This is a genomic window from Haladaptatus sp. SPP-AMP-3 (assembly GCF_049568665.1).
Taxonomy (GTDB): Archaea; Halobacteriota; Halobacteria; order Halobacteriales; family Haladaptataceae; genus Haladaptatus; species Haladaptatus paucihalophilus.
Genome location: NZ_CP145897.1, coordinates 385,264 through 440,065 on the forward strand (window position 1 = coordinate 385,264; position 54,802 = coordinate 440,065).

At 63.0% G+C, this 54,802-nt stretch carries 58 protein-coding genes and 1 tRNA gene (2 of these 59 running past the window's edge); 35 read left to right on the forward strand and 24 right to left on the reverse strand.

The window, feature by feature from the left end; genetic code table 11:
• On the reverse strand, positions 1–868 hold the 5' portion of the coding sequence (locus V5735_RS02460; RefSeq protein ID WP_423744912.1) for a pyridoxal phosphate-dependent aminotransferase. Its footprint begins 254 nt before the window's first position; 868 of the gene's 1,122 nt are visible here — the first part of the coding sequence; the start codon lies at positions 866–868; its stop codon lies off the left edge, out of view.
• A gap of 44 nt (positions 869–912) precedes the next feature.
• A complete protein-coding gene (locus tag V5735_RS02465; RefSeq protein WP_423744913.1) occupies positions 913–1,062 on the reverse strand; it encodes a hypothetical protein in 150 nt (49 codons plus the stop codon).
• A gap of 178 nt (positions 1,063–1,240) precedes the next feature.
• Here V5735_RS02465 and V5735_RS02470 point away from each other — a divergent pair, with 178 nt between their 5' ends.
• A complete protein-coding gene (locus tag V5735_RS02470; protein ID WP_423744914.1) occupies positions 1,241–1,990 on the forward strand; it encodes a peptidoglycan DD-metalloendopeptidase family protein in 750 nt (249 codons plus the stop codon).
• 97 nt (positions 1,991–2,087) lie between these two features.
• Here V5735_RS02470 and V5735_RS02475 read toward each other — a convergent pair whose 3' ends face one another.
• The gene (locus V5735_RS02475; RefSeq protein WP_423744915.1) at positions 2,088–2,264 is read right to left on the reverse strand and encodes a hypothetical protein; all 177 of its coding nucleotides are present in this window, start codon (positions 2,262–2,264) and stop codon (positions 2,088–2,090) included.
• Positions 2,265–2,607: 343 nt separating this feature from the next.
• On the reverse strand, positions 2,608–3,354 hold the full coding sequence (locus V5735_RS02480) for a proteasome assembly chaperone family protein (RefSeq protein ID WP_423744916.1): 747 nt from the start codon (positions 3,352–3,354) through the stop codon (positions 2,608–2,610).
• A 95-nt stretch (positions 3,355–3,449) separates the two neighbouring features.
• Between V5735_RS02480 and V5735_RS02485 the strand changes: the two genes are divergently transcribed.
• Complete coding sequence (locus tag V5735_RS02485; RefSeq protein ID WP_423744917.1) at positions 3,450–4,355, forward strand: RsmB/NOP family class I SAM-dependent RNA methyltransferase; 906 nt, start codon at positions 3,450–3,452, stop codon at positions 4,353–4,355.
• Positions 4,352–4,885 carry a DUF7122 family protein gene (locus V5735_RS02490; RefSeq protein WP_423744918.1) on the forward strand — a complete coding sequence of 178 codons (534 nt, stop codon included), beginning with the start codon at positions 4,352–4,354 and terminating at the stop codon, positions 4,883–4,885. The genes V5735_RS02485 and V5735_RS02490 overlap by 4 nt, the downstream gene beginning before the upstream one ends.
• 14 nt (positions 4,886–4,899) lie before the next feature.
• On the opposite strand, the gene V5735_RS02495 is transcribed toward V5735_RS02490, so the two are convergent.
• A complete protein-coding gene (locus V5735_RS02495; protein ID WP_423744919.1) occupies positions 4,900–6,411 on the reverse strand; it encodes a DUF790 family protein in 1,512 nt (503 codons plus the stop codon).
• Between the two features lie 78 nt (positions 6,412–6,489).
• On the opposite strand from V5735_RS02495, the gene V5735_RS02500 reads away from it, so the two are divergent.
• Complete coding sequence (locus V5735_RS02500) at positions 6,490–6,876, forward strand: hypothetical protein (RefSeq protein ID WP_423744920.1); 387 nt, start codon at positions 6,490–6,492, stop codon at positions 6,874–6,876.
• Here the strand turns inward: V5735_RS02500 and V5735_RS02505 are convergent, their stop codons facing one another.
• The 3 genes from V5735_RS02505 to V5735_RS02515 all read right to left on the reverse strand — a co-directional run bounded on the left by V5735_RS02505 (position 6,877) and on the right by V5735_RS02515 (position 9,774).
• Positions 6,877–7,398, reverse strand: a complete 522-nt coding sequence (locus tag V5735_RS02505; RefSeq protein WP_232423710.1) for a hypothetical protein — start codon at positions 7,396–7,398, stop codon at positions 6,877–6,879.
• Between the two features lie 256 nt (positions 7,399–7,654).
• Positions 7,655–8,992 (reverse strand): DEAD/DEAH box helicase, encoded by a 1,338-nt coding sequence (locus V5735_RS02510; protein ID WP_423744921.1) that lies wholly within the window; start codon positions 8,990–8,992, stop codon positions 7,655–7,657.
• Between the two features lie 23 nt (positions 8,993–9,015).
• Entirely contained in the window at positions 9,016–9,774 is a 759-nt protein-coding gene (locus tag V5735_RS02515) for a DUF2797 domain-containing protein (RefSeq protein WP_423744922.1), read from the reverse strand.
• Positions 9,775–9,936: 162 nt separating this feature from the next.
• On the opposite strand from V5735_RS02515, the gene V5735_RS02520 reads away from it, so the two are divergent.
• From V5735_RS02520 to V5735_RS02545, 6 genes are all read left to right on the forward strand, one after another.
• On the forward strand, positions 9,937–10,164 hold the full coding sequence (locus V5735_RS02520) for a hypothetical protein (protein ID WP_423744923.1): 228 nt from the start codon (positions 9,937–9,939) through the stop codon (positions 10,162–10,164).
• 108 nt (positions 10,165–10,272) lie between these two features.
• Complete coding sequence (locus V5735_RS02525; RefSeq protein WP_423744924.1) at positions 10,273–11,430, forward strand: S8 family peptidase; 1,158 nt, start codon at positions 10,273–10,275, stop codon at positions 11,428–11,430.
• 172 nt (positions 11,431–11,602) lie between these two features.
• Positions 11,603–12,793: a S8 family peptidase gene (locus V5735_RS02530; protein ID WP_423744925.1), complete on the forward strand. Its 1,191-nt coding sequence runs from the start codon at positions 11,603–11,605 to the stop codon at positions 12,791–12,793.
• Between the two features lie 149 nt (positions 12,794–12,942).
• The gene (locus V5735_RS02535) at positions 12,943–14,076 is read left to right on the forward strand and encodes a S8 family peptidase (protein ID WP_423744926.1); all 1,134 of its coding nucleotides are present in this window, start codon (positions 12,943–12,945) and stop codon (positions 14,074–14,076) included.
• 107 nt (positions 14,077–14,183) lie between these two features.
• Complete coding sequence (locus tag V5735_RS02540) at positions 14,184–15,296, forward strand: S8 family peptidase (protein ID WP_423744927.1); 1,113 nt, start codon at positions 14,184–14,186, stop codon at positions 15,294–15,296.
• Between the two features lie 173 nt (positions 15,297–15,469).
• Positions 15,470–15,802 (forward strand): BsuPI-related putative proteinase inhibitor, encoded by a 333-nt coding sequence (locus V5735_RS02545; protein ID WP_423744928.1) that lies wholly within the window; start codon positions 15,470–15,472, stop codon positions 15,800–15,802.
• Positions 15,803–15,833: 31 nt separating this feature from the next.
• Here V5735_RS02545 and V5735_RS02550 read toward each other — a convergent pair whose 3' ends face one another.
• Positions 15,834–16,766 (reverse strand): NAD-dependent epimerase/dehydratase family protein, encoded by a 933-nt coding sequence (locus V5735_RS02550; RefSeq protein ID WP_423744929.1) that lies wholly within the window; start codon positions 16,764–16,766, stop codon positions 15,834–15,836.
• Between the two features lie 124 nt (positions 16,767–16,890).
• Here V5735_RS02550 and V5735_RS02555 point away from each other — a divergent pair, with 124 nt between their 5' ends.
• On the forward strand, positions 16,891–17,436 hold the full coding sequence (locus tag V5735_RS02555; protein WP_423744930.1) for a tRNA (cytidine(56)-2'-O)-methyltransferase: 546 nt from the start codon (positions 16,891–16,893) through the stop codon (positions 17,434–17,436).
• Positions 17,437–17,501: 65 nt separating this feature from the next.
• On the opposite strand, the gene V5735_RS02560 is transcribed toward V5735_RS02555, so the two are convergent.
• Together V5735_RS02560 and V5735_RS02565 are read right to left on the reverse strand one after the other, a co-directional pair.
• Positions 17,502–18,644: an acyl-CoA dehydrogenase gene (locus V5735_RS02560; protein ID WP_423744931.1), complete on the reverse strand. Its 1,143-nt coding sequence runs from the start codon at positions 18,642–18,644 to the stop codon at positions 17,502–17,504.
• Between the two features lie 71 nt (positions 18,645–18,715).
• Positions 18,716–19,006: a hypothetical protein gene (locus V5735_RS02565; protein WP_423744932.1), complete on the reverse strand. Its 291-nt coding sequence runs from the start codon at positions 19,004–19,006 to the stop codon at positions 18,716–18,718.
• Between the two features lie 133 nt (positions 19,007–19,139).
• On the opposite strand from V5735_RS02565, the gene V5735_RS02570 reads away from it, so the two are divergent.
• Positions 19,140–19,964: a hypothetical protein gene (locus tag V5735_RS02570; protein ID WP_423744933.1), complete on the forward strand. Its 825-nt coding sequence runs from the start codon at positions 19,140–19,142 to the stop codon at positions 19,962–19,964.
• On the opposite strand, the gene V5735_RS02575 is transcribed toward V5735_RS02570, so the two are convergent.
• The gene (locus V5735_RS02575) at positions 19,948–20,514 is read right to left on the reverse strand and encodes an NUDIX hydrolase (protein WP_423744934.1); all 567 of its coding nucleotides are present in this window, start codon (positions 20,512–20,514) and stop codon (positions 19,948–19,950) included. The two genes, V5735_RS02570 and V5735_RS02575, sit on opposite strands and share 17 nt — an antisense overlap.
• A 159-nt stretch (positions 20,515–20,673) precedes the next feature.
• Between V5735_RS02575 and V5735_RS02580 the strand changes: the two genes are divergently transcribed.
• From V5735_RS02580 to V5735_RS02590, 3 genes are all read left to right on the forward strand, one after another.
• Positions 20,674–20,862 carry a hypothetical protein gene (locus tag V5735_RS02580; protein ID WP_007982862.1) on the forward strand — a complete coding sequence of 63 codons (189 nt, stop codon included), beginning with the start codon at positions 20,674–20,676 and terminating at the stop codon, positions 20,860–20,862.
• A gap of 30 nt (positions 20,863–20,892) precedes the next feature.
• The gene (locus tag V5735_RS02585; RefSeq protein ID WP_423744935.1) at positions 20,893–21,312 is read left to right on the forward strand and encodes an RNA-binding protein; all 420 of its coding nucleotides are present in this window, start codon (positions 20,893–20,895) and stop codon (positions 21,310–21,312) included.
• 100 nt (positions 21,313–21,412) lie between these two features.
• Entirely contained in the window at positions 21,413–21,568 is a 156-nt protein-coding gene (locus V5735_RS02590; RefSeq protein WP_154652468.1) for a hypothetical protein, read from the forward strand.
• A gap of 229 nt (positions 21,569–21,797) precedes the next feature.
• Here the strand turns inward: V5735_RS02590 and V5735_RS02595 are convergent.
• Positions 21,798–21,882, reverse strand: a tRNA-Leu gene (locus V5735_RS02595).
• Positions 21,883–21,968: 86 nt separating this feature from the next.
• On the opposite strand from V5735_RS02595, the gene V5735_RS02600 reads away from it, so the two are divergent.
• Positions 21,969–22,289, forward strand: a complete 321-nt coding sequence (locus tag V5735_RS02600) for a transcription initiation factor IIB family protein (RefSeq protein ID WP_423744936.1) — start codon at positions 21,969–21,971, stop codon at positions 22,287–22,289.
• A 20-nt stretch (positions 22,290–22,309) separates the two neighbouring features.
• Here the strand turns inward: V5735_RS02600 and V5735_RS02605 are convergent, their stop codons facing one another.
• The gene (locus V5735_RS02605; protein ID WP_423744937.1) at positions 22,310–22,789 is read right to left on the reverse strand and encodes a phosphopantetheine adenylyltransferase; all 480 of its coding nucleotides are present in this window, start codon (positions 22,787–22,789) and stop codon (positions 22,310–22,312) included.
• A 50-nt stretch (positions 22,790–22,839) separates the two neighbouring features.
• Complete coding sequence (locus V5735_RS02610) at positions 22,840–23,604, reverse strand: helix-turn-helix transcriptional regulator (RefSeq protein WP_423744938.1); 765 nt, start codon at positions 23,602–23,604, stop codon at positions 22,840–22,842.
• A 105-nt stretch (positions 23,605–23,709) separates the two neighbouring features.
• On the opposite strand from V5735_RS02610, the gene V5735_RS02615 reads away from it, so the two are divergent.
• Together V5735_RS02615 and V5735_RS02620 are read left to right on the forward strand one after the other, a co-directional pair.
• Positions 23,710–24,636, forward strand: coding sequence for an FKBP-type peptidyl-prolyl cis-trans isomerase (locus V5735_RS02615; RefSeq protein ID WP_423744939.1), 927 nt, complete (start codon positions 23,710–23,712; stop codon positions 24,634–24,636).
• A 37-nt stretch (positions 24,637–24,673) separates the two neighbouring features.
• On the forward strand, positions 24,674–25,288 hold the full coding sequence (locus V5735_RS02620; RefSeq protein ID WP_423744940.1) for a VOC family protein: 615 nt from the start codon (positions 24,674–24,676) through the stop codon (positions 25,286–25,288).
• Here V5735_RS02620 and V5735_RS02625 read toward each other — a convergent pair whose 3' ends face one another.
• From V5735_RS02625 to pyrB, 3 genes are all read right to left on the reverse strand, one after another.
• Positions 25,289–25,960 (reverse strand): hypothetical protein, encoded by a 672-nt coding sequence (locus V5735_RS02625; RefSeq protein WP_423744941.1) that lies wholly within the window; start codon positions 25,958–25,960, stop codon positions 25,289–25,291.
• 76 nt (positions 25,961–26,036) lie between these two features.
• Positions 26,037–26,498: an aspartate carbamoyltransferase regulatory subunit gene (gene pyrI, locus V5735_RS02630; RefSeq protein WP_007982879.1), complete on the reverse strand. Its 462-nt coding sequence runs from the start codon at positions 26,496–26,498 to the stop codon at positions 26,037–26,039.
• Positions 26,495–27,406, reverse strand: coding sequence for an aspartate carbamoyltransferase (gene pyrB, locus V5735_RS02635; protein ID WP_423744942.1), 912 nt, complete (start codon positions 27,404–27,406; stop codon positions 26,495–26,497). The genes pyrI and pyrB overlap by 4 nt, the downstream gene beginning before the upstream one ends.
• An 82-nt stretch (positions 27,407–27,488) precedes the next feature.
• Here pyrB and V5735_RS02640 point away from each other — a divergent pair, with 82 nt between their 5' ends.
• The gene (locus V5735_RS02640; protein WP_423744943.1) at positions 27,489–28,127 is read left to right on the forward strand and encodes a P-loop NTPase; all 639 of its coding nucleotides are present in this window, start codon (positions 27,489–27,491) and stop codon (positions 28,125–28,127) included.
• A gap of 23 nt (positions 28,128–28,150) precedes the next feature.
• Positions 28,151–28,774 carry an RAD55 family ATPase gene (locus V5735_RS02645; protein ID WP_423744944.1) on the forward strand — a complete coding sequence of 208 codons (624 nt, stop codon included), beginning with the start codon at positions 28,151–28,153 and terminating at the stop codon, positions 28,772–28,774.
• A 33-nt stretch (positions 28,775–28,807) separates the two neighbouring features.
• Here the strand turns inward: V5735_RS02645 and aglJ are convergent, their stop codons facing one another.
• Positions 28,808–29,716 carry an S-layer glycoprotein N-glycosyltransferase AglJ gene (gene aglJ / locus V5735_RS02650; RefSeq protein ID WP_423744945.1) on the reverse strand — a complete coding sequence of 303 codons (909 nt, stop codon included), beginning with the start codon at positions 29,714–29,716 and terminating at the stop codon, positions 28,808–28,810.
• A gap of 139 nt (positions 29,717–29,855) precedes the next feature.
• Between aglJ and V5735_RS02655 the strand changes: the two genes are divergently transcribed.
• Positions 29,856–30,998, forward strand: coding sequence for a glycosyltransferase (locus V5735_RS02655; RefSeq protein ID WP_423744946.1), 1,143 nt, complete (start codon positions 29,856–29,858; stop codon positions 30,996–30,998).
• 56 nt (positions 30,999–31,054) lie between these two features.
• Entirely contained in the window at positions 31,055–32,092 is a 1,038-nt protein-coding gene (locus V5735_RS02660) for a glycosyltransferase family 4 protein (protein ID WP_423744947.1), read from the forward strand.
• 26 nt (positions 32,093–32,118) lie between these two features.
• Here the strand turns inward: V5735_RS02660 and V5735_RS02665 are convergent, their stop codons facing one another.
• A complete protein-coding gene (locus tag V5735_RS02665; RefSeq protein WP_423744948.1) occupies positions 32,119–33,240 on the reverse strand; it encodes a glycosyltransferase in 1,122 nt (373 codons plus the stop codon).
• A gap of 331 nt (positions 33,241–33,571) precedes the next feature.
• Here V5735_RS02665 and V5735_RS02670 point away from each other — a divergent pair, with 331 nt between their 5' ends.
• The 3 genes from V5735_RS02670 to V5735_RS02680 all read left to right on the forward strand — a co-directional run bounded on the left by V5735_RS02670 (position 33,572) and on the right by V5735_RS02680 (position 37,923).
• On the forward strand, positions 33,572–36,637 hold the full coding sequence (locus V5735_RS02670; RefSeq protein WP_423744949.1) for an oligosaccharyl transferase, archaeosortase A system-associated: 3,066 nt from the start codon (positions 33,572–33,574) through the stop codon (positions 36,635–36,637).
• Between the two features lie 177 nt (positions 36,638–36,814).
• A complete protein-coding gene (locus V5735_RS02675) occupies positions 36,815–37,747 on the forward strand; it encodes a DUF368 domain-containing protein (RefSeq protein ID WP_423744950.1) in 933 nt (310 codons plus the stop codon).
• Between the two features lie 59 nt (positions 37,748–37,806).
• Entirely contained in the window at positions 37,807–37,923 is a 117-nt protein-coding gene (locus tag V5735_RS02680; protein WP_139025542.1) for a rubrerythrin-like domain-containing protein, read from the forward strand.
• Here the strand turns inward: V5735_RS02680 and V5735_RS02685 are convergent.
• Positions 37,904–38,215 (reverse strand): hypothetical protein, encoded by a 312-nt coding sequence (locus tag V5735_RS02685; protein WP_423744951.1) that lies wholly within the window; start codon positions 38,213–38,215, stop codon positions 37,904–37,906. The two genes, V5735_RS02680 and V5735_RS02685, sit on opposite strands and share 20 nt — an antisense overlap.
• Before the next feature lie 152 nt (positions 38,216–38,367).
• Here V5735_RS02685 and V5735_RS02690 point away from each other — a divergent pair, with 152 nt between their 5' ends.
• Positions 38,368–39,039, forward strand: a complete 672-nt coding sequence (locus tag V5735_RS02690; protein ID WP_423744952.1) for a hypothetical protein — start codon at positions 38,368–38,370, stop codon at positions 39,037–39,039.
• Here the strand turns inward: V5735_RS02690 and V5735_RS02695 are convergent.
• The 3 genes from V5735_RS02695 to glpA are packed head-to-tail and all read right to left on the reverse strand — an operon-like array spanning position 39,032 to position 43,294.
• Entirely contained in the window at positions 39,032–40,360 is a 1,329-nt protein-coding gene (locus V5735_RS02695; RefSeq protein ID WP_423744953.1) for an anaerobic glycerol-3-phosphate dehydrogenase subunit C, read from the reverse strand. The two genes, V5735_RS02690 and V5735_RS02695, sit on opposite strands and share 8 nt — an antisense overlap.
• On the reverse strand, positions 40,357–41,637 hold the full coding sequence (glpB, locus tag V5735_RS02700; protein ID WP_423744954.1) for a glycerol-3-phosphate dehydrogenase subunit GlpB: 1,281 nt from the start codon (positions 41,635–41,637) through the stop codon (positions 40,357–40,359). The genes V5735_RS02695 and glpB overlap by 4 nt, the downstream gene beginning before the upstream one ends.
• Positions 41,627–43,294, reverse strand: a complete 1,668-nt coding sequence (gene glpA / locus V5735_RS02705; RefSeq protein ID WP_423744955.1) for an anaerobic glycerol-3-phosphate dehydrogenase subunit GlpA — start codon at positions 43,292–43,294, stop codon at positions 41,627–41,629. The genes glpB and glpA overlap by 11 nt, the downstream gene beginning before the upstream one ends.
• Before the next feature lie 183 nt (positions 43,295–43,477).
• Here glpA and V5735_RS02710 point away from each other — a divergent pair, with 183 nt between their 5' ends.
• The 9 genes from V5735_RS02710 to V5735_RS02750 form a co-directional block, all read left to right on the forward strand.
• Positions 43,478–44,617, forward strand: coding sequence for a Cdc6/Cdc18 family protein (locus V5735_RS02710; RefSeq protein ID WP_423744956.1), 1,140 nt, complete (start codon positions 43,478–43,480; stop codon positions 44,615–44,617).
• Between the two features lie 194 nt (positions 44,618–44,811).
• Positions 44,812–46,356: a glycerol kinase GlpK gene (glpK, locus tag V5735_RS02715; protein ID WP_423744957.1), complete on the forward strand. Its 1,545-nt coding sequence runs from the start codon at positions 44,812–44,814 to the stop codon at positions 46,354–46,356.
• 1 nt (position 46,357) lies between these two features.
• A complete protein-coding gene (locus V5735_RS02720; RefSeq protein WP_423744958.1) occupies positions 46,358–47,479 on the forward strand; it encodes a hypothetical protein in 1,122 nt (373 codons plus the stop codon).
• 155 nt (positions 47,480–47,634) lie between these two features.
• Positions 47,635–48,315: an HAD hydrolase family protein gene (locus V5735_RS02725; protein ID WP_423744959.1), complete on the forward strand. Its 681-nt coding sequence runs from the start codon at positions 47,635–47,637 to the stop codon at positions 48,313–48,315.
• A gap of 84 nt (positions 48,316–48,399) precedes the next feature.
• On the forward strand, positions 48,400–49,596 hold the full coding sequence (locus V5735_RS02730; protein ID WP_423744960.1) for an alpha-1 4-glucan-protein synthase: 1,197 nt from the start codon (positions 48,400–48,402) through the stop codon (positions 49,594–49,596).
• Positions 49,597–49,705: 109 nt separating this feature from the next.
• Positions 49,706–50,881 carry an ABC transporter substrate-binding protein gene (locus tag V5735_RS02735; RefSeq protein ID WP_423744961.1) on the forward strand — a complete coding sequence of 392 codons (1,176 nt, stop codon included), beginning with the start codon at positions 49,706–49,708 and terminating at the stop codon, positions 50,879–50,881.
• Positions 50,882–50,884: 3 nt separating this feature from the next.
• On the forward strand, positions 50,885–52,498 hold the full coding sequence (locus V5735_RS02740; RefSeq protein WP_423744962.1) for an ABC transporter permease: 1,614 nt from the start codon (positions 50,885–50,887) through the stop codon (positions 52,496–52,498).
• Positions 52,488–53,621 (forward strand): ABC transporter ATP-binding protein, encoded by a 1,134-nt coding sequence (locus tag V5735_RS02745; RefSeq protein ID WP_423744963.1) that lies wholly within the window; start codon positions 52,488–52,490, stop codon positions 53,619–53,621. The genes V5735_RS02740 and V5735_RS02745 overlap by 11 nt, the downstream gene beginning before the upstream one ends.
• A 1-nt stretch (position 53,622) precedes the next feature.
• Positions 53,623–54,802 carry the 5' portion of a glycosyltransferase family 39 protein gene (locus V5735_RS02750; protein WP_423744964.1) on the forward strand. The gene runs 875 nt beyond the window's last position, so 1,180 of the gene's 2,055 nt are visible here — the first part of the coding sequence; the start codon lies at positions 53,623–53,625; its stop codon lies off the right edge, out of view.

A 54,802-nucleotide genomic window follows, 5' to 3' on the forward strand; every position in this document is an offset into this window, starting at 1 on the left:
GCTCCTCGAAGGCGGCGACCATTTCGTCAACGGGGTCCTGTGGCCCGGTGAGCGCGCCCAACGCCGCGAACTGCGCGGGGGCACTCGCACAGGCCTGCACGTACTGGTGAACGCGAAGCATGCGCTCGATTCGGCGCTCGCTTCCGACGATCCAGCCGAGTCGCCACCCGGTCATCGAGTAGGTCTTCGAGCAGGCGTTGACCACGACCACGTTGTCCGTCTCGGCGAACTGCATCGGCGAGTAGTGTTCGCCGTCGAAGACGATGTGTTCGTACACCTCGTCCGAGATGCAGAGCACGTCGTGTTCGTCCGCGATGCGGGCGAACTCGCGCATGTCCTCCTCGCTCGACACCGCGCCGGTCGGGTTGCCGGGACTGTTGACGACGAAGGCCGCGGTGTCGTCGGTGATGTTCTCCTCGACCGTCGCGGGGTCGAGGGTCAAGTCCTCGCGGAGCGGGACCGGTTTCGGCGTCCCGCCAGCGATGTGCGTCAGGGCGTCGTAGGCGACGAAGCCGGGGTCGGGGAAGATGACCTCCTCGCCCGCGCCGACGTGCGCTTCGAGGGCGATGTGGAGCGCCTCGCTCCCGCCCGCCGTGGCGATGATGTTCTCCTGCGGGACCACGAGGTCGTTGTCCCGTTCGTGTTTCGCGCTGATGGCCTCACGAAGTTGGGAAATTCCCTTGTTCGACGTGTAGGCGTCCGTCGCCCCCGATTCGATGGCTTCGAGCGCCGCCTTCCGAGCGTGGTCCGGTGTCGGGAAGTCCGGTTGCCCGAGTCCGAGATTGATAGCGTCCTCGCCCGCCGCTTCGAACACCTTCCGAATGCCGCTTATCGATACGTGCTCAACCCTATCCGAAAAGCCGGTCATACGCCCGAGACCACGTAACGGGGGAGGATAATTCTTCGCTTCGGTTACTCGACCTGTGTGCGGAGCGCTTCGAGATGGTCTTCGATGACCGAGAGGGCCGCGTCCGCGTCCATGTAGCCGTTGTCGTACTCGCTGTACACCTTGTCCACGTCGCGGAAGAACTGGTCCAAATCTACGTCATCCGTATCGCTCATGAGTGGGGGAAGACGATTCGCACGCAAAAGCCTCGTGGTTGCAGTTCGCGTCAGACGAGACGGGAAACGGGAGCGGTGGGGGAGTTCCAAAGCTCGAATACACCGGGCTCCATAGAGAAACATATTATCTGTATCGTTATTAGTAAAATTTAATTTTGTGCACCGTGTTGCTAGGATTATGTCACGCAAATTCGGACGGCGGTCGATTCTGAAGTCCCTCGGTACCACCGCGACGGCTCTCACCGGAACGGCGGCACTGAGCGGTTCGGCGAGCGCGTTCACCGACGGCGAACGGATCGCGGCGACCACGGCGCTGAACACGCGCGAACAACCCGGAACCGACCAGCCAATCGTCGCCACGGTGAACGACGGCGAGGTCGGCGAAATCATGAACGGTCCGACGGACAAGGGCGGCTACACGTGGTGGGGCGTCCACTGGCTCGACCGGAACGTCTGGGGCTGGTCCGTCGAGCGGTACCTCCAATCGACATCCGGAGGCGGCAGCGGTTCGGACTTCGTGTGGCCGATTACGGGGTACATCACGTCGCCCTACGGCCCACGCGACGGCGGCTACCACTACGGCGTGGACATCGGAGCCAACGGCAACATCGGCGAACCGATTTACGCCGCCCACGGCGGGACGGCCTACACGGCCGAAGACCCCGGCGGCTACGGAACGTACATCTACATCAACCACGGCGGCGGCTACCAGTCCGAGTACGGCCACCTCAACAGCACCGCCATCTCGGACGGCCAGACGGTGAGCCAGGGAGACTACATCGGCGGCATGGGCGAGGACGGAAATTCGACCGGCCCGCACCTTCACTTCGAAATCGAGACCAGTAGCGGCCACGCGTCAATTCCCGGTTCCGACGGCGAGAACGTCACCGCCGGAACCGCGATTCCGAAGGATTACAGCGGAATCTGAACGACTCCGCCGGTCCACTATCGACGAATTTTTCCCCGAAACCACCCAGCGTCAGCGACGATACCGAAAACGAGAAGCACAACAATTCGCCAGTGACCTAAGCCGCCTGTATCGTTTGGACGCCGAGAACGACCAACAGAAGACAGACCAATCCAGCACCCCACGTCACGAGCTTGGTCGGATTGAGTGCCAATACCATCACCGCGAATCCGACCCCGACGACGCCTGCAAACAGGGCCGCGTGGCCGTACAACCGCAGGATTACGTTGCTCATTCGAACCGTGTATTTTGGATAACTTCTTCGGAGGAATATAACTCTTCAGTTCTATCTGCCAGCGACACAACCGCCCAAACCGAATTTACACGACCGCCGGAAATCAGCAACCGTCACAACCGCCAGTCGCTAGCTCACCCACCGAAAGACCTGCGGTCTTTCGAGCCATCAAAATCGCCCCGCGATTTTGAGACACCGGAAAATCTCCGATTTTCCGGGCCGACGACCGAGCGGAGTGGAACGAAGCGAGGGAGGAGGTTTTTGGTGCAGATTTTTCCAGGGAGGCAGGGCGATTTTCGCGCAAAATAGCGCGAAAATCGCCTCCCGACCGCGGAAAAAGGTGCTATTGGAACATCCTGAGCGGCTTCGCCTGCGAACTTTCGGCCTCCTCGGTTTCCTGCATTCGCTGGGCGAACTGCTCTTTCTGCTCGCGGATTTCCTCGGCGCTCTCGACCAACTCGTCCGTGTTCACGTCGATTCCGGCGATGGGGTCGATGGCGTCCTTGAGGAGGATGCGGGCCGCCTCGGGGTCGGGGAACCGCGGGTCGGACTCGACGATGAGGCCGATAGCGCCGACGTCGCTCCTGCTGGCGCGGTGGAGGAGCGCGCCGGTCGGGCCGCTGATAGCGCCGGTTTCGGACGGGGAGCCGATGTCGTGTTCGTCGAGCAACTGTCCGAGGTCGCCGGTCGCGGCGCCGTAGAGTTCGGGGACCTCACCGGCCTGTTTCTGGTGGGGAAGGCCGCTCAGGTAGAGCGGGGTCGCGTCGTGTGAATCGACCCACGAGGTGACACACCGCGCGAACTGGGGCGCTGCCTCGGACGAAATCGGGACGTCGCTTCGCAACGCGAGCAGGTCACGCTCCTCGTCGGCGTAGAACCGGACCGGCGGGAGCAGGTCCCGGTCGCCGCCCTCGTACACGGCGATTTGGGGGATACCCTCGCAGTCCACCGCCGCGTAGTAGGTCATGTCGAACTGCTCGATGAGGTGGTCGGTGGCGATTTTGCCGACCAACCCCAGTCCGGGGAGCCCTTCGACCAGCGTCGGTGCGTCGAGTTCGATGTCGTCCGCGACCACGGCGATGTTCGTCATACCGGCCCATTCGGGCGGATTCACCTTAAAAACGAGGACGGAGAGCGAACGCGGCTTCGAAACCCACAAACACCTCTCGCCCGCATAGCCGAGCAATGGACCCACTGGAGCGCTACGAACCGATACTCGACGATTTCGAGGCGTTTCGCGCGGCGTGTGAGCGCCCGCTACCCTCGGTCGTCCGAGTAAACCGCATCAAAGCGACCCGAGAGCAGGTGACACGGGCGTTCGACGAGGCGAACGTGGAGTGGACGCCGCGCGGGTGGAACGAGAACGTGCTGGAAATCGAGGGGAAACCCGGCAACACGTGGCCCTCGTTTCACGGCTGGACGCACGGACAGGAGGAGGTCTCCTCGATTCCGGCGTTCGTCCTCGACCCGGAACCGGGCGAGCGCGTGCTCGACTCCTGTGCCGCGCCGGGAAGCAAGACGACGCAACTCGCCGCGCTGATGGACGATACGGGACTCGTCGTGGCGAACGACAGCAACCTCGGTCGCCTGTCCGCGCTCCGGTTCAACACCGAACGGCTCGGCGTCACCTGCGCCGCGGTGACGAATCAGGACGCCCGGAACTTCTCGCTCAAGCCGTTCGGCCTCTCCGCGTTCGACGCGGCGCTGGTGGACGTGCCGTGTTCCTGTGAGGGGACGGTTCGAAAGAACCCGACCGCGCTGGACGATTGGGGATTGGACCACATCGAGGGCGTCGCGGGCGTCCAGAAGGGCATCCTTCGCCGTGCGGTGCAGGCCACGCGGAAAGGCGGAACCGTGGTGTACTCCACCTGCACGTTCGCGCCCGAGGAGAACGAGGCGGTTCTCGATTACGTCCTGGCGCGCGAGGACTGCCGACTGGTCGAGTACGACATCGGCCTGCGGTCCGAACCCGGCCTCACGGAGTGGAACGGCGACGAGTTCGACGAGAGCATCCGGAAGGCGAAACGGTTCTATCCGCACCACAACGACACGGGCGGGTTCTTCTGCGCGAAACTGGAGGTGGGCCAATGAGCGAAAACGGAGACGACGGGGCGGAACTGGCGACGAACGACGGCCAGCGGTTCGACCGCCTCCCGGCCACCGAGGGCGACCGCAAGGTGTCGGGACGCGCGAGCAGGGAGGAAGTCCTCGACTGGTGGGACGACCGGTTCGGGATTCCGCCGGAGGCGTTCGAGGGGGCCTCCTTCTGGGAGAAGGGGAAAGGTAAAATCTGGATACTCGACGGCGACTTGGAGTCGCCCGTCCACATCGAAGCGCTCGGGATGACGTTCCTGCGTACGCGACAGCGACACTGGAAGCCGACGACGAACGCGGTACAGCGGTTCGGTCGGCGCGCGACGAAGAACGTCGTCGAACTCGACGGCGAGCAGGCCCGTCGCTTCGCCCGCGGCGAGGACCAAGAAATCGAGTGGGAGGGCGACTGGGGTTACCTCATCGCCGCGCACGAAATCGCGGGCGAAATCGAACCGCTCGGCGTCGGACTGTTCCTTCACGGCGAACTCCAGTCGCTCGTTCCCGGCGGACGACAGCGTGACCTCTGAAACGGGCGAACGTTCTATTCTTCGGCCCGTGTTCGAATCACGCCGCCGCTCAAACCCTCCCACTCGACGGCGTAACCGAGTTCGGAGAGGAGCGCGCTGTCGTCTTCGATTCCGCGGTCTTCGAGGACGGATTTCGCCGTCGAGTAGGCCATCCCGTCCTCGATTTCCGCGTCGAGGTCGGCGAGCACGGCGGGACGTACTAGCGTTCTCCCGACGCGTCGATGGTCCGGAAACGTCGCGTCCTCCAACGCGTCCTCACTCACGCCGTGCGCCGTGGCGAGGTCGGCGAGCGAAATCACGTCCGCGTCCGGGACGAGTTCGTCGGGGAGCGCCGCGGCGCTTTCCGCGACCAGTTCGTCCTCGTATCGGCGGAGCGCGTCGCGGACGTCCTTGAGACGAATCGACCCGGTGTACGGAATCGCGCGATGGTCGCGGGCGGCTATCTCCTCGCCGACGCCGAGGCTCTCGTCCACCGCGACGAGCAGTTGCACGTCGTCCACGGCGTCCAGTTGCGAGAGCTTCTTTTCGACGTACTCGGGCGTCCAGAAGCCCATGATTTCGAAGAACACCCGGAAGTCGGCGTGTCGGTAGTCGAAGGCGAAGTCGGGAATCATCACTCGCGCACCGGCCGCCAGCGGTTCGGGTTCGCGCACGAGGTCCCAGTCCAAATCGAGCGCCTCGAACCGGGTGGCGAACTCCCGTTCCACCTCGCTGTCGAACGATACGTCCGCGATGGGTTCCGTCCCCGGCGGTCGAACCGGGTCGTCGTCGGTGAGCACCAGTTGGCGTTCGGTTCCGCGGTCGTCGATGGTCGCCGCGAGTCGCCAGTCCTCGGCTTTGACTACGGTCCGGAGTAGTCGGGCGAACCGCGTCCCGTAGCGCCGCGTCGAGCGAAAGAGCGCGTCCGGGCCGGTGACGACGACTTCACGTCCGGCGTCCGTCTCGTGGATTTCGTACATCAATCGAAGCCGTTTGACGGCCGAAACGAGCGCCCGGGGGTCCGAACTTCGTACCCGGAGTTCCGTCGCGTCGAACAGCGCGGTTTGGGCGAGCGACAGGTTGTACTGGGAGACGAGTTCGTCCGGGTCCCAGCGGGAGTCGAACGCGACCAGCAGTTGGCGCTCTTCGAGGTCGGCGTACAACGAATCGGCCACGTCGTCCGGCGTCGAACCGAGGCGCTCTGCCGCACGTCGGAGTGCGGTTTCCCGCTCCTCCTCGGTGACCACGCTCACGGCTTCGGCCGCTTCGAAGGCGACGCTTCGGGCGCGTTCGGGGGGCACGACCGCCGACGTCTCGAACGTCGCTTCCCGGTCCAGGAGTTTGGCGAACCCGCGAACGAGTTTGAAGTCGGGCGCGTCGGTTTCGAGGTCCGAAAGCGCGGACCGAAGCCGACCGTACGGTTCGCCGACGTGCCCCTGATACGTGCCGAGGATGCGTGCGGCGAGCGGTCGCTGTTCACGACCGGCGAACCGCGGATGATAGCCTCCCCCGGCGCGGGACACCCGGAGCAGGTCTTTGGTAAGCACGGCCGAAAATACACGTCCGGTGTACAAAAGGCGTCTGAATGAGAAGATTCATTCCAACCGCTCCAATCTGTATTGAGTATGCGAAGACGAGACGCCCTCCAACAGTTCGGACTCGTTGCTACTCTCGCCTCTACCGGTGGCTGTGCGGCCATTCTTGGCGGTCGCGGCGGTAATCAAGACGACGGCGATAGGAGTCGAGCGGGGGACTTGGAAAGCCTCAAGATTCGACCGAAGAAGGGCGACGACGGCACCCTCGTGGTCGTCGTCACAATTCAGAATCACGGGGACAGCGAGGAGTCCGCGGAACTCGAGGTGACGGCCGACCTCAACGACGTGGTACACGAAATGAACCCGACGGTGACGGTTCCCGGAAAGGAAACGAAAGACGTAGAGGTCCCGTTCGAGGTGACGTACGAGAAATACAGTGAGGCGAGCAGCACCTCGATCAGCATCAATCTAAAATAATTACAGCACCAGTCCGACGAGGACAGCGACCACCAGCAGTTTTTTGATGATGATGACGCCGATGATGACCTGTTTCGTGGAGAGCGAGTTGGTCCACGTGACGAATCGGCGAAGGAAACCGGGCGTTCGCGCGAGTTCCCGTCCGAACAGTTCGAGTTCCGTTCGGAACGTCTCGGCGATGGAGCCTTCGCTCTCCGTGTAGGGGAGGTGAGTGGTCGGAACCCAGCCCTGACTCGTGTACCGGACGGACACCGTGAGGCCGTCGAGGTGGCCGACCTGTGCGAACTCGAAGCCGCGTTCGTCGGTCAGCGCTTCGAGTTTGCGCACGTCGCGGGCGTCGTCCAAATCGTAGACGAGTCGGGTCTCGTCGGCCGTCCAGTCGAAGGCGAGCGTGAGACTGACTTGTGCTCGGCTCACGCGGACGTCTTGCACCGTCGCGGTCTCGGTGTTGCCGTGTCGTTCCTTCTGTTTCGCGGTCAGTAGCTCGTACTCCTCGGTCGAGGTGGTGGATACGTCGGTCATCATCGGCCTCCATGGCGGAACCGTCGAACGGGGACGACCCCTGAGAGCCATGTCAGAGGAAGTGGGGTCGTCCCCGTTTGAGTGAACGTGCATCGAAATATTGAGTACTACCAAAATACTATCAAAACCATAGAAGTAATGAATAGTATAGAAACAAAGTATACTATTTGGAACGGACGAAAGACAGCGCTCGACCGTTCGGAGCCAGTGCTCGACTGTTGGTCGAGTGAGCCGCTATCGATAGAGGACGGGAAAACTATCTTCGCCGGTTTGCGACGCGAACTTCCGCCGTTTCCTCGGTGACGACTTCGTACAGGAGTGCGCGTCCGCCGTCCTCCTTCGCTCGGAGGATTCGGCCGAGGCGTTGGGTGAACTCGCGTTCGCTCCCGCTCCCGGAGAGGACGACGGCGACGTTGGCGTCGGGAACGTCGACCCCCTCGTCCAGCACGTTCGAGGTGATGACGCGCGAGTACTCCCCGCGTCGGAATCTATCGAGAACGTCTCGACGTTCGGGCGTCGAGGTTCGGTGCGTGATGGCCGGGAGGAGGAAGCGCTCCGAGAGGCGGTACACGAGGTCGTTGTGCGCGGTGAATACGATGATTCTGTCGTCCCGGTGGGCGTCGAGGATGTCCGCGAGGGCCGTCACCTTTCCCTCGCTGTTCATCATGATGTCGCGTGCGCGCTGTTTTGCGAGGAGGGCTTCGCGTGCTTTCGGGTCGCTCCCCGAGCGCTTGACGAGTTCCTGATAGTCGCTGCCACTCCGCATCCGAATCGAGGAACTGGCGAGGTAGTCGGTGAACACGCCTTGGGCGTCCTCGTATCGCTCGCGCTCCTCGGGCGTGAGTTCGACGGTCAACCGTTTCACGTCGTAGGGTGCGAGGTGGGTTCCGGCGAGTTCGTCCACGTGGACGTCGAAGACCTTCTCCCCGACGAGTTCGGTAACGACCTCGTGGGCACCGTCCGGTCGCTCGAACGTCGCCGTCAGCCCCATTCTGACGGGTGCGGCGAGGAGGCGCGCGATTTCGCGGTAGCCCTCGCCGCCGAGGTGGTGAACCTCGTCGAAGAGCACGAGACCGAACCGGTCGCCGATGTCGTCGGCCCGGAGGTAGGCGGAATCGTACGTCGAGACGGTGAGGGCTTCGACGTTCTGTTCGCCGCCGCCGAGTTGGCCGATGGGAACGTCGAACTCGGTGTCGAGGATTCGCCGCCACTGTTCGAGCAGGTCGATGGTCGGGACGACGACGAGGGTCGCGGCCTGACAGCGTTCGATGGCTTTGACGCCGATGACGGTCTTTCCGCTTCCGGTCGGCAGTTCGAGGACGCCGCGTCGGTCCGCGTCTTCCCACGAATCGAGCGCCTTCTGCTGGTAGTCCCGGAGTTCGTAGGCGGAGTAACACGGCGGCAAATCGGGCGCGTCGAGGACGGAATCGTCCACCGAAATCCCGCGTTCCTCGCAGTAATCGCGGATAGCGGCGTAGCGGAAGGCGGGCGCTCGGAGCGTCTTCGAGCGGGGGTCGGGGTCGGCGAACGGAACGTCGCGCTCGGTTTCGACGCGGAGCGTGCCGTTCTCGAACGTGAGGGTCGCTTCAGCCACACCGAAACTGGGGAATCCGCGGCCTAAAAGGTGCCGAGGCTGGCCTGCAGGCTTCGGTCGGTCGCGCCGCGTTCGAGTTCGTAGCCGACGAGGTCGCGCATGTCCGTCGCGTAGGTCGTTCCGCCGCGTTCGAGGACGAGGACGCGGCCTTGCGTCCCGAGGACGGTGCCGCTGGCAAGGGTCTCGTGGACGGGTGCCGACTCGAGTTCGAAACCGTAGTCAACCCCGAAGGTGTCGAGCGGGTCGAACCGGGAGAGGGCGTCCTGCCACACCGCCTCGTCCACCGGTTGGTCGAGGGTTCGAATCTTCGCCGGAACGCGAACGCGGTCGGTGAACGTCTCCGCGATTTCGGCTTCCAGTTCGCGGGCGATTCGCCCGTTCTTCACCGTTTGGAGATGTGCGGCGCGGTCCGCACCCTGCTCGCGGAGTCGTGTCTGTAGTCGCCATTCACGCGTGACGCCGACTTTGACCGTCGTGGGACCGAATGCCGCGAGGTAGATGGCGTGGTCCTCGTAGCAGTCCATTTCGGCCTTGAGGCACGTTCCGGTACAGCGGGCACACACCCACGTACTGGTGTGTGCGTCGCAGTAGGGGGCGTTGGGGCGAGAACACGCGATGTGCGTCGAACCGTCGAACGTCCCCGCACAGTGTCTGTCGCCGAGCGTGTACTCCAGTTCGACCCCGCGTTCGAGCGGTTCGCGCGAAAGGGTCCCATCGTCGTCCACCAGCAACGCTGGCGGGTCGTCTCCCGCCGCACCGGTCTCGTACCCAACGATTTGCACGGGTGTAGTTGGGTCTTTCCGGGTAAAAGACGTGTCGTTCGAAGGAGCGACGGACGTGTTCACATTTTGAGTTGTTTGATGAAGCTGTTGAAATATATTTATCTTGGAATATTTGAACGGAAGAAGAATGTTTTAATAATATTTGTGTCGTAGTAACGTGGTGTGGCGAACCATGGCAAGGGAGATACCGACCGGGATACCGTCGAGGTGAACGTCGGATACGACGGGATCGACGGAAAGAACGCGGCGATGGACACCGCCGTGGAGGTCGTTCGGGAGTTCGAATCGCTCGAGGTGGTAACGATTCGAATCTCACGAGAGGACTGGGCGGAACTCGACGATCATCCCGAGATACGGTACATCGAGAAGAACGGGCAAACCGGGGCCTGACTGGGGTCGGAACGGTGTTCAACCCCGACCGAAAGACGCTTCTGAACATTAATTTCTACGATGGCTAGCAAGAAATTATATTACGGTGTAGTTTATTGATACAGCCGCATGGTAAGGAAAGCCAATGGCGTATCACGGCGGAATATTCTCAAAGTAACGGGTGGCTCGCTAGCGGCGGCCGGAGCGACCGGCCTGGCGTCGGCAGCGCCGACGGACGAGGTGGAGGTCAACGTCGGGTTCAAGAGCGCACGCGGTCGCGCGATGACGCGAAGTAGCGCGGACGAAATCGTCCGCGAGTTCGATTCCATCGAGGCGATGACGATTCGCGTGCCCAAGCGCGCGGCGACCGCGCTCGAAAAGAATCCGAACATCCGCTACGTGGAGGAGAACGGCACGATGCAGGCGTTGGGCCAGACGCTCCCGTGGGGCGTGGACCGTGTGGATGCCGAAGTCGCACACTCGAACGGTGATACGGGGGCTGGTGCCGACGTCGCCATCATCGACACCGGTATCGATTCCGACCACCCGGACTTGCAGGCGAATATCGGCACCGGAAAGTCGTTCGTCAAATGTCGCGGTGGCAAGAAGACGTGCCGAAACAACTGGGACGACGACAACGAACACGGAACCCACTGCGCCGGTATCGCGGACGCGGTGAACAACGGGCAGGGCGTCGTTGGCGTCTCCACGCAAGCGACGCTCCACGCCGTCAAAGTGCTCAGCTCGCGGGGGAGCGGTTCGTACTCCGACATCGCGGCCGGTATCGAGTACGTCGCGGACCGGGGCTGGGACGTCGGGAGCATGAGCCTCGGCGGTTCGTCCGGCTCCGCGACGCTCCGAGACGCGTGCCAATACGCCGTGAACAACGGCGTGTTCCTCGTCGCGGCCGCCGGTAACTCGGGCCCGTGTACGGACTGTGTGGGATATCCGGCCGCCTATCCCGAAGTGATGGCGGTGGGTTCGACGAACGATTCGGACGGCCTCTCGTACTTCTCCAGTACCGGTCCGGAAGTCGAGATCGCCGCACCGGGCAGTAGCATCTACTCGACCGTCCCCGGCGGTTACGACACCCTCTCGGGTACCTCGATGGCCTGCCCGCACGTCGCCGGTGCCGCCGGACAGTTGATGGCCAACGGCGCGTCGAACACGCAAGCACGAGACACTCTCAAGCGGACCGCAGAAGACCTCGGGTTGTCCGCCAACGAGACCGGTTCGGGTCTTCTCGACGTCGCCTCGGCACTCGGCTACGACTCCAGCGACAACTGAACGGTCAACTATCATCGATGGTACGTTTTCCATCGTTTTCACGCAATTGTCAGTCCGACCTATTATCATCCTACGTTTAGTAGCCGGTTTAAAGTATAATTTCCTAGATATTATATTTATATAAAGTAAAATAGTTAATTTTTTAAATCCATGTGGTATTTTGACTAATGGTATGGCAAGGAAAGCCAATGGCGTATCACGGCGGAACGTTCTCAAAGTAACGGGTGGCTCGCTAGCGGCGGCCGGGGCGACCGGCCTGGCGTCGGCAGCGCCGACGGACAAGGTGGAGGTCAACGTCGGATTCAACAGCGCACGCGGTCGCGCGATGACGCGAAGTAGCGCGGACGAAATCGTTCGGGAATTCAACTCCATCGAGGCGATGACGATTCGCGTGCCCAAGCGCGCGGCAACGGCGCTCGAAAAGAATCCGAACATCCGCTACGTGGAGGAAAACGGCACGATGGAAGCACTCGGTCAGACGCTCCCGTGGGGCGTGGACCGTGTGGATGCCGAGGTCGCACACTCGAACGGCGCGACGGGTTCGGGTGCCGACATCGCAATCGTCGACACCGGCATCGACGACGACCATCCCGACCTGCAGGCGAACATCGGCGCCGGAAAGTCGTTCGTCTCCTGTGGGAGCGGCGGATACACCGGGAGCTGTATCCTCTACGGTAACAGTAACTCCTGTAACGACTCGTGGTCCGACGACAACAACCACGGAACCCACTGCGCTGGTATCGCGAATGCCGTGGACAACGGGCAGGGCGTCGTCGGCGTCTCCACGCAAGCGACGCTCCACGCCGTGAAGGTTCTCGACTGCTCCGGTAGCGGTTCCTTCTCCGACATCGCGGCCGGTGTCGAGTACGTCGCGGACCAGGGCTGGGACGTGGCGAGCATGAGCCTCGGCGGCTCTTCGGGCTCGCAAGCCCTTCACGACGCGATTCAGTACGCCTACGACAACGGTGTCGTCCTCGTCGCCGCGGCCGGAAACGACGGACAGTGTACCGACTGCGTCGGCTATCCGGCGGCGTACTCCGAGACCATCACGGTCGCATCCTCGAACGATAGCGACCAGCAGTCCTCGTTCTCCAGTCAAGGTTCCGAGGTGAACATCATCGCACCCGGTACCGACATCTACTCGACCGTTCCCAGCGGCTACGACACGTACTCGGGGACGTCGATGGCGACTCCGCACGTCGCCGGTGCCGCCGGTCAGCTCATCGCACAGGGGTACTCGGCGCGCGATGCCGAAAGCCGACTCCTGAACACGGCAAAGGACCTCGGCCTGTCCAGCAACGTACAGGGAAGCGGCCTTCTCGACGTCGCCGCAGCGCTCGGCTACGACTCCAGCGACAACTGAACGGCGAAGATACCCGAACGACCCCTTACGTCTTTTTTGAGCAAGGAACGACACGCACAGCGTTGGGAATAGCGTCTCTTTCGTCCCTCGAGCAATATTTTCATACAATATAAGAAAATATTATGTGATTGTATTTTATATATGAATTGATGTCGAAAGAAATCAAGAATGCGACGCGACGAAGCGTGCTGAAAGCGACCGGCGTCTCGATGGTTGCCGTCGGTGCGAGCGGCGTCGCCGCCGGAAAACGGGAACGTCGGGAAGTGAACGTCGGGTTCGAAAGTCGGGCGGGTCGTCGGCTGGCTCTCGAATCGGCGAACGACGTCGTTCGGGAGTTCTCGGGAATCGACGCGGTAACGGTTCGGATTCCGGAGGCCGCGATTTCCACGCTCGAATCGGCACCGGGCGTGACCTACGTGGAGGAGAACGGCACGATGCACGCTCTCGGCGAAACGCTTCCGTGGGGCGTGGACCGCGTGGATGCCGAGGTCGCAACCGCGAACGGTTCGACTGGAACCGGGGCGGACGTGGCCGTCGTGGACACCGGCATCGACGCGAACCATCCCGACCTGCAGGCGAACGTCGGTTCCGGGAAATCCTTCGTCGGGAGTTCGTGGAGCGACGACAACGGCCACGGGACGCACGTCGCGGGCACTATCGCGGCCGTCGATAACTACAGCGGCGTCGTCGGCGTCGCGCCCGGGGCCACGCTCCACGCCGTGAAGGTTCTCAGCAGCACCGGAGCGGGGTCGTACTCCGATATCGCGGCCGGTATCGAGTGGGCGGCCGACCACGGACACGACGTCATCAACCTGAGCCTCGGCGGGTCGTCGAGTTCCTCGACGGTCGATGCCGCCGTGCAGTACGCCTACGACAACGGATGCCTCCTCGTCGGTGCGGCGGGCGGGTCCGGGCCGTGCAGCGGCGGTTGCGTCGGCTATCCGGCCTCGGCGTCGGACGTCATCGCGGTGAGTGCGACGAATCAAAGCGACGACATCGCCAGCTTTTCGAGCAGAGGACCGGAGATAGAACTCGCCGCACCCGGTCAGGCCATCGAATCGACGTACTGGGACGACACCTACGAGACCCTCTCGGGCACGTCGATGGCAACGGCACACGTCTCCGGTGCGGCCGCCCAAGTGATGGCCGCGGGCTACTCGAACACCGGCGCACAACAGCGATTGCGCGACACCGCGGAGGACCTCGGGTTATCGAGCGACGAACAGGGCTACGGCCTCGTAGACGTCGCTGCAGCGCTGGGATTCGATTCGAGCAATAACTGAGTGACAACGGATAGCGCCGAATATTATTTCAGAGGGTAGTTCACTCTAATTAATCTAATAATCTCAGAAAAAAATTTAAGAGAATATACTTCATCGTTTTGCCTGCAATGCCACGCAACAAAAGCGGCGTTTCACGACGTAACGTTCTCAAGGTCACAGGCGGTGCGACGGCAGGGCTCGCCGTCACCGGCTTCGCGAACGCGAAGCCGAGCGATAGAGTACGGGTCAACATCGGCTATACGGGCGAGTCGGGGCGACGGGCGGCGCTCGACGCGGCATCGGTGGTTCACCACGACTTTTCGTTCGACGCGGTTACGCTCGAAGTACCCAAGCGTGCCATCACGGCGCTCGAACGGCGAAGCGAAGTACGCTACGTCGAGGAAGACGGGACGATGCACGCGTACGCGCAGACGCTTCCGTGGGGCGTCGACCGCGTGGACGCGGATGCCGCCCACGACTCCGGGTACACGGGCTCGGGTGCCGACGTCGCCATCATCGACACCGGTATCGACGCCTCGCATCCCGACCTCGACAACAACCTCGGTAGCGGAACGTCCTACGTCGGGTCGAGCTGGGACGACGACAACGGCCACGGAACCCACTGCGCCGGTATCGCGGCCGCCGAAGACAACGGACAGGGCGTCGTCGGCGTCGCGCCCGAGGCCACGCTCCACGCCGTCAAAGTCCTGAACAGCAACGGAAGCGGCTACTTCTCCGACATCGCGGCCGGTGTCGAGTACGTCGCGGACCAGGGCTGGGATGTCGGGAGCATGAGCCTCGGCGGTTCGTCCGGGTCCTCGGCGCTCAAGGACGCGGTTTCGTACGCCTACGACAACGGCGTGTTCCTCGCCACGGCGGCCGGGAACAGCGGGCCGTGCTCGAACTGCGTGGGCTATCCGGCGGTGTACAGCGAGTGCGTGGCTATCAGTTCGACGAACAGCTCCGACGGGCTATCGTCATTCTCCAGCACCGGCCCGCAGGTCGAACTCGCCGCACCCGGCAGCAGCATCTACTCGACCTACTACGGGGACAGCTACGACACCCTCTCGGGTACCTCGATGGCCTGCCCGCACGTCGCCGGTGCCGCGGGCATCCTGATGGGACAGCTCGGCTACTCCAACACCGGCGCGCGAAGCCGACTCAACAACACGGCGGAAAACCTCGGCTTGTCCAGCAACCAGCAGGGTAACGGCCTGCTCGACGTGTACTCCGCGATCTAAACGGACACTTCACCCCACCACCAATCACATCGCATCGTACCCGACGATGCGTTTTTACCGGTACCTTCCCGGCACCCGCGGGGGGATTCCGGGACGCGAACGACCGACGGTAGGCAGTGACCGGATGCACCCGGAGGACAACCTTTTCGAGGCAGGACATCGTACGGAAAATAATGACGCTCGAAAGCGAGGTGACGGCGACGCCGACCGGCGGAGCCGTCGAGTTCGAACTGACGGTTCGAAATCCGGACGCCGATTCGCGGAACGTGACGTTCAGAAGCGGACTCAAGGCGGATTTCGCCGTTCTCGAAGACGATGCGGAGATTTGGCGCGCGAGCGACGGAAAGATGTTCACGCAGGCGCTCCAATCCGAGTCGTTCGACCCGGATACCGAGCGGACCTATCCGGGTGAGTGGCCGGACCCCAGTCCGGGGCAGTACACCGTCGTCGCGACGCTCGAAATCATGGACGAGGACGTGGAAGCGCGGACGGACTTTTCGGTCTGATTTTCGAAAACGAGGTTCGACCGAATCCGGGTCAGTCGAGTCTATCGTACAACTCCTCGGCCGCCCGACGAACCGCTTCGTCGCTGCTCTGTGCGGGCGTCCACCCCAGCGCGGACAGTTTCTCGATGGAGAGTCGCATCTTCGGCACGTCACCCGTCCACCCGCGGTCGCCGCCGGTGTACTCATACTCGGGGTCGAGGTCCATCACGTCCGCCACAATGTCGGCGATGGCATTGACCGAAGTCGTCGTCCGAGTCCCGAGGTTGTAGGTGTTCATCGCATCGTCCGCGTTCTCGACGACGTAGCGCATCGCTTCGGTGCACTCGGTGACGTGCATGTAGGATTTCTCCTGCAATCCGTTCCCGAGGATGGTCAGCATGTCGGGGTTCTCGTCCAACTTCTCCACGAAGTCCGGGACGACGCCCGCGCCGAACCGCGGACCGACGATGTTGGCGAATCGGAAGTTCCACACGGTGAAATCGTAGGAGTGGGCGAACGTCGAGAGGAGGGCTTCCTCCGAGAGCTTCGCCGACCCGTAGATGCTGATGGGTTCGAGCGGCGCGTAATCTTCGGGCGTCGGCCGCGGGGCCTCGCCGTACACCGTCGAGGAGGATGTAAACGCGAAGTTCGTCACGCCGACCTCGTCCATGCGTTCGAGGATGTTGTACGTCATCTCGCCGTTCTCCTCGAACTGCGGTCGCGGGTCGTCGGTGTTGACGTACTTATCGGCCGCGGCGAAATGGAAGACGGCATCGAAGGAGTCGTCGATGACCGCCTCGACGGCGGACTCGTCGGTTAAATCGGCCTGCACGAACTCGGCGTCGTCGTGAACGGACGACTCGACTCCGTTGGAGAGATCGTCCGCGACAGTCACGTCGTTGTCCGCGACGAGGTCGTCGACCATCTGGGAACCAACCAAACCGGCACCGCCGGTTACGAGAACTCGTTTACCGGAGAGTTGCATGCACGGTTCTGCGATTGTGGCCGGGAAGTGTGTTCCGGTCTGCCGGAACGCCGTCGAAAAAACGTCGCGTTGCCGCGATCCGTATTTCGAAACCTCCTAACGCGTTCGGCTGCCATCGAAGCGTATGCACGACGAACCGTCGGTCACGGTCGTCCGTCTCGGCCACCGACCCGGACGCGACGAACGGATGACCACACACGTCGGACTCACCGCCCGCGCGTTGGGTGCGGACCGCGTGGTCCTTCCCGACAACGCGGGACAATCGCAGGAGACCATCCGCGACATCGCCGACCGCTTCGGCGGCCCGTTCGAGGTCGAACTGTCCAGCAGTCAGAAGGCGCTCATCCGAAACTGGGAAGGAACCGTCGTCCACCTCACGATGTACGGCGAGCGCGTACAGGACGTGGAAACCGAGATTCGGGACGCACACGCGGACGAACCGCTCCTCGTCGTCGTCGGGGCGGAGAAAGTTTCGTTCGACGTGTACGAAGCCGCCGACTGGAACGTCGGCGTGACCAACCAACCGCATTCGGAGGTCGCCGGACTCGCCGTCTTCCTCGACAGATTGTTCGACGGCCGCGAACTCGACCGCGAGTGGGAGAACGCACAACAGCGCGTCGTTCCCAAGGAAACGGGAAAGCAGGTCGAACCCGTCGGCGAGAAGGAGTAGGAAGAAAGGAGACGTGTCGAAAGCGTAAGAACCGACCGCACGTTTCGCTTTCAGTTCTTTTCGGGTCAGTCCATCATCTGCGCCGCGATGGTGTTCCGGAGGACTTCGCTCGTTCCCTCGTATATCTCGTTCAGTTTGGCGTCGCGGTAGTAGCGCTCCACGTCGAAATCCGTCGTGTAGCCGTAGCCACCGTGAATCTGAATCCCTTCGTTGGCGACTTCGCGGGAGATTTCGCTGGCGAACAGTTTGGCCTGTGCGGCGTGCTTGATGAAGTCCTCGCCCCGAATCTTGCGGTCGGCGGCGCGGTGCATGAGCAGTTTGGCGGCCTGTACCTTCGTGTCCATGTCGGCCAGTTTGTGCTGGATGGTCTGGAAGTCGCTGATGGGGCGGTCGAACTGCTCGCGCTGCTGGGCGTATTCGAGCGCGTCGTCTCGCGCGGCGCGAGCGAGGCCGATACTCCGCGCGGCGATGGTGATACGCCCGCCGTTGAGTGTCTTCAGCGCGTGGACGAACCCGTCGCCTTCCTCACCGAGCAGGCGGTTTTCGGGGATTCGAAGGTCGCTGAACCGGAGTTCCGCGGTCGGACAACCCTTGTCGCCGAGTTTGTGTTCGGTTCCCTCAACGTGGAAGCCGTCGTCCTCCTCGGGGCGGACGACGAACGACGAGATGCCCTTGTTACCGGCACCGGGGTCCGACTTGGCGAAGACGGTCACGGTGTCGGCGACGGAGCCGTTCGAAATCCAGAGCTTGCCGCCGTTGAGGACGTACTCGTCGCCGTCCTTCTCCGCCGTGGTGTCCATCGCCGGAACGTCGCTTCCCGCGCCGGGTTCCGAGAGCGCGAACGCGCCGATGTCGGTGCCTTGGTTGAGCGGCGTGAGGTACTCCTGTTTTTGCTCCTCGTTTCCGAACTCGTAGAGCATGTTACCCGCGAGGCTGGTGTGGGCCGCGACGATGGTGCCGAGGCCGCCGCTCCCGCGCGAAATCTCTTCGAGGCCGATGGCGTAGGAGTGGTAATCGAGTCCCGCCCCGCCGTACTCTTCCGGGAAGGGCATGCCCATCAGGCCGAGGTCGGCCATCTCGGACACGAGGTCGCTGGGGAATTCGTCGGTTTCGTCGATTTCCGACGCGCGAGGTTTGATCTCCTCGTCAACGAACTCCGCGACCATATCCCGGATCTGTTTCTGCTCTGCGGAGAGACTGAAGTCCATACGGGAGAATGTGGGTAGTCAATCCTTTACTTTTCGCATCCCGGCCGCTCCCCGTTTACAGGGGCCGCCGTTTAGGACAGTCGCTTGCGGATGGAGTCGAGCGTGACGACGCCCTGCACGAGGTACGACGCTTCCTTGCTCTTCGGGGCGATCGTCGCCGCACCAAGCAGGAGCGCGCCGCGCTTCGCGTTACCTTTCTGGAAGGCGTAGCCCGCTTGCGCCAGCAGCGACAGGATGTTCAGCTTGTCGAACGAGGAACTCCCGGACCCCTGCAACGCCTTCAGCGGTCGGTCCTCGCCGGGGGCCGCGGACGGGAGGACGCCCAAACACGCTCGCGTGATGTCGAGTAGTGGTCGAATCATGGACTAGAGTATCGGGTCTCCTCCGGGGTAGGTCTGTGGTTCGAACTCGAAAGGGGTTGAAGAGGGGGAAGCCGACGGAGGGTCGAACGCCGCGTTCGAAACGTCTTACCGGCGTGAACCCGAACGGCGAACCATGTACGGTGTGGTGACGCGAAACCCCGAGGAACTCGACTGGCCCGAGTTCGAGCGTGGGTTCTACGAGATGAAGGACGTGACGGGGCGTGCAACCGAACCGGTCGAGGCGGGCGTGAACATGATTTCGTGCTTCGGCGACAGCACCGCCGCCGAAAACGACCCCTCGCTGGTTCCCGTGAGCGACGAGGGCGAACTCGCCACGCGCGAGCAACCCTACTTCGACTGGGGGTACATCTGCCCGACCCGCGAGGCGTACCGCGACGGGCTGTTGGAGATGGTCTCCGACGCCGCCGAGGCGTACCCCGACGTTCGATTGGACGACGTGGGCTTCCCGCGGGCCGAATACTGCCACTGCGAGCAGTGCGAATCTGAGTTCGCGGCGAGCGACTACGACGATTGGAAGGCGTGGCGCGCGAGCGTCATCACGGAGTTCGTCGCGGAGGCGAGCGACAGAATCCCCGGCAAGACGTATCTGACCCTGTATCCCGACCCCTATCCCGGCCACCTCTACGAGCGGGCCGGACTCGATTTGAAGGTGCTCTCCGAACACGTGGACGAGTTCATCGTCCCGCTGTACGACATGGCCTATTCGACCACCTACTGGCTCGAAGTCATCGCTAGCGGGTTCGAAGACGCCCTCGACGCGCCGTTCAGCATCGAACTCTACGCGGTGGATATCGACATCGACGACCTCATTCACGCCACGGAGGTCGCCGACGCCTACGGTAACGACGTGTTCTTCGGCTACGAGTCAGGGAACGCCCGCGCCGCGATTCGGCGGATGGACGCCGACTCCCGCGACGGCGTTACGCACGGGAACTGAATTTCTCTTCTTTCCACTCGACTAGTTGCTCGCGGTCGCGGGTGTTCTCCGGGAGTTCGGCGAACCACTTCGCGTCGGTTATCTCGCCGTCGGGGTCACGCAGCGTCGGCGTCGTCGTTTCCGCACAGGCCTGGAACACCGGGAGGACGCCCCACGTCGAGTAGTCGCCGCACCGAATCGCCGTCCGGGTCGCAATCGCCAATCCCTCGTAATCGGCTTCGACACCCGCTTCCTCGCCGAGTTCACGCTCCGCGGCCTCGCGGTAGGTCTCGTCCGATTGAATGCCGCCGCCGGGGAGCACCCACATATCGACCCCGGCGTGCCAGACGAGAAGGAGTTCATTGGACGGGCGGTAGACGATGGTGTGTGCACCGTACGGTGCCCCACTTTCGGACACGCGGTTGGCGAGCGTGCGAAACCGACCCCGGGACACCTCGTAGTTTCGCGTGAACTCCAGAAACTCCGTGTGTCGTTCCGTCAGCCGGTGATAGGCCTGTTCCGCTCGCTGTTCGGCCTCGGTCGCGAGAAACCACAGCTCATCGAGCGTCATCGTATAACTGACCGCGGGCAGCCCCTGAGGACGAGCGAGAATCCGAGTGCGCGAGGAGTCCAATCATATGCCACGATATTCTGGCGGGCGAAATAAGCCTTCGGACGGCGACACTCGTGAATCGGTCGGTTTTTACGACCGGATGGGCTATCCGGCGGTATGAGCTTCGAAGAAGACGACGCGGTGATTTTGCACGACCAGCACAGCGAGTACGACGGCGAAGAAGGCACGGTCACGCAAGTCATGGAGAACATGTTCGGCGACGCCACCTACACCATCAGCTTCGAGGACGGCCAGGAGACGGGCATCCCCGAGGATTCCCTCGAAGCCGTCGAGGACGAGGAGTAACTTTTCTTTCTTCGATTCGTACGTACCAACATGGCTAGCGTTCCGTTTCACTACATCGACCTGCGGGCATTCTGCTATGCGACTGAAGACGACCAGCGCGTCGAGGACGCTCTCCGCGCGTACCTCCCCGAAGACGCCGAAATCGAGCGAATGAAAAGCGAGGGACACCTCGGCGACCGCATCCTCATCCTCTCGGCGCGGGTGGAGAACGCGGACGAGATGCGCCACATCCTCGGCAGGCTCCGCAAACTCGACGACATCGATGGGCTGCGCGACGAACTCGACCAGCGCGTGGACGACAACTGCTCGTTTTTCGTCTCGCTCGACAAGCAAGCCGCCTACCGCGACGAAATCGAAATCGGCGACGGAATCACCCTTCGCGCGAAAGTCGAAGCCTACCCCGCGAAGAAGGACGCCGCGGTCGAGAACGCCAGAAAAGCGCTGTCGTAACCCTGATTACGGGGTCTCGCTCCCGATTAAGCCGACACAAAGTTTATCATGGTCCCTACTGTTGTGATAATCGTTACCACGCAACGCGTGGATGAGTATCATGCAAGAGTGTCCATACTGTAATTCTGACCTTCGTCACGGCGGTAACTCACGGACGACCCGCAACGGCAACCCGACCGGCCACAAGAGCACCGGTACCGAGTACGTTTCGTGTCCCGACTGCGGCGGTATGATCGACGGCTTCTCGGCCCACTAACCACGCGAACTCGCCTTTCGATTTTTTGTCGTCCGTGCGTTCGGCGGGATGTGTGATTTTCGTTCCGAGCGCATGCTCTGCGGTGGTCACGATGGAACTGTGCGGGACCGGATTCGAACCACGTCCGAACGGTTCTGCTCGCTCACATCCGTTCGCTGTGCGGACTGCGTTCGGTCTACTTCGAACCCGTCGGCTACATTCTCCGCTCACGACCGTTGTTCGCGGAGAATGTGCGGGACCGGATTCGAACCGGCGGACCCCTACGGGACAGCGTCCTAAGCGCTGCGCCGTTGGCCTAGCTTGGCTACCCGCACGCAGTAGGGGCTTTTCAGGTGCGAGATAAGAAACTGTCGTTCTCCTCGGACGAGCGTTTATAACGGATGACGCGCTAATTTTCCTCGTGTATCGGGCTCGTGACCAAGTGGAAAACGAATCGTGGCTCGCCGAACTCCAACAGGCCGCCGACCGTCTTGACCTCGAAACCGCCGCTCGGTCGCGGGCGGCGGACCTCTTTCTCTCGACGGTCTCCGGCGCCGAAGACCCCGAGGACCGCTCGAAACGCGCGGTTGCGGCGGCCAGTCTGTACGCGGGGTCGCTCATCGAAAGCGACCAGCGCTCACAGCAGGCGGTGGCGGACGCCATCGGCGTCTCTCGATTGACGATTCAACAGCGCTGGAAGACGGTCCTCGAAGAGGCGGGGCTTCAACCGCCGTCGTGGTAATCGACAGGTGAAAAAGAATTTCAATTACGCCCGTCGCTGTCGGGGGTCAGGTTTCCGTGTTCGTCGATTTCCCCGGCGACGATGCGCGTGCTGGAGATGATGTCGCCGTCCTCGGCCGTGACGTGCGGGACGACGACGATTTCGAGGGGGTCGAAGCCGCGCTCCGCACGGAGCTCGTTGATTCGCTCGCCGCCGTGTTTCGTCTCGGGGGAGACGATGAGCACGTCGAACTTCTCCTCCGTGGCGATACCGGTCGGTTCGGTGAGTTTCCGTACGTCGAACTCTCGGTCGTAGTCGTCCGCGAAATCCCGGAGTTCGGATTCGAGGGCGCGCTTTCGCTCCTCGAACGGGCGGACGTATCTATCCACGTTTCGAGTCGCCGGGGCGAGGTCGTCGCTCGTCAATCCGACGGTGACGTCGCCCAACTCGAACGCTCGCTCGAACAACGCCCGGTGTCCGTCGTGAACCGGGTCAAACGTCCCACCCAACGCAACGTCCATACTCCGGCGAATGGTTCCGCGTGGTTTATCACCTTCGGAACGGCGTGCCGTCACCCGACGGGTTGGGATTCCTTTCGATACCGCCGGTACAGTTCCTCGGCCCACTCGAAGAAGGCGGGATGGGTACACTCCACGAGCGCCCGAAGCTGTCCGTCGTCGTCGTAGGCCCCCGCGAGCGCCCACCCGTCGCCGAGCGTCACCCCGAACTCGACGGGACCATCGTGTCGGTAGATGTCGATGGCGCGGCGAACGAGCCTGAATTCGAGCGGGTTGAGCGACCGCGCGGTTTCGAGCGTGTCGGCGGGCATGACGAGTTCCGTCTCGACGCCCTCGAACACGAGTTCCGCGTGAACGTCGTGATACAGGCGGCTCAGGACGGGCGCGAGCATCCGAATCGAGTCGGTCTTCCGCGAGCGGAGTCGGCTCACGTAGTGGCTCACCGGGGCCTGTGGCTGGTCCGCCGACGCGACGACGAGGGTGGCGTCGTGCAACCACGCCGGGTCGGGAAGGTGGGTCGCGTCGGGAAGATGGCGGAAGAACGCGTCGAAGCGCTCGATGGTCTCCAGCGTCTCGACGTAGTTCGCGTGCGTTCGCGTGACGAGTTCGCCGCTCGGGGTGAGGGCATACTTTCCGTCGCGCTTCCGCACCCAGCCGCGGTCGGCGAACTCAGAGAGGTTTCGTTGGGCGCTCCGGTGAGAGACGTCGAGCGAATCAGCGACGTCGCGCGGGGACCCGGGTGACTCGCGGAGATGGATGAGCAAGCGCAACCGCTCCGGCGAGCCCGCGAGAAACGAGACCGTTTCTGGCGTTTCCATCGGGCAAGCGTACTCGTGGGAGCGATGTAAACGTCCCCCTTGGACTGAATTCCCTCGCGAAGGCGAAACGTGATTCTTAAGGGCCGAACGGGTGTCGTTTGGGGTATGAGTGACGAACAAGAGGCTGACGCGACCGAGGAAGAGACCGCAGAAACACAGGAGGGGCTGCAGGAAGGAGACTTCATCAACCTCGATTACACCGCACGAACCGTCGAGGACGGCGATCTCGTCGACACGACCAGCGAAGAGGTCGCCGAGGAAGAGGACGTAGAGACGGAGGGCCGCGACTTCGGTCCCCGAACCATCGTCCTCGGTGCCGGTCACATCTTCGAAGACGTCGAAGAGGACATCTTCGGCAAGGAAGCGGGCGACGAGGGAACCGTTACCGTCGAACTCGCGTTCGGCGAGTACGACAACGAGGAAGTCCGCACGGTCAGCGCCGACAAGATTTCCGAGGAGGACCGCTACCCCGGCGCAAACGTCAACGTCGACGGCCAGCAGGGCTACGTCGAGACCATCATCGGCGGCCGCGCACGCGTCGACTTCAACCACCCACTCGCGGGTGAAGACCTCGAATACGAGTACGAGGTCGTCGACGAAGTGGAGGACGCGGAGGAGAAGGCGGAGGGCCTCTTCTCGATGTACATCGACGCCGACCTCGACATGTGGCTGCAGACGGACGAGGAAGAGGAAGAAGTCGAGAACGAGGACGGCGAAACGGAGACCGAGACGGTCGAGAAGGAAACTCTCTACATCGAGGCGACGCCGCAGCTGTCGATGAACCAGCAGTGGATGTTCCAGAAACAGCAGATCGCACAGGACGTCATCGACCGCCTCGACCTCGACCGCGTTATCGTGCAAGAGACCATCGACGGCGCCGGTGCCGGGATGATGGGCGGCATGGGCGGCATGGGTGGCATGGGCGGTGCCGACCTCGAAGAAGCCCTCGAAGACGTCGACATCGACGAGGACGAACTCGTCGAGGAACTCGAAGAAGAAGGCGACGACGAAGCCGAAGACGTCGAAGAGTAATCGAATCGTCTTTTTAGGTGGCCGAGCAGTGTCGGGTATGCACTCCCCGACACGACTCTTTCATCTCCATTTCAACACGCCCGACGTGAGCCACGCGGAAACCGAACTCGACGCGCACGGACTGCCGCCTTACCAGCGCTTCGGGCAGGTCGGTGGCGAATTTCACGCGCTCGACGCGAGCGACCCGGTTCCGGACGGGTTCCGCCTTCGCCTCCAGAACGCCCAACGCGGCTACGTCAACGTCACGATTGCGCCAGGACGGCGGGCGCACTTCGACCATCTCGGACTGTGTACATCCGACTTCGACGCGATTTGTGACCGGGCGGACGAAGCGGGATGGTCGGTCCGTGACCGCGACGGGAGACGAACGTTCGTCATGACGCCGTGGGGGTTCCGCGTCGAACTGCACCGCGACGGCAGCGACGTGGAGGCCGACCTCGGGTCGTGGGACGACGCGCGGTTCGAGCGCGTCGAACTCGCAGTTTCCGACCCCGACGTCGAAGACGAGTTCCGAGTGGTGTTCGGAGAGATACCGGGACTGGTGTTTCGGCAGGATACCGATGACGATGAGGGGGTACACGTCCCTCGATTCGAACTCGACGGTTCGGCGTTTCCCACGGGAAAAACGGTCGAAAGTACGTCGTTCCTCTGATCAGTTCGTCGCGTTCCGCGACCGGACGGTTCCGGCCGACCACTCACCGGCGTCGGCCTGTCGAACGATTCCGGACTCGATGCTCGCGTTTTTAATTTCGACGGCGGGTTTCGGCCCCGTATCGGGATTCGTCACGTCCGGCGACACAGGCGGGTTCGCGGAGCGTCTCGGAACGGTGGTGTTGACGACCGTCAGTTTCGTCACGTTCAACGTGTCGAGGTTCGCCCCCTCGACGGTGACGTTTGTGAGCACGTGTCGCTTGATAACGCGGTTACTCACACCTGGGTCGAACAGGTCGCCGCCCGGCACGTCCCAAATCGAGCGGTTTCTGATGACGATTCGGTCCGCGCTCACGTTTTTCAGCGTGCCGTTTTGGATGTGAACCGTCGCGATGGAGACGTTCCGAAGGGTGACGTTTCGCTTGGTTCCGTTTTCGGTCTGCAGCGTGTCGACGTGAACTTCGTCCACCGTCGCGTTGTTCACCGTCGTGTTCCGGAGCGCCCACGTTCTGACGGTCACGTCCTTGGTTGACACCTTGTACTGGCCGAGTTGTAACGACGGATTTGCCGCGGCCGCCCCGGTCACCCCGCTACCAGCGACGGCTACCCCACCCGAAAAGACGAGGAGAAGCGACACGACGACAGCGGCGTGTGCGCCGATTCGAGTTCCCATACACGCCACGAATTCGAGTGACGGCATAAACGGCTTCGACCGTTTTTCTCAGTTCGGCGGATTAGGCCGTCGTTTCTCACTTCACGCTGATATGTGCGGCGAGGTCGTCGCGGATGATGGTTTCGCAGTACTCACAGCGGACGCCGTCGGAGAGCACCTCGAACTTCGAATCGACGGGTTCGTCCTCCGTCGAGATGCAGTTGCTGTTCGGACAGGAGAGGATGCCGACGACGTACTCGGGGCGCTCCAAGCGATGCTTTTCTGCCACTTCGTACTCCCGGATGATGTTGATGCTCGCGTCGGGGGCGATAAGCGAGAGGACGTCCACCTCGTTCTGACTCAACTCCTTCCCCTCGACTTTCACGATGTCCTTTCGGCCCATCCGGTCGCTGGGTACGTTCATGCCGACGCTCACTTCCTCGCCGTCGCTTCCGTCGATGCCGAGGATTGCGAGGACGTTGAGCGCCTGCCCGGCGCGAATGTGGTCGATAACGGTGCCGTTTCGAATCTTGCTGACGCGGAGTTCGTGGTCGCTCATTGGTCCTCCAGCATGGAGTCGAGCAGTGCCATACGCACTGGAATGCCGTTGTGTGCCTGTTCGAAGTACTTCGCGTGGTCCGTCTCGTCCACCTCGGGCGCGATTTCGTCGACGCGGGGAAGCGGATGCATGATGGTCAAATCATCACGTGCGTCTTCGAGCGTTTCGAGGTCGATACGGTAGTCGCCCGCGACGGCGCGGTACTCGTTCTCGTCGGGGAAGCGCTCGCGCTGGATGCGCGTGACGTAGAGCACGTCCAGGTTCGGAAGCACGTCCTCGATGTCGGTGTGTTCGCGGACGTTCGCACCCGCTTCGTGGAGGTCGTAGCGAACGCTTCGCGGGAGTTTGAGGCTTCCGGGACTGATGAAGTGCTGGCGGGTGTCGAAGTTGGTCAACGCGTGGGCGAGCGAGTGGACCGTCCGTCCGTACTTCAGGTCGCCCATGATGCCGATGGTGAGGTCGTCCAGTCCCGCGTTCTCCCGAATCGTATAGAGGTCGAGGAGCGTCTGCGTCGGGTGATGGCCCGCCCCGTCCCCGGCGTTGAGGAGGGGGACGTCGACGAACTCGCTCACCATCTTCGCCGCACCTTGGCTCGGGTGGCGCAACACGAGCGCGTCGGCGTAGCCCTCGATGACGCGAGTCGTGTCGGCGAGGCTCTCTCCCTTCTTCACGCTCGATGATTCGACGGAACCCATGTCCACGATGTCGCCGCCGAGACGTTTGATTGACGTCTCGAAGCTCATCTTCGTGCGCGTGCTCGGTTCGTAAAACAGCAACCCGAGGAGTTTTCCCGCGTGTCGGTCCCCGAACGCCGCCGGGTCGGCGTCGATTTCGGCGGCGCGGTCGAGAACGTCCTCGATGTCCTGCCGCGAAAGTTGTTTCGTGTCGATGAGGTGGTCGTGCCGCATCGTTCGAACAGGGGTCGCCACGCGCCTTGAAAGGCACGGGTCGCCCCCGGACTTTAAATCCGATGACGGAACCACACCCGACATGCTCGCCATCGCCGGTGGAAAAGGAGGCTGTGGAAAGACGACGACGACGCTCGGACTCGCGGGTGCGCTCGGCCGGATGCACCGGTCGGTGCTCGCCGCGGACGCGGATGTGGACATGCCCGACCTCCATCACCTCGCCAGCGTGGACGGGACCCCGAACCTCTCCGCCGTCGCGAACGGCGAGGCGGTCGAAATCGCCACGCACCCACCGCCGACGCTCTCCGGCGTCGAAGTAGTTCCCGCGCCACAATCGATGGGCGACACCGTTCACCTCCCGAGCGCGCTCTCCCGTCTCGCCGACGCCGCCGACCACGTTCTCGTTGACTGCCCGGCGGGGGCGGGACCGGACGCGGCGACGCCGCTTCGCCTCGCGGACCACGTTCTGCTGGTGACGACGACCGACCCGGCCTGCCTCCGCGACACGGCCAAAACCGCCGCGATGGCCCGTGCACTCGGGACGACTATCGTCGGGGTCGCCCTCACCCGAACGGAGCACCCGCCAACGGGAATCGAGCGCCTCCTCGACGGTCCCGTTCTTGCCTCGGTTCCCGACGGCGGCGTCGCCGTCCTCTCGGACGAATCGGTTCAGCGGGCATACGACCGTCTCGCGTCAACACTCCTGACCAAACACTTATGAACGCCGTTGGAGTTGTCACAATTATGGTACCGCGGCTTTCGACCGGAATTCCGGTGCTCGACCGGAAACTCGACGGAGGTATCCCCCCCGGGAGCACCGTCGCGCTCTGTGCATCTCCGGCCAGTCAGGCGGAACTCCTGTTGACCGAGTTCACCGCCAGCCGCCCCACGTTGTACCTGACGACCGACCGCGACGAGGAGACGGTGAGTGCCGGATTTCGGCGCGAATCCAGCCGTCGGACGCCGGAAGTCAGATACATTCCGGGTGATGCACCGCTGGACCACGCGCGACGACTGTTCCAGCGGCTCCGGAGCGATTCGACGCTCATCATCGACCCGATGAACCTACTGGAACGGGAGGACCCGACTCGGTATCGGAACTTCCTCCACGACCTGCAGGCCCACCTCCGCGGAACGGACAGCCTCGCAATTCTTCACTGTCTCGATGGGCGATGGGTGCCCGACCAGCGGGACATCACGGAACACGCCGTCGATGTGGTGTTTCAACTCAACACCGAAATTTCGGGCGACCGCGTCGAAAATCGACTCGCAGTGCCGAAGTTCCGCGGTGGACGGGCGCTTCCCGAAACCATCAAACTCGAACTCACGGAGAGGGTGGCAATCGACACCAGTCGGGATATCGCGTGAAAATTTCGGCGCGTCGTGAACCCGTCACCCTTCTCAGCGGCGTTCGTCGATTCGACGCATCTGTTCCCGGTGAAGCGTGACGATCATATCCGAGAGGACGCCGAACATGAGCAGTTGCAGGCCGAAGATGATGGAGATACCGGCGACGACCGCGATGACTTCGTGAGAGATGTGGCGCGTCACCCACTCGACGGCGACGTAAATTCCCAGAATAACCCCGATGAGACCGCTCAACATACCCATACTCCCGAAGTAGAATAGCGGATTGTTCGTCTTCGCGAGTTGGTAGAGCGTCATGATGATGTCACCCCCGTCCCAAAGCGGATGGAGGTTCGTCTCCGAGTCGTCCGGCCGCTCTTCGTACTGAATCGGCACGACGGCCGTCGGAACGCTGTGTTTGACGCATTCGACCGCCAGTTCGGTTTCGACGCCGAAGCCGTCCGAGGTGAGGTACGAACGCTCCGCGGATTTTCTCGTGAACGCCCGATAGCCGCTGAGGATATCCTTGAAATCCGACCGATGGATGATCGAGAACGCTCGGTTGATAACGCGGTTGCCAAAGTGGTTCAACCGCGGCATCGACCCGTCGTTCATGCCCGCAAACCGGTTGCCGATGACGTGCTGGTAGCCGTCGTCGAGCGGCTCCAGCATCGTCTCGGCGTCCGCCGGTTTGTACGTTCCGTCCCCGTCCAGCATCAGCACGTACTCCGCTTCGATGTGCTCCAAGCCTTCGCGGACGGCTTGCCCCTTCCCGACGCCGCTCTGTTCGATGACGCGCGCACCGTGCTCCGTCGCCACGTCGCGCGTCCCGTCGTCGGAGTTTCCGTCCACTACGAGGACGTTCGAGAAGCCCTGCTCGCGGAAGCCGTCGATGACTTCGCCAATCGTCTCGGCTTCGTTCAGCGTGGGGATGAGCACGCACACGTCCTCTCTGTCGGGCATTGTCAGGGAAATGGGTACCGGGGTCTAAAAGCCCAACCTTTTGAGTCTGTCAGTGTTGGGAGAGGTGCCAGAACTGTCAGTGTCGAGCGACTGTCTGGCAATCCATAGATGTTTAAAACAAAGCGACAAAGGACCGGCCATGAACCGGCTCGCCAAGGCTGCCGCCGTCGTTATCGCCGTGGCCGCGATTCCGTATTTCTGTTTTCTCGCGCTGTACGGACTGATTCGTCCGGAGGGCTCACCGGCCCGAAAACGGGACGCAGAACCGGCGGTCAGCATCATCTTGCCGACGTACAACGAATCCGACATCATCGAGAAGAAACTGGACGACTTGCTCGAACTCGACTATCCGATGGAGAACGTCGAACTCGTCGTCGTGGATTCGAGCGACGACGAGACGCCGGACCTGATCCGAGAATATTTCGCGGACCGAGAACATCCCTCGCTGAACCTCATCGAAGAGAAGGAACGGCGGGGACTCGCCCCCGCGCTCAACGACGCCTATGCGGCCGCCGAGAACGAGATGGTGGTCAAAACCGACTGCGACTCCTTCACCGCGAACGACGTGCTCCGGGTCGCCGCCGCGAACCTCGCCGACCCGGACGTCGCGGCAGTGACGGGGAAGAACACGGACGTACTCGGTGGAAGCGAAGTCGAGGAAGGATATCGCGGCGTGCAGGCGCACATCCAGACGCTCGAATCGCACCTCGATTCCACCCTTATCTTCCACGGCCCGTTCTCCGCCTTCGAAAACGACGCCATCGTCCCCATCGACCCCGAGTCGCTCGCCGACGACACGGAACTCGCGTTGAAGATTCGCCGGAACGGAAAGCGGGTTATCTACGACCCCGAAATCCGCTACAGCGAGGCATCGCACTCCGATTTCGGAAAGCGCCGTCTCCAGAAGGACCGGCGTGGGATGGGATTGATCCGCCTGCTCGTCCAGCACCGGGACGCACTCGGCCGACACGGGAAGTACGGAGGCGTCGTGTTGCCGTTCAATTGGTGGTTCATGATCGTCTCGCCGTGGCTGGTCGCGCTCGGCATCGGGTTGCTGACGGGGGCCGCGCTGGTCGCGACCGGACCGTTTGGGTTGGTCGTTCCGGCGGGGCTTGGAGTGTTCATCAAACTCGGAGGCAGTGACTGCCTCGGACCACTGCAGCCGGTGTACGCCATCTTCGACACGCAAGTATCGCTGTTCCGGGCGAGCGTGGAGTTGTTGCGTGGCGAAGGGGATGGAACGTGGGAGATAGATGAGGAGTTGCGGGAGGCGTTCGAGTGAAGATAGTACAGGTAACGCCGCGGTATCCACCTCGCGTCGGTGGTGTCGAGACACATGTGAAGGAGATCAGCGAGCGTCTCGTCGAGCGGGGGCACGAAGTTACGGTAGTTACCGCCGATGCGGGATCGGATGTGACGAATCGAGAGAAGAGGCGAGGAGTTTCCGTTCACCGATGTCGGGGATTTGCACCAGAAAATGCGTTTCACATCGCTCCGGGAATCATTCGTGCAGTGCGCCGTGCCAAACCGGATGTGGTTCACGCACATAACTATCACTCGGTCCCTATGTTGTGTGCGGCACTGGCAACGGACGCACCGTTGGTTGTGACACCACACTATCACGGCGAAAGTTCGAGTCGTATCAGGAACCACCTGCTTCGGGCGTATCGGCCTCTCGGAAGATGGGCGTTGAACGAAGCAGACGCCATCATCGCCGTTAGTGAATGGGAGTCTCGTCGATTAGAGCACGATTTCGGTACCACCGCCGATGTAATCCCGAACGGATTGCGGATAGAACGGTTCACAACCGCTGAGCCAGTTGACCATTCCCGGCCGTATTTACTCTGTGTCGGTCGGCTGGAAGAATATAAAGGCGTCCAGCACGCGATTCGTACACTCACTACCCTTCCCGAATACGACCTCCTCGTGGCCGGGTCCGGCAGTTATCGATCGGCGCTACGCCGTCTCGCCCGTCAGACGGGTGTCGAGGAGCAGGTGAAATTTTTAGGCTACGTCGCCGGCGATCGACTACCGGGTTTGTACGCCGGTGCCACAGCGTATCTGTTGCTGTCGGAGTTCGAGGCGTACGGAATGACGGTTGCGGAGGCGCTCGCTAGTGGAACACCTTGTGTCGTTCGTACAGGGAGCGCTTTGGACGACTGGTTGGAAAATCCGGGCGTCGTTCCGGTAACTGACCTTTCTCCAGATTCGATAACGAATGCTATTTCCGAGGCCCGGACTTCGAAAACGGGGACAGACCGAATTATTAGTTGGAACCAGGTTGCCGAGCGTATCGAACGGAGTTATTCATCCGTTTTGACAGAGAATCGGTCGGGCGCATGTCGGAGCGAGCGGGATAACGAGGGAATCGTTTGAATACGGTTACGTCGGTCAACGTCACCTCAAGCCGTTTCCACTTGGTCGAAGTGTCGCCGATCCGATGTATCTACCGCCTCGTAAATCCAAATATGCTTCTCGATAACCGTCTCCATCGAACTTGCCTTCCCGTAGTTTCGCATTCCTTCGGCGATTTTCATCCTCCGTTCCTCATTCGACAGGAGGTCCTGTATCTGCATCGTCGCGGATTCTGGGTCTTCGACATCGAAGAGGGAAACACAATCCCATTGCTCGTTCAAGCGTCTGAAATACAATTCATCGCTCACCACAGTCGGGACCTCGTATGCGACACACCAGTTGAAGATACCGCTCTGTGTCACGTCACGATATGGTAGAACCGCAACATCCGCGGCGTTGAATGCGGCGTTGAACCTGCTATCGTCGAGCATCCCCGTTATTTGGACGTTTTCAGGCGCGGTCCGCTCGACTTCACGAAGGAACTCCTCGTCTTCATCCGCCTGTACCCCGCCTGCGATGAGGAACTCGTATTCCGGTGCACGGTCCGCGATTTTCACGAACACATCCTGACCTTTCTCGGGACGGATGTAGCCCGGAACGACGACGACGGTTTCTGTAGAGTCGTATCCGAACACCCGCTTTGCGTCCGAGGTGTTCATCGAGACGGTTTCGGTTTGAACACCGTGTGACATCATTTCGTACCGCCTCAGCGGCACGCTTTCCTCGAAGCGGTCCTTGCAATTCTCGGATAGCAGTATGAGATAGCTCGCCCCAGCGACGAGCAACAGATTGTTTAACTTCACATACACGCGCTTCAGTAGGGCCAACGGTGGATCTATCGTCTCCCGGTTCCACGCGCTGTGAAGCGTCAAGACGACTGGCGTATTCCGGAGAAATGCAACGAAGTAGAGAACGGGGAAGAACAACCAACTCCAGATACTTTTCGGGCCGAAGATTCCGTATTCGTGCTGAACGTGAATGACGTCGTCTGACGAACGACCTGCTCTCACCGCATTCGTGATATACGGTAGCGGGTTTTTCGACCGAAGAGGAACGGTTACGTGCGTCACATCAACCTCGCCATCCATGTCCGAAATCAGGGAACCGGTGTACGTACCGATTCCACACTCGCCATCATCGGCCGTCGAGACAAGTGTAACGCTGGTCATCTTCGTTCTCCGATCATGTGTAGGTAGGTATCCGAACAATACGTTCAACAGACATGTCTGTTTCTGAACCGGTACGCGCCGCGAAAGTACTACCGTCGATTGAGAATTTCACTATCATGTCTTTTCCTGTCCCGGTGTTATACACACCGTACCGTTCTCAATATAAGTACTCCGTGTTATCGATTATCTCGTGGCCGCCGTTACTCGAACTACTGTTGTAGAATCCGAAGATAGTAGTCGGGGAAATTCATGTCAGACTTCGACTGGAATATGCGCTTTTGATGGCACGTCATCATAAGGCTTATGCGCGTTTTAGCAAATTCTCCACCAGATGAGCCAAGGCACCGAACAGGTCGAGGATTCCTCCACTCTTACAGATTCAGTCCTCGACCAGATAGAAGATTGGTACCACGTCCCCGTACTCGCGGTATTGCTGGGATTCATGTTGTGGGTTCGGTTGCAGTCCTACGACAGCTTCGTCAGGAACGGCGAAGTGTTCTTCTCGGGTAACGACGCGTGGTATCACCTCAGACAGGTACAGTATACAGTCAGTCACTGGCCAGCGACGATGCCGTTCGACCCGTGGACGTACTATCCGTACGGGACGAGCGTCGGCCAGTTCGGCACGCTCTACGACCAGATCGTCGCCACAGTGGCACTGATCGTCGGATTGGGCGATCCATCGCAAAAAACGGTCGCACTAACGCTGCTGGTCGCACCGGCGGTGTTCGGCACGCTCGTCGCCGTCCCGACCTACTTCATCGGGAAGCGGTTGAGCGGCCGACTCGGCGGCCTCTTCGGCGTTCTCGTGTTGGCACTCATTCCGGGCGTCTTCCTCAACCGCGGATTGGTCGGCTTCTCGGACCACAACATCGTCGAGCCGTTCTTCCAAGCGTTCGCCGTCCTGGCGATGATGGTCGCCGTCTCGGTCGCGGAACGCGAACGTCCGGTCTTCGAACTGCTCGCGGACCGCGACTTCGCGGCGGTGCGACGTCCACTCGGTTACGGCACCCTCGCTGGAATCGCAACCGCTCTTTATCTGTGGGTGTGGCCGCCGGGCGTGCTCCTCATCGGTATCTTCGGCGTGTTCTTCCTGCTGAAGCTGACCGCGGATTACGTGCGCGGCGTCAGTCCAGACCACCTCGCGTTCGTCGCGTCGATCAGCATGGGCGTCACGGGACTCCTCCTTCTCGTGCCGTTCGGGACCGCCACGTTCAGCGCGACGAAGTTCTCGCTCCTGCAACCGCTCATGGCGTTCGCCATCGCCATCGGTTCGGGATTCATGGCGTGGCTGGCACGCGAATGGGACGACCGCGACCTCGCGACGACCGGCTACCCGGTGGCCGTCTTCGGCATTCTCGTGGTCGGCGCGCTCGTCGTCTACGTCGCCCTGCCGGGTCTGTTCAACCTGATTCAGAACAATCTCGTTCGGTTCGTCGGATTCAATGCGGGCGCGGCACAGCGCACCATCGGCGAAGCGAAACCGTTCTTGAACGGTGGCCAATCGCTCACGTCGGCCGTCGTTCCGCAGTACGGCCTGATGTTCTTCACGGCAATCGTCGGCGCGCTGGTGATGGTCTGGCGCGCGCTGTCGGCGGACGAACACGAGGGAGAGAAGTTCCTCGTGCTCGTCTGGTCGGCGTTCATCGTGGCGGCAGCGTTCACGCAGGTACGCTTCAACTACTATCTCGCGGTTCCGGTCGCGGTGCTGAACGCCTACCTCCTCGGGTGGGTTCTCGGCTTCGTCGGTATCGGCGACTCGGCCAGCGAGACGATTCGAAACGTCGAGGCGTATCAGGTGCTCGCGGTGGTCTTCGTCGTTCTGTTGGTCGTCCCGGCGCTCGTCGTCCCCGTTCAAGTCAGCGGTACGAAGACGTACACCGCACAGACGGTCGGGAACAACACCGGACCCGGTTCGGTCACCCAGTGGGAGGGTTCCCTGCAGTGGATGCAGAAGAACACCCCACAGGAGGGTAACTTGGGCGGTGCCGGAAACTCGATGAACTACTACGGCACGTACAGTCAAGACGACGGCGACTTCGACTATCCGGACGGGTCGTACGGCGTCATGTCGTGGTGGGACTACGGTCACTGGATTACGGTCAACGGGGAGCGCATCCCCAACGCGAACCCGTTCCAGGAGGGTGCGACCACGGCCGCGAACTACCTGCTCGCGCAAAACGAGTCGCAGGCGAACGCCGTCATCGACTCGCTCGGCGACAAGAACGAGGAGACGCGCTACGTGATGGTCGACTGGAAGATGGTCGAAACGAAGGGGAGACAGGGCAACGTCAAGTTCTTCGCGCCGACGGTGTTCAACAAGAACGTCTCGCAATCGACGTTCATGGACTACATCCTGGTCGGCGATCAGGGCAACTACGTCGTCCAGCACAAACAGGCGTACTACGAGACGCAGATGGTCCGTCTGTACAAGTACGGCGGTAGCTCGGTCGAACCGAAACCCATCGTCCTCGACTGGGACGTCGGCACCGGGACGCGGAACGGCCAGCAGATAACGTACAAGCAGAATCCGCAGGGTCCGAACGAAACCGTCGTTCGGACGTTCGACACGATGAAAGAGGCGCGGGAGTTCGTCGAAAAGGACGGAAGCTCGCAAATCGGCGGCATCGGCCCGTATCCGAGCGAGCGGATTCCGGCGCTCCAACACTACCGCGTCGTCAAGGAGAGCAAGTCGCAGTCCACGAGCGTCTACTCGCACTATCAGGTGCTGAGTCAGCGACTACAACTGCTCCAACAGGGCGGTGCTTCGGGACAGGACTTCCTGCGCACCTCGCCCGCGTGGGTGAAGACGTTCGAACGCGTCCCCGGCGCGACGGTGCAGGGAACCGGCCCGGCGGACACGACCATCACCGCCTCGGTGAAGATGAACTCCCCCGACGGTGGCACGTTCACCTACACCCAGCAGGCGAAAACCGATGGGGACGGGACGTTCACCATGACCCTGCCGTACTCCACGACCGGCTACGAGAAGTGGGGCACGGAGAAAGGCTACACGAACGTCAGCGTTCGTGCGGTCGGTCCCTACGAGTTCTCGACGCCGAAGACGTTCGGCGACGACGGCATCACGTTCAAAAACGCGACGGCACAGGTCACGGAAGGCCAAGTCATCGGCGAGAACACGAACCCGGTGACCGTCTCCGTGGACCAACAGCAGACGGTTCCGGTCGGCGGCGCGAACAACTCCACCGGCAACTCCTCGTCGGGTCCGGCGAACGCCGGTAACTCGACCAGCGGTAACGCGACGGCCGGAAACGGCACCGTCGGAGCCAACGACTCGACGAACAGCAGTTCGCTGCCGAGTCCCGCCGCACCGTCGACCCGCGCCGGTCTGGTCGGCACGTTCGCGGCCGCGATGGTCGTGGCGCGCCGCGACTGAAGCGCGTCGGTTGCGGTTTCGATTTCGTTTTTCCGTTCGCTTGATTTCACCCCGCCAGCCCACATTCTCATATTCGAGTGGCCCGTAGTGCCGGGCGTGACTGGTGACGAGCGAGAGCCTGCTGGCGTCGACCGCGGATGGGAATCGTTTTTTGATTCGACCGGAAACCCGGGTGCAATGCGTGGCCTGCTGACTGTCTACCTGAAAGGCGTCTGCATGGGGTCCGCCGATGCGGTCCCCGGCGTCTCCGGCGGGACGATAGCCCTCATCACGGGCATCTACGAGCGACTCATCTCGGCCGTCGCGTCGTTCGACCCGCGAATCGTGCTGAACATCCTCCGAGCGTACGACCCCGACGAACGCGCGAACGCTCGCCGAATCCTTTCCGAGATGGACATTCCGTTTCTGCTCGCACTCGGGGCGGGAATCGCGACGGCGGTCGTGGCGGTGACGGGACTGGTCACGTGGGGAAGCAAACAGCATCCCGTCCTGCTGTACGGCTTCTTCTTCGGACTCATCGCCGCGTCGGCCATCGTCCTCTACGACGAAGTGTCGGTGAGTACGCCGGGGCAGGTCGGTGCCGCCATCGCTGGCTTCGCCGTCGCCTTCCTGATAGCCGGTGCGACCGAATCGGCGACCGGTGCGACGCCCCTTCCGCTCGTCTTCGTGACCGGAATGGTCGCCATCAGTGCGATGATACTCCCCGGCGTCTCCGGCGCGCTCATCCTCATGCTCCTCGGTCAGTACAACTACCTCTCTGAAAGTCTGCACGGAGTCAAGGACGCGCTCGTCGGACTCGTCGACGGCGGGTCCGTCGGGGCCGTCGTCACGCCGGGGATAGTCGTCGTGACGTTCATGGTCGGTGCCCTCATCGGGCTGTTGACGATTTCGAAGGTCGTTGCGTGGGCGCTCGAACACTACCGAGCGGCGACTCTGACCTTCCTCGTCAGCCTGATGGTCGGAGCGCTTCGCTTCCCCGTCGAGAAGACGGTCGCGGCGTCGACGTTCGCGTGGACCCCGACGGTAATCGGCGGGGCGCTCGTCGCCGTCCTCGTCGGCGGCGGCGCGGTGCTGTTGCTCAACCACACCACCGACGATTTGGACTACTGACCGTTCGGTTTCTAGACGAGAACTACTGTTAACTTACTGCATGGCATAGGTTCTCCGAGATGACTGCAACGTACGAATGTGAGAACTGCGGCAAGCGGGTGAGCGCGCTTCAGCACCCCGGGGAGTGTCCGGACTGCGATTCGGAGATGCGGAACGTCAGCGTTCCGCGCGAGTAGGTGCCGTCAATCGGGTGGGGAGCGCGTCGATATGCGCCGTCATGTCGTCGATATCGTCGTCTAGCTCGGCGAGAAACGTCCGGGCTTCGGGAGCTATCGTCGCGCCGTCGGGCGTCGATTCGACGTACCCCTCCTCTTCGAGGAGCCTGAGGGCGGCGCGGATTTCGTGGTGTTCTCGTTCGGTGATGCGAGACAGCCGACGAATCCCGACCGGTCCGTGTTCGGAGACGAGCAGGAGGGTCCCGAGCGCCCGCTCTATCAGTTCGAGTTCGCGGTGGAGAGTATCGAACACGCCTGAAAACAATCACCCGTTCGGCTAAAGCGTTCCTTCGAAGCGGTACTGTGAGGAACAGTGACATCGGTAGCGTCCGGGAACCATCGATTCGATTCCGGGCGGATACGAAACTATTCAATCGACGAGAACGAAATCCGGTTACGAAAAGAATGGACGACACGATAGGGGACGTGAGCACGTTCCTCTGGTGGCTCGGGTGGCGGTTCGAAATGGGTGTCGCGCTCGCGCTCGTACTCTCGATTCTCTTCGGCGCGACGACCGGAACGGGCATCGGCTACCTCGTCGGACTCACCAGCGGACTCGGCCTCTGGTATCTCGGGACGAAGGAGATAGACCGGTCGTACTGGACCCTGCTCGACCCCTACGCGGAGTACACGAAGCAGGTGCGCCGAACCGTGGCGGGAACGACGCCCCACGAATCGACGTACACGCTGAACTACAGTTCCGGCGCGTCCTTGTTCGTGACGCCGGACGAACGCTACTTCACCACGACCGTCTTCGTCGGCGACGAGGCGGTCACGTTCCACGAGGGCGTCGGCGTCGATATGGTGGCTCGAGTTCCGTATTCGAAGGACGAAGCGACCGAGATACGTTACGAGTGGCTCTCCTCGATTCAGTACGAGAAACCGTACGTGCGCCTCGAACTGACGAGCGGAAAATCGATTCGATACTACGCAAACGACCATCCCGACGAGTTGCTGGCCGAAGTGCGTAATCACATCGAACGACGTTCGCGGGACACCGCGGAAGAAACGGCCGCCACGGGGGAGACGACCGACGCGGGAAAAACGGCCGGACGAATTCAGCGCGAATTCAACTGACCAGCGCCGCGTCCAGCACTTCGAGCGGGTGGCGGATATCGTAGCCCGTTCCGTGGTTCATCTGCATCGCGCAGGTCGGACACTCGGTCATGCCAGTCTCGCCCTCCGTGTCCTCCATGTGTTCGAACATCTCCTCGCCGATTTTCATCGACGTGTCGTACTTCTCCTCCTTCCAGCCGTAGGTGCCGCTGATGCCGGAACAGGAGTCGCCGACGTCCACCGGGTCGGTGCCGTCGAGCGCCGACAGCAGTTCGACGGCCTGCCCGTCGAGTCCCTGATTTCTGGCGTGGCACGGCGCGTGGTAGGCGAGCGAGCCGAACTCAGATTCCGGGACGGAGGCGTCCGCGAGCGTGCCGTCCAAGTCCTCGTTGATGCGGAGGAATTCGAGGGCCTCGTAGGTGTTCGCGGCGACCTTCGCGGTGCCGTCGAACGAGTAGAGTTCGGGGTACTCCTGCCGGAGCGCCATCGAACAGGAGGTACACGAGCAGATGACGTCGTACCCTTGTTCGACCAGCGCGGCGAACGTCTCGATGTTGAACTTCGCGGCGCGCTTCGCATCGTCCAGCATGCCGTTGGCGAACATCGGCGTCCCCGAACAGCGCTGTTCGGGCACGACGACTTCGTAGCCGAACTCCTCGTACACGCGGACCATCGACTTTGCGACCTCTGGCGTATTGAAGTTCGAGTAGTCGCCGTGGAAGTAGGCGACGCGCTTGTCGTCCGACTCTTCTTCGCCCCGGTTGCGCTCCGCTCGCTTTTTCGAGGCGGCGTTGCCGCCTCGCTCCTCCCACCAGTCGGTGAACGTCTGCTCGGCGAAGGCGGGGAACTCGCGTTCTCCCGCGATGCCGAGGAGTTTCTCGTAGACCGTCTTCGTCACCGAGAGACCCATCACGAAGTTGGCGAGGCGGGGGAACTTCGCGCCGAGCGGCGCGAGTCGGCCGTAGTTCGCCAGAATTCGGTTGCGGATGTACTCCCGCGAGAACTTCGACATCTCTTCTTCCACGTACTCCCCGCGAGCCGTGTTGTGCATCCCGGAGAGCGGCACGTCGGAGGGACAGGCGCTATCACAGCGCATGCAGTTCGAACACGACATGATGGAGTCGTCGATGTCCTGGTCCTCCTTGCGCTTGAGTCGCCACTGCTCGGGACCTTGGAACTTCGGTCCGGGGAAGTCGTCGTCCACTTCGGCGACGGGACACTCCGTGTCGCACGTCGAGCATTTATAGCAGTCGTCGGACCCCGGTCTGAGGTCGAGCGGTTCGCCTGTAAACACGTCTCGGAGTTCTGCCGCGTCTCGTCGGTCTGCTTGCTTCTCACTCATGGATTCACATTCACCTGTTCGCTCGCAATCCGTCCCGCCACGACGCCGGTCGAGAGCGAGACGCCGCTACCTGACTTCTCCGCCGCGAAATCGTAGCCGCCGAGAACGCCACCGGCGGCGCGAAGGTTGTCGAATTCCGGTTCGCCGTCCGCGTCGAGCACCCGCAGTTCGTCGTCGGTTTCCACCCCGAATCGGGCGAAGGAGTGCTCGCCGAACGCCTCGGGGTCCGACCAGTCGTACCGGTCCTCGGGCGCGGGGACGTGACAGTCGAAAATTGGCTCGGACACGCGCTCGCGCGTCGAATCGATTCCCTTGCCGACCAGGCCGCCCGTCGCCAGCACGAACTGGTCGCCGTAAAACGGGATTTCCGCGCCGTTTCGCTCCACGACGACGGCTTCGAGTTCGTCGTCCCCTTCGAAATCCACGACGGGATTCCCGGACGTGGTTCGCACGCCCTCGTCTTTGAGGGCGTCGTGGAACGCGGTTTCGAGGCGCATTCCGGGAAGGCTCGGCGGTCCCATCGGCACCTCGAACACGTCCGCCCCCAGTTCGGCTTCCAGTGACGCGATCACCTCGCCGGGTCGCTCCTCGCCGAGCATCGCCGGGAAACCGACGCGCTCCGCGCCGCCGAGGTGGGATTCGACCCGTTCGGCGAGCGCGGTGCGGACGGGCAGGGACGTCGAAATCCCGTTTCGCGTCCGTTCGATTCGCTCGTTTTCGTCCAGCGCGTGAGCGAGTCGGGTGATTCGAGCATCGGTCCGAAAGTCGCCGGGGAACGCGACGGTGACGCCGCGCGCGTCGAACGGCACGTCCGCCGACAGTCGCTCGGCCGCCAACGGCGCGTCGAAATCGGTCACCGTCTCGAAGCCGACCAACAGGGTGTCCCGGTCGTCGCTCGCCAGTCCGCTGGCGCTGGTTTTAGGGTACCGCGCCGTCGGTTTGATTCGCCCGCCGAACGTCGGCACGAGGGCGTTCCTGTCGGTGTGGCCGCCTGCGTAGTCGGTCACGGAATCGAGGAGGTCGAGACCGTCGCGGATTCCCTCCTCGCCGACGATTCGGTAGGGATGCTCGTCGGGAAGTCCCGAAATGGCCTCGAACGGGTCCGCCACCAGTCCGTCGTCGTACCCCAGCACGTCGATGAGTCCGCTCGCGTGGCGGAGGGTGCTCTCCTTGTGCGAGAGGAGTCTGACCTGCGCGCCCTCGCGGGCGGCGGAAAGCGCGGTCGCCATCCCGGCGATGCCGCCGCCGACGACCACGACGTCGTCCTCAATCGCCACGGTTACCCCCGTCGAACGCCGCGAAATCGATGTTCTCGATGTCCCCGTCGCGGTTCATGGTGGTCGCGTGAAGCGCGTAGTTCAGCGCGGCCTGTGAGAGCTGTTCGCCCCAAAGGCCGTGCCGTTCGCCTTTCCAGCGCTCCTGAAACAGTTCGTCCAGCGCGTTGCGGGCGGTGGGTTCGTCGTACTCCGGGTGGAGTTCGCTCGCCATGCGCTGACAGCAGATGCCGCCCTGACAGTTGCCCATCGAGGCGCGGGTGCGGATGCGAACCGAGTTCAAATCGGTTCCCGCACCCTCTATCGCGTCCTGAATCTCCGCGCGGGTGACGGCTTCACACTCGCAAATCACGGGGTTCGGGTCGGTGCTCGTGAGCACGCCCTCGGCCCGACTGCCGAGTCGCTGGACGCTCCGCCGTCCGATGGGGGACCGAAGCCCGAACTCCTCCATGTAGTCGTGCAGGAGGGTAAAATCGTGGCTTCCGGGGAGCGGTTCGTCCGCGGTGTGGCAGGTCGCCCTGACGCCGAGTTTATCGCACACGTGGTCCGAAATCTGCTCGGCCATCATCCGGTACGTGGTGAACTTGCCGCCGACGATGCTCGCCATGCCGCCGAGGTCGTCGCGCTCCTCGTGGTCCAGCAGGAAGAAGTCGCGGGTGATGTCCGTCGGGTCGGTCGTCCCCGTCCCCGGCGGTTCGTACAGCGGTCGGACGCCCCAGAACGAGCGAATCGTTCGGGAGTCGCGGAGGATGGGAACGAGGTTCGACAACTCGTCTATCATCATATCGACTTCCCAGCCTTCCTCGGGGTAATTCTCCGGGTCTTCTACCTCCTCGTCCGTGGTCCCGAGAATCGCCGTCGTCTCGTGGGGAACGATGATGTCGGCGTCGCCTTTCGGACGACAGTGGTTGATGACGGTATCCACCTGTCGGCAGTTCATCACCACCATCGCGCCTTTCGACGGACGGACTTCGACGTCGACGCCCGCCATGTCGCCGAGTCGTCCGGCCCACGCGCCCGTCGCGTTGACGACGTATTCGGCGCGAATCTCCTCGGTCGTGCCGGGTTTCGCGTGGTTCCGCTTTCCCGGCCCGCTCGCGTGGCGCACTTCGACGCCGGTCACGTCGCTTCCCTCGACCAGCACGTCCGTCACTTCCGCGTGCGTCTCGATTCGCGCCCCGTGCATCTCGGCGTCGGCCGCGTTGGCGACGCAGAGCCGAAACGGGTCGATGGCCCCGTCGGGGACCGAAATCGCGCGCTTTACGTCCTCGGTGAGGTAGGGTTCCTGTTCGCGGGCCTCCCGCGCGGTCAACTCCTCAGCCGGGATGCCACAGTCCCGACAGCCCTCTAACTTCTCCTCGAAGTAGTCGTCGGAATCGCCCTCCAACTGGACGAACTGCCCGCCGGTCATCTCGACGCAGTGACTGGCGATGTCCCGAAGGACGCGATTCTCCTCGATACACTCCTCGGCGCTGGCTTGGTCGGAGACGGCGTATCGGCCGCCGCTATGGAGCAGGCCGTGCATCCGGCCCGTCGTACCGTGGGTGAGATTTCCCTTCTCGACCAACGTCACGTCGAGTCCCCGCATCGCGAGGTCCCGGGCGATGCCCGTGCCCGTCGAACCACCCCCGACGACGAGCACATCGGCGTCAGTTGCCATGGGTGTGGGTTAGTTGGAACGCACTTTAGTTTACCGCCAAGGAGGGTAGTATAGATAAAATACGGAACGGCCGTTGACGGCGGGGATAGCGGCCGGATACGCACGAAGCGGTCCGGTCGAAGCCTCCCAACGATACAGCGGAGAGACAACTGTTATCTATATCCGACCGGTTAGACCGCGATAATGGACATTGGTGAGCGCATCGAGCGACGACGGGCGACGCCGCCCGCCGCCAACCTCGTCGTCGAGTGGAGTGCACTCAGTCCGGTGACACACGTCTCGAATCCGGTCGGTCGGGGTTCGACCTTGGAGCGATTGCTCGACGCGCTCGACCCCCTCTTTTCCGGGCATCTTCCGCCGAACGTTCACCTTTACGGCCCGACCGGAGCCGGAAAATCCGCGCTCGTCTCCGCGCTGTTCAGTCAACTCGCAACGCAACTGTCCCCCGAGCGCGGGACGATACTGACGACCACTCGGGCCGTCGACGAAGACGGCTTCGACTTCGTGTACATCGACGCACGGGCGGCGAGTACGGCGTTCCGACTGTATCGGGCCGTTCTCGACTCCCTCACCGACGACCACGTGCCCGAACGTGGCGTCGGCACCGGCGTCCTGCAACGAAAGTTGGCGACAGCCGTGAGCCGTTCGAACAAGGTCGTCGTCGCGGTGGACCACGTGGGCGAGGACGAAACGCTCGCCGCCGAGGAGGTGACCGCGCTGTTCGAGGACATGAGCGGGTCGCTCTCCGTGCTTACCATCGGGAGAACTCGCAGTAGGGAAGAGCACGCGCTCGAAATACCGGCCTACAGCACGCACGAACTCACCGACGTCGTCACGGAGCGGGCGTCGCGCGGATTGCGACAGGGCATCCTCGAACACGCCCAAGTGAAGACCATCGCGGAGTGGGCCGAGGGCGACGCCCACGACGCCCTCGCGGCGCTGTTCGGCGCGGTGACGCTCGCGGTCGATGCCGGCGCCGACAGGATTCTGGACGAGTATCTGGAGGCGGCGATGGACGCGGTTCCGCGCGACGGGGTTCCGCTCGGTATCGTCCTCTCCCTTCCCGAGAATCGTCGCCGCGTCCTCGCCGAACTGCTCGAACTCGACGCCGACGCGCGAACGTCGGTCGAAGCCAGCGCCGCCGCCGTCGCCACCGAAACGGACCTCTCCCCCGGCACCGTCACCCGCTACCTCTACGAACTGGCGGAAGCGGGCGTTCTCGAACGGGTCACGACCAGAAACGGGCGGCGGAGCGGACGACAGCCGAGCAGACTCGAACCGCGGTTTCCGACGCTCGCGTTCCGCGCACTCCACGACGATTGACGGGTCTCGGAGCGTCTCGACGGAAACGTTGACGGGGAGTTTCGTTCACGACCCCGGTGAGCCATCGTTGAAGGGGGAACTTTTATAATGAAAGTGTTTGATGTTTACAGCCAATGGCCCTGAACCAGTAAAAATGGGCGGGCCACACTGAATGGTACCGGTCATTCAGCAGCAATCGTACGGAGGCTACCCCAATGAAAACGAACGAAACCTACGTCGGCTCTATCGACCAAGGAACGACAGGCACTCGATTCATGGTGTTCGACCACGCCGGGACGGTGGTCGCGAACGCCTACGAAAAACACGAACAGATATACCCGGAACCCGGATGGGTGGAACACGACCCGCTCGAAATCTGGGAGAACACGCAGTCGGTCATCGAATCCGCGCTCGCGGAGGCGGGCATCGAAGCCGACCAACTCGCCGCGCTCGGCGTCACCAACCAGCGCGAGACGACCTTGCTGTGGGACGCGGAGACCGGCAAACCGGTCCACAACGCCATCGTCTGGCAGGACCGCCGAACGACCGACCGCATCGAACGACTGGAGGAGGACGGCAAAGCCGACGCGGTTCGAGCCAAGACGGGACTCCAACCGGACGCGTACTTCGCGGCGACGAAAGCCGAATGGTTGCTCGACAACGCCGAACCCATCAAGACCCAGCGCGCTCGCCCGGCGGACTTGCGCGACCGCGCCGAGACCGGCGAAATCCTGTTCGGAACCATCGACTCGTGGCTGATATACAACCTGACGGGCGAGCACATCACGGACGTGACGAACGCGTCCCGAACGATGTTGTTCGACATCCACGAGATGGACTGGGACGACGGCCTCTGCGAGGAGTTCCGGGTCCCGCGCGAGATGCTGCCCGAAGTCCGCCCGTCGAGCGACGACGAGACCTACGGCTCGACCGACTCCGACGGGTTCCTCGGCGCGGAAGTCCCGGTCGCGGGCGCGTTCGGCGACCAGCAGGCGGCGCTGTTCGGTCAGACCTGCTTCGACGCCGGGGACGCGAAGAACACCTACGGGACGGGCAGTTTCTTCCTGCTCAACACGGGTAACGAGGCCGTCGAGAGCGAACACGGCCTCCTCACGACCATCGGATTCCAGCGCTCGGGCGAACCCGTACAGTACGCGCTCGAAGGCTCCATCTTCGTCACCGGCGCGGCCATCGAATGGCTCGTGGACATGGACCTCATCGAGGACGCGGCGAAGACCGAGAACCTCGCCAGAAGCGTCGATTCGACGGACGGCGTGTACATGGTCCCGGCGTTCACGGGCCTCGGTGCGCCACACTGGAACCAGCGCGCTCGCGGCACCCTCGTCGGGATGACCCGCGGAACGCGGAAGGAGCACGTCGTTCGGGCGACGCTCGAAGCCATCGCCTACCAGACCCGCGACGTGGCCGAGGCGATGGAGGCCGACAGCGGCATCGAAGTCGAATCCCTCCGCGTGGACGGCGGCGCGGTGAAGAACAACTTCCTCTGTCAGTTGCAGGCCGACATTCTGGGGACGGACATCGTTCGCCCCGTGGTGGACGAGACGACCGCGCTCGGGTCGGCCTACGCCGCCGGACTCGCCGTCGGTTACTGGGAAACGGTGGACGAACTCCGGAACAACTGGCAGGTGGACCGCGAGTTCGAGGTGAACATGGCGAGCGACGAGGCCGACGAGAAGTACAGCCGCTGGCAGGACGCGGTCGAGCGGTCGCTCGACTGGGCGAGCGAAGGTGGTGCCTGAGATGGCCGACCTCTCCTCGCTCTGGGCCCTCGAGATGCTCATCGCCGCCTTCGCTGGCGGCGCGTTCGGCGCGGCGGTCGGCGCGCTCCCGGCGTTCATCTTCACCGGGTTCATGGTCATCGCCGGGGAAGCGGCGAACGTCGTTGGACGCTACGTCGCCGCCGCCGGTCCGGGGAAAGCGAGCGAACTCGGCGCGTTGGGAATCACGGGGACCATCGCGTTCGGTCCCGTGTTCTCGCCTGCCATCAGTTTCGCGGCGGGTGCGGCCGCGGCCGCCTACGCCGCCAAGCGCGGCTACATGGAAACCGGCTTTGACTTCCACGAAGCGAAGAACATCTCGTTCTCGCTGGGGACGAAACCCGACGTACTCGTCGTCGGCGGCGTGTTCGGCGTGTTCGGCTACTGGTTCACCCAGTTGTCCACGATTTTCGCCATGCCCTACGACCCCATCGCGATGGGCGTCGTCCTCTCGGCCGTGCTCCACCGACTCGCGTTCGGCTACAGCATCATCGGCAACGCCAAACAGGGCCTGTTGAACATGTCCCCGTTCGAGTCCGAGGAACGCCGCGTCATCGGCGACGCGGCGGCGGCGGACGGCGGGTCCGCGCAAGCCGACGGCGGGACGGCGAGCGGCCGATTCCTCGTCGAACCGTGGCTCCCCCACCAGTACAAGTGGGCCAACGTGGCGACGCTCGGTCTCGTCGTCGGGATTCTCGGCGCGTACACGGCCTACGAGACGGGCAGTCCGTTCCTCGCGTTCGGCATCAGCGCGGCCAGCCTCGTCTTCCTGAACTGCGGCGTCGAGAAGATGCCCGTCACCCACCATATGAGTCTGCCCGCGAGCACCGCCGCGTTGGCGCTCGCTCCGGCGAGCATGAACATTACAACGGCTTCCCCGGCCGCAATTCAGGCCGAGATTCCGCTCCTGACCGCGCTCGCCGTGGGTGCCGTCTTCGGCCTCGTCTGCGCCCTGTTCGGCGAGGCGTTCCAGCGCGTGTTCTACTCCCACGCCGACACGCACATGGACCCCCCGGCCGCGTCCATCGTCTTCGGCACGTTCCTCGTCGCGGTGTGCGCCATGCTCGGCGTCTTCCCGCAGAGCGCGTGGGTCCCGGCGCTGTAATCCGGGAGCCCGTTTTTCCGAGTTACCGTTTTCGACACCGGTTCTTTTTCATCGAATTCGGGCGACGAGCGACGCCACCCGGAGCGCCTTCGCTCGCGTCCGAGACGACGATAGTTCAACGCCGAAACTAAGTGCCGAACCGACGAATCCCCGGTATGGTTCCGCCCCTCGTTCTCGACATCGACGGCACGATGACTCGCCCGGACGACTCCATCGACCCGCGATTCTTCGACCTCCTACCTCGGTGGGACGCCCCGGTCGTCATCGCCACCGGGAAGGCGTTTCCCTATCCCGTCTCCCTCTGTCACTTCCTGCAGATTCCCGAACTCGTCATCGCCGAGAATGGCGGCATCGTCCTCGTGGACGACGATATCACGCGAAACGGGGACGGCGACGCCGCACGGCGCGTCGCAAACGCGTACGAGGAGGCGGGCTACGAACTCGGTTGGGGAAAAAGCGACCTGACCAACCGCTGGCGCGAAACCGAAATCGCCGTCCGACGCGACCAACCGCTCGGCCCGCTCTCCGAACTCGCCAGCGAGTACGGCCAAGAGGTCGTGGACACGGGGTTCGCCTACCACGTCAAATCCTCCGGCGTCAGCAAGGGCATGGGCATCAAATCCGTCGCCAAACTGCTCGGCCGCGACCCGGAGGAGTTCGTCGCCGTCGGCGATTCGGAAAACGACGTCTCCACCTTCGGCGTCGTCGGCGAGAGCTACGCGGTGGCGAACGCCGACGAGAAGGCCAAACGCGCCGCCGGAACGGTCGTCGAGGAATCCTACTCGGCGGGCACGATTTCGATTCTGGAGGAGATACGCGAGCGGTCCGACGAGTGAGCCGTCGGAATTGGTCGGAACGCCGCCACGAACGAGATAGACAACCTTTTAGGCATGCCTAAATCATTCAGGACAAGAGGCACAATGACGGAAGCCGACATCTGCGTCGTCGTCCCGACGATTCGGGAGTACGAGTGTATGCGGGCGTACTTCGAGAACGCTCGGGAACACGGCTTCGACCTCGACCGACTGCACGTCGTGCTCGTCACGGAGGACTTCTGTGACACCGACGCGATGGCGGCGATGCTCGATTCGGCGGGTGTCTCCGGCGAGGTCTTCGACGGCGCGCGACGCGAGGCGTGGTTCGAAGCGCACGGAATCACCGAGTTCGGTCACCTGATTCCCGACGCCAGCCACGCCCAGACGAGTTTCGGCTTGCTCTACCTCTGGGCGGGCGAATTCGACTACGGATTTTTCATCGACGACGACACGCTCCCGCACCCCGACGACGACTTCTTCGGTCGGCACCTGCGAAACCTCCGGTTCGACGGCGAAATCGAGGCGGTTTCCTCGGACGAGCGATGGGTGAACGTCCTCTATCAGAACGCCGACGAGCACGGACTGTACCCGCGCGGCTACCCCTATTCCGCGATGGACGAGGACATCGAGACGACGGAAGCCACCGTCTCGAACGTCGTCGCCTCGCAAGGACTCTGGACGAACGTCCCCGACTTGGACGCGGTTCGAATCCTGATGGACGGCGACTTGCAAGGGCAGGCCCAGACCCGCACGACAGCGGCGGATTTCGAAGACGACTTCGTGGCCGCGCCCGGCGACTACCTCACCGTCTGCTCGATGAACCTCGCGTTCCGCCGGGCGGTCGTCCCGGCGTTCTACCAATTGCCCATGGACGACAACCCGTGGGGCGTCGGACGGTTCGACGACATATGGAGCGGCGTCTTCCTCAAGCGCGCCTGTGACCTCCTCGGCGCGCGGATATACAACGGCGGCCCGCTCTGTGAGCACAACAAAGCGCCGCGCTCGACGTTCGGCGACCTGCAGAACGAGGTCGCCGGGTTGGAGCTGAACGAACACCTGTGGAAGATAATCGACGACGCCGTGCCCGAGAACTGGGAGACGGACGACGCGGCGGGACGGTGGAACGACGCGGACGCCTACGCCGCCGTCTTCGCGTCGATGGCCGACGAACTCGTCGCGGGCGACTGGTCCGAATACGAAAACGGCGAGTTTTTAACCTTCGTCGGCGAATACATGCACGATTGGTTGGACTGCCTCGACGCGCTCGAATCCGTCCGAGCGCCCGTCCCGGCGGACGACTGACACGACGTCCCGTTCATCGGGTCATCCGTCGTTTTTTCCACCCGCATTCGTCGAGGAATCGCACCTGAACCGGCAGGTATAAACGTTTTAGGCGAGCCTAATTCTAGTTATGAGCGACAACGGTGCCGATAGTGCCGACCGAAGGGGGGTCGGTCGGCGTTCGGTTCTGGCCTCGACGGCGGCAGCGACCGTTTTCGGACTCGCGGGATGCACGTCGTTGCCGGGGACCGGTGGGAACGGTAACGATACGGCGGACGTGAACGAGAGCGACATCATGGGGTCCGGTCCCCTCGTCGAGGACCGCCCGAAACCCGGCGGCACGTCGATGGACGACATGCCCGACCTCTCGGGAAAACTCACCCTCTACCTCGGCGGCGGCGAGGGCGGACTGTACCAGCGTCTCATCGACTACATCGACGGTCGGTATCCGGACCTCGACATCCTCGTCAAGACGGACAGTTCCGCCTCCCTCGCCAACACCATCATCGAGGAGAACAAGGGAAGCGGGAGCAGGGCCGACCTGTTCCTCTCCATCGACGCCGGGTCCCTCGGCGTCGTCGCCGACAGCGGCGCGACGACCGCCCTCCCCCAGAACGTGCTGACGAAGGTCCCCGAACACTACCGCGGTCCCAAGGACAGTTGGGTCGGCATCGAGGGCCGCGCCCGAACCATTCCGTACAACACGGATAAGTTCTCGAAATCGGACATCCCGGACAGCATCTTCGCGCTCCCCGACCAACAGCAGTTCAAGAACGCGATGGGGTGGGCACCGAGTTACGGCGCGTTCCAGTCCTTCGTCACCGCCATGCGCGTGCTCGACGGCGAGAAGAAGACGAAAGCGTGGCTGAAGGGAATGCAAAAACAGGGCGTCACGGAGTACAAGGACGAGTTCCTCGTCTCGAACGCCGTCGCCGACGGCGAAATCGGGGCCGGGTTCGCCAACCACTACTACGCGCTCCGCGTGCAGTCCCAGCGGCCCGACGCCCCCATCGACCTCGCGTTCACGAAGAACGACGCGGGCGCGCTGGTGAACGTCTCCGGCGCGGAGATAATCCAAGGAACGAATCAAAAGGAACTCGCTGGCAACTTCGCCCTCCACCTGCTCTCCTCGGAGGCACAGGAGTTCTTCGCCACGGTCACGCTCGGCTACCCGATGATTTCGGGCGTGAAACCGGTCGGCGGACTGCCCCCCATCGAGGAGCTTCAGCCGCCGGAGATAGACCTCTCGAAGCTTTCGAACGTGCAACCGACGCTGCAGCTGATGCGCGAGGTGGGAGTGTTATAATCGATGGCGACGCGCGACCGACTCCAACGACTGGCCGACTCGAGCGGGGACGACGAGTCGACACCGGTCGGACTGACCCTCGTCAGTGGAGCCGTCGCCGCCGCCGTTCTCTTTCCCGTCCTCTGGCTGGTCGTCCGCGTCCTCGGGATGGACGCGAACCGGATCGTCTCGATGCTGACCCGCGGCGCGACGCTGACGGTGCTTGGGAACAGCGTCGCCCTCATCGTCGCCGTCACGGCCGGGTCGATTCTCATCGGCGTCCCGCTCGCCGTGTTGACCGTCCAGACGGACCTGCCGTTCCGGCGGTTCTGGACCGTCGTCGGCGCGCTCCCGCTCGTCGTCCCCAGCTACATCGGCGCGTTCGCGTTCGTTTCGGCGTTCGGACCGCAAGGTGAACTCGCCGACGCACTCGCGCCGCTCGGCGTCGAATCGATTCCGTCGATGTATGGCTTCTTCGGGGCGGCGCTCGTCCTGACGCTGTTCACCTACCCCTACGTCTTCCTGACGACGCGGGCCTCGCTGCTCTCGTTCGACGACACGCTGGTCGAGGCGGCCCGCACCCTCAACCACTCGCGTTGGGAGGCGTTCAAGCGCGTCACCATGCCCCAGATTCTTCCCGGTATCGCCGCCGGGTCCCTCCTCGTCGCGCTGTACGCCCTCTCCGACTTTGGAACGCCGACCATCATGCACTTCGAGGTGTTCACCCAGCAAATTTACGTTCAGTACAACGCGTGGGGTCGGGACTTCGCGTCGCTGCTCTCGTTGCAACTCGTCGCCGTCACCGTCGTCATCCTCGCGCTGGAATCGCGCATCAACGCCGGAACCAACGGCGGCAGTAGCGGTTCGAACCGCTCGGCGGTCATCGAACTCGGCGCGTGGCGCTACCCGGCGCTGTTGTTCAGCAGCGCCGTCGCGGTCCTCTGTCTGGTCGTCCCGCTGGGCATGCTCGTCTTCTGGATGCTCCGGGCCGACCCGACCTACGGGTCGAGTTCCTTCGCCTTCCACTGGGAGTACGCGTGGAACTCCGTCGGCGTCTCAGGCATGGCCGCCATCTTCGGCGTGCTCGCCGCGATTCCGGTCGCGTACCTCTCGGCCCGCCACCGCTCGACCGTAGCGACCGTCCTCGACCGGGCGACCTACGTCGGCTACGCCGTGCCCGGAATCGTCTTGGGGCTGGCCCTCGTCTCGTTCGGGTCGGCGTACGCGCCAGCACTCTACCAGACGATTCCGCTGCTCGTCTTCGCCTACATCGTCCGGTTCCTGCCCCAAGCGGTCGGCACCGTCCGCTCGTCGGTGCTCCAAGTGAACCCGAAACTGACGGAGGCGGCCCAGACGCTCGGCTACTCGCCCGGCGCGGCGTTCCGCAAGGTGACGCTCCCGCTCATCGCGCCCGGCGTCGCGGCGGGCGCGGCGCTGGTGTTCCTAACGACGATGAAGGAACTCCCGGCGACGCTCCTGCTCCGCCCGCCGGAGTTCGAGACGTTCGTCACCTACATCTGGAAGGTGCAGGGCGCGGGCCACTACGGAAAGGCCGCGATTCCCGCGCTCATACTGGTCGGTATCTCCGGCCTCTCGCTGCTCATCATCATCAAACAGGAGGACTACGATGTCAAATAGCACGCTCCGCTCGCCATCGACCGACGACGAATCGCCCACGACGACCGACGAAACCGGCGCGGAACCGGACGCGGTGCTCGAACTCGATACCGTCGTCAAGGAGTACGGCCACGAAACCGCGGTCGAAAGCCTCTCGCTCGACGTTCGTGAGGGCGAACTGCTCACCATGCTCGGTCCGTCCGGCTGTGGCAAGACGACCACGCTCCGGATGATGGCCGGACTCGAACGCCCGGACGACGGCGAGATTCGACTCCGCGGGAAGCGAATCTCCGGCGACGAGTTCGTCGAACCCGAGAACCGCGACGTGGGCATCGTCTTTCAGGACTTCGCCCTCTTTCCCCACCTCACGGTCGCGGAGAACATCGCCTTCGGCCTGACCGAGGCGGACGAAATGGAAACCGAGGAGCGCGTGTCCGAACTGCTCGAACTCGTCGGACTGGAGAGCCACCGCGACCGCACCCCCGACCAGCTTTCGGGCGGACAACAACAGCGGGTCGCGCTCGCGCGGTCGCTCGCCCCCGAACCGGAAATTCTCCTGTTGGACGAACCGTTCTCGAACCTCGACGTGAAACTCCGCGTCGAGATGCGCGAGGAGGTCCGCGCCATCCTCAAGGAAGCGGGCGTCACGGCCGTCTCCGTCACCCACGACCAGGAGGAAGCGCTCTCCATCAGTGACCGCGTGGCCGTGATGAACGGCGGACAGATAGAACAGGTCGGTCGGCCCGAGATGGTCTTCGAACACCCCGAATCGCGGTTCGTCGCCAGCTTCCTCGGACAGGCGGGATTCGTCTCGGGGCGACTGGGCGACGGCCGCGTGGACACGGCGCTCAGGACGTTCGACGCCGACCAACTCGAAGGCCTGACCGAGGAGTACGACGGCGCGGTCGTGGACGTGCTCGTCCGCCCCGACGACCTCCGAGCACGGGCGACCGAGGGCGACGCCGCGGACGGCCACATCGTCCACCGCCAGTACACCGGCCCGTCGTTCGTCTACCACGTCGAACTCGGTTCGGGCGAACTCGTCTACTGCCAGCACAACCACGTCAAGGACTTCGAAATTGGACAACCCGTGGACGTCGAACTGATGGCCGACCACACGCTCGCGTGGTACCCGTCCGAGTGAGATGACGGCGCGACGGCGCACGCGAGACGGCATCGTCGCCCTGTCGATACTCGCCGCCGTCGTCACGTTTCTCGTCGCCACGAAACTCTTTCCGTACCACTCCCTCAATCACGACGAGGGCGTCTACCTTCAGCAGGCCGCGATGCTGCTGGACGGTAAACTCTTCCTGCACCCGCCCGTCCCCGATGCGTTCCGTCCGTGGTTTTTCGTCCGCGACGCGAGCGGACTGTATCCCAAGTACGCACCCGTCCCGGCGGCCATGTTCGCGCTCGGAGAACTGTTCGGGCACGTCCGCCTCTCGTTGGCGCTCGTCGCCGCCGGAAACGTCGCGCTCGTCGCGCTCGTCGCCACCCAAGCGTTCGAACGCCGGACGGGACTCCTCGCCACCGTCCTGTTTTTCGCCTCCCCGCTGTTCCTCGTGGACTCCGCCGTCTTCCTGCCCTACGCGCCGACGACGTTCTGGAACCTGCTGTTCGCCTTCGCGTACTTCCGCTCCGCTCGAACGGAGCGAAACTCGTACGCCGTGCTCGCGGGGGCGGCCGTCGGCATCGCGTTCTTCTCCCGTCCCTACACCGCGCTCCTCTTCGCCCTGCCGTTCGTCGCTCACGCCCTCTATTCGCTTCGCTCGACGCGGTTCGACCGCACGGCCGTCGTGCGACTGGGAACCGTGGCGGCGGTCGGGTCCCTCGGCGTGGTCGTCGCGCTCGGCTACAACGCCGCGGTCACCGGGTCCCCGCTCGTCTTCCCCTACGAAGCCTTCGCGCCGCTCGACGGTCTCGGGTTCGGCCATCGGAAACTGCTCGGATACGAACAGCGGTACACGGTTAGGCTCGCGTTACGGTCGAATTTGGCCGTCGTTTCGGACCTGTTCGTCAACTGGGTCGCGGGCGGTCCCCTCGGAACCGCGCTGGCGCTCGTCGGGGTCCTCGCGGGCGTCCGTTGGACTCGGCCGAGCGACTGGGGGGCGGAGTTCTCGCAAAATCAAGCGCGTGCGGTGCTCGCCGGACTCGTTCCGTCCGTCGTGCTGGGCAACGTCTACTTCTGGGGCAATCGCAACATCGCGGGCACGATTTCCGACCCGGGCGACGGGTTGATTCACTTCTTCGGTCCGTACTACCACTTCGACCTGCTCCTGCCGACGGCTGCGTTCGGCGCGTTCGGGGCCGTCGTCGCGGCGCGTT

What these genes read in the sequence shown, in the direction of transcription:
- V5735_RS02465 (WP_423744913.1), bottom strand. Translation starts at nt 1,062, where the DNA reads ATGAGCGATACGGATGACGTAGATTTGGACCAGTTCTTCCGCGACGTG.
- V5735_RS02470 (WP_423744914.1), top strand. Translation starts at nt 1,241, where the DNA reads ATGTCACGCAAATTCGGACGGCGGTCGATTCTGAAGTCCCTCGGTACC.
- V5735_RS02475 (WP_423744915.1), bottom strand. Translation starts at nt 2,264, where the DNA reads ATGAGCAACGTAATCCTGCGGTTGTACGGCCACGCGGCCCTGTTTGCA.
- V5735_RS02480 (WP_423744916.1), bottom strand. Translation starts at nt 3,354, where the DNA reads ATGACGAACATCGCCGTGGTCGCGGACGACATCGAACTCGACGCACCG.
- V5735_RS02485 (WP_423744917.1), top strand. Translation starts at nt 3,450, where the DNA reads ATGGACCCACTGGAGCGCTACGAACCGATACTCGACGATTTCGAGGCG.
- V5735_RS02490 (WP_423744918.1), top strand. Translation starts at nt 4,352, where the DNA reads ATGAGCGAAAACGGAGACGACGGGGCGGAACTGGCGACGAACGACGGC.
- V5735_RS02500 (WP_423744920.1), top strand. Translation starts at nt 6,490, where the DNA reads ATGCGAAGACGAGACGCCCTCCAACAGTTCGGACTCGTTGCTACTCTC.
- V5735_RS02505 (WP_232423710.1), bottom strand. Translation starts at nt 7,398, where the DNA reads ATGACCGACGTATCCACCACCTCGACCGAGGAGTACGAGCTACTGACC.
- V5735_RS02525 (WP_423744924.1), top strand. Translation starts at nt 10,273, where the DNA reads ATGGTAAGGAAAGCCAATGGCGTATCACGGCGGAATATTCTCAAAGTA.
- V5735_RS02530 (WP_423744925.1), top strand. Translation starts at nt 11,603, where the DNA reads ATGGCAAGGAAAGCCAATGGCGTATCACGGCGGAACGTTCTCAAAGTA.
- V5735_RS02535 (WP_423744926.1), top strand. Translation starts at nt 12,943, where the DNA reads ATGTCGAAAGAAATCAAGAATGCGACGCGACGAAGCGTGCTGAAAGCG.
- V5735_RS02540 (WP_423744927.1), top strand. Translation starts at nt 14,184, where the DNA reads ATGCCACGCAACAAAAGCGGCGTTTCACGACGTAACGTTCTCAAGGTC.
- V5735_RS02545 (WP_423744928.1), top strand. Translation starts at nt 15,470, where the DNA reads ATGACGCTCGAAAGCGAGGTGACGGCGACGCCGACCGGCGGAGCCGTC.
- V5735_RS02550 (WP_423744929.1), bottom strand. Translation starts at nt 16,766, where the DNA reads ATGCAACTCTCCGGTAAACGAGTTCTCGTAACCGGCGGTGCCGGTTTG.
- V5735_RS02555 (WP_423744930.1), top strand. Translation starts at nt 16,891, where the DNA reads ATGCACGACGAACCGTCGGTCACGGTCGTCCGTCTCGGCCACCGACCC.
- V5735_RS02560 (WP_423744931.1), bottom strand. Translation starts at nt 18,644, where the DNA reads ATGGACTTCAGTCTCTCCGCAGAGCAGAAACAGATCCGGGATATGGTC.
- V5735_RS02565 (WP_423744932.1), bottom strand. Translation starts at nt 19,006, where the DNA reads ATGATTCGACCACTACTCGACATCACGCGAGCGTGTTTGGGCGTCCTC.
- V5735_RS02570 (WP_423744933.1), top strand. Translation starts at nt 19,140, where the DNA reads ATGTACGGTGTGGTGACGCGAAACCCCGAGGAACTCGACTGGCCCGAG.
- V5735_RS02575 (WP_423744934.1), bottom strand. Translation starts at nt 20,514, where the DNA reads ATGACGCTCGATGAGCTGTGGTTTCTCGCGACCGAGGCCGAACAGCGA.
- V5735_RS02580 (WP_007982862.1), top strand. Translation starts at nt 20,674, where the DNA reads ATGAGCTTCGAAGAAGACGACGCGGTGATTTTGCACGACCAGCACAGC.
- V5735_RS02585 (WP_423744935.1), top strand. Translation starts at nt 20,893, where the DNA reads ATGGCTAGCGTTCCGTTTCACTACATCGACCTGCGGGCATTCTGCTAT.
- V5735_RS02590 (WP_154652468.1), top strand. Translation starts at nt 21,413, where the DNA reads ATGCAAGAGTGTCCATACTGTAATTCTGACCTTCGTCACGGCGGTAAC.
- V5735_RS02605 (WP_423744937.1), bottom strand. Translation starts at nt 22,789, where the DNA reads ATGGACGTTGCGTTGGGTGGGACGTTTGACCCGGTTCACGACGGACAC.
- V5735_RS02610 (WP_423744938.1), bottom strand. Translation starts at nt 23,604, where the DNA reads ATGGAAACGCCAGAAACGGTCTCGTTTCTCGCGGGCTCGCCGGAGCGG.
- V5735_RS02615 (WP_423744939.1), top strand. Translation starts at nt 23,710, where the DNA reads ATGAGTGACGAACAAGAGGCTGACGCGACCGAGGAAGAGACCGCAGAA.
- V5735_RS02620 (WP_423744940.1), top strand. Translation starts at nt 24,674, where the DNA reads ATGCACTCCCCGACACGACTCTTTCATCTCCATTTCAACACGCCCGAC.
- V5735_RS02625 (WP_423744941.1), bottom strand. Translation starts at nt 25,960, where the DNA reads ATGGGAACTCGAATCGGCGCACACGCCGCTGTCGTCGTGTCGCTTCTC.
- pyrI (WP_007982879.1), bottom strand. Translation starts at nt 26,498, where the DNA reads ATGAGCGACCACGAACTCCGCGTCAGCAAGATTCGAAACGGCACCGTT.
- pyrB (WP_423744942.1), bottom strand. Translation starts at nt 27,406, where the DNA reads ATGCGGCACGACCACCTCATCGACACGAAACAACTTTCGCGGCAGGAC.
- V5735_RS02640 (WP_423744943.1), top strand. Translation starts at nt 27,489, where the DNA reads ATGCTCGCCATCGCCGGTGGAAAAGGAGGCTGTGGAAAGACGACGACG.
- V5735_RS02645 (WP_423744944.1), top strand. Translation starts at nt 28,151, where the DNA reads ATGGTACCGCGGCTTTCGACCGGAATTCCGGTGCTCGACCGGAAACTC.
- aglJ (WP_423744945.1), bottom strand. Translation starts at nt 29,716, where the DNA reads ATGCCCGACAGAGAGGACGTGTGCGTGCTCATCCCCACGCTGAACGAA.
- V5735_RS02655 (WP_423744946.1), top strand. Translation starts at nt 29,856, where the DNA reads ATGAACCGGCTCGCCAAGGCTGCCGCCGTCGTTATCGCCGTGGCCGCG.
- V5735_RS02665 (WP_423744948.1), bottom strand. Translation starts at nt 33,240, where the DNA reads ATGACCAGCGTTACACTTGTCTCGACGGCCGATGATGGCGAGTGTGGA.
- V5735_RS02670 (WP_423744949.1), top strand. Translation starts at nt 33,572, where the DNA reads ATGAGCCAAGGCACCGAACAGGTCGAGGATTCCTCCACTCTTACAGAT.
- V5735_RS02675 (WP_423744950.1), top strand. Translation starts at nt 36,815, where the DNA reads ATGCGTGGCCTGCTGACTGTCTACCTGAAAGGCGTCTGCATGGGGTCC.
- V5735_RS02680 (WP_139025542.1), top strand. Translation starts at nt 37,807, where the DNA reads ATGACTGCAACGTACGAATGTGAGAACTGCGGCAAGCGGGTGAGCGCG.
- V5735_RS02690 (WP_423744952.1), top strand. Translation starts at nt 38,368, where the DNA reads ATGGACGACACGATAGGGGACGTGAGCACGTTCCTCTGGTGGCTCGGG.
- V5735_RS02695 (WP_423744953.1), bottom strand. Translation starts at nt 40,360, where the DNA reads ATGAGTGAGAAGCAAGCAGACCGACGAGACGCGGCAGAACTCCGAGAC.
- glpA (WP_423744955.1), bottom strand. Translation starts at nt 43,294, where the DNA reads ATGGCAACTGACGCCGATGTGCTCGTCGTCGGGGGTGGTTCGACGGGC.
- V5735_RS02710 (WP_423744956.1), top strand. Translation starts at nt 43,478, where the DNA reads ATGGACATTGGTGAGCGCATCGAGCGACGACGGGCGACGCCGCCCGCC.
- glpK (WP_423744957.1), top strand. Translation starts at nt 44,812, where the DNA reads ATGAAAACGAACGAAACCTACGTCGGCTCTATCGACCAAGGAACGACA.
- V5735_RS02720 (WP_423744958.1), top strand. Translation starts at nt 46,358, where the DNA reads ATGGCCGACCTCTCCTCGCTCTGGGCCCTCGAGATGCTCATCGCCGCC.
- V5735_RS02725 (WP_423744959.1), top strand. Translation starts at nt 47,635, where the DNA reads ATGGTTCCGCCCCTCGTTCTCGACATCGACGGCACGATGACTCGCCCG.
- V5735_RS02730 (WP_423744960.1), top strand. Translation starts at nt 48,400, where the DNA reads ATGACGGAAGCCGACATCTGCGTCGTCGTCCCGACGATTCGGGAGTAC.
- V5735_RS02735 (WP_423744961.1), top strand. Translation starts at nt 49,706, where the DNA reads ATGAGCGACAACGGTGCCGATAGTGCCGACCGAAGGGGGGTCGGTCGG.
- V5735_RS02740 (WP_423744962.1), top strand. Translation starts at nt 50,885, where the DNA reads ATGGCGACGCGCGACCGACTCCAACGACTGGCCGACTCGAGCGGGGAC.
- V5735_RS02745 (WP_423744963.1), top strand. Translation starts at nt 52,488, where the DNA reads ATGTCAAATAGCACGCTCCGCTCGCCATCGACCGACGACGAATCGCCC.